Origin of the sequence: Streptomyces sp. NPDC058464, from assembly GCF_042721035.1 — a bacterium.
Classification (GTDB): Bacteria; Actinomycetota; Actinomycetes; order Streptomycetales; family Streptomycetaceae; genus Streptomyces.
Window position 1 is genome coordinate 1 of the sequence record NZ_JBHXMA010000065.1, and the last position, 41,821, is coordinate 41,821.

Genomic DNA, 41,821 nt, shown 5'->3' on the forward strand with positions numbered 1-41,821 from the left:
GTGACGGGACCGGCGGCACGGGCGCCGGTCCGTTCAGTCCTGCTTCCGGTCCGCCTTGGCGAAGGAGAACGCGGGGAAGTCGTTCTCGGCGGACTCGTTGATCAGTTCCTGGAGCTTCCACCGGCCGGTCGGGTTCAGCAGCTGCTTGATCGCCTTGCCGGGGATGTTCGCCCCGTAGAAGTAGCTGCTCTTGAGGAAGGAGGACTGGCCCTCGCTGTCGTTGACCAGGTTCGTCCACTCCTCCTCCGCGGCCGCGGTGACCTCGACGACGTCGTGGCCGCGGTCACGCGCCTGCACGAGCACGTCCATCACGTAGTCGACCTGGTCGCCGGAGTAGCGCGGGTTGTTGCCGAGCGCGCCGTGCGGTCCGCCGGGGAAGAAGAAGTTGGGGAAGCCGGCGGTCGCGACGCCCAGGTACGTCGACGGGCCGTCCGCCCAGTACTCCTTCAGCGGGAGCCCCGCACGGCCCTGCACGCCCAGTCGGTTGAGGGCGCCGGTACCGAAGTCGTAGCCGGTGGCCCAGATGATGATGTCGGCCTCGTGCACGCCCTCCGCGGTCTCGATGCCGGTCTCCGTGATGCGGATGATCGGCGTCTCGTTGATGTCGACCAGGTGGACGTTCGGCTTGTTGTACGCCTCGTAGTAGCCGGTGCCGAACGGGGGCCGCCGGCCGCCGTAGCCGTGCCCCTTGGGGATCAGCTTCTCGGCCGTCGCCGGGTCCTTGACGATGGAGCGGATCTTGGCGGCGATGAACGCGCAGAACTCCTCGTTGACCGTGGGGTTCGTGGTCATGTCGTAGTAGTGCTCGGAGAGCTTGGTGAAACCGGGGCTGTTCCACTTCTGCTCGTAGAACTCCTGCCGTTGCTCCGGGGTGTCCTCCAGGCCCGAGCGCATGGTGATCTGGTGCAGGAACCCGCTCACCGAGGTGTTCAGCGTGTCGCGGATGGACTCGAAGTTCGCCTTCAGATCCGCCTGCTCCTCGGGCGTGATCGGCCGGTTGTTCAGCGGTGTGAGCCAGTCGGCGACCTTCTGGTACACCGTGATGGAGGCCACCTCGTCGGCGATCGCGGGGACGATCTGCACCCCGCTGGAGCCGGTGCCGATCTGGGCGACCCGCTTGCCGGCGAAGTCCACCGGCGTCTTCGGCCACCGGCCGGTGTGGTGCTGCTCACCGCGGAAGTCCGCACGCCCGGGGATGTCCGGGATGAACGGCACCGACAGGATGCCGGTCGCCGCGACCACGAACCGCGCCCGGCGCTCCGTGCCGTCCTCCGTCCGGACGGCCCAGGTGCCCGACGGCTCGTCCCAGACGGCCGAGGTCACCTTGGTGCCGAAGGAGATGTGGCGGCGCAGGTCGAACCGGTCGACCACGTGGTTGAAGTACCGCTCGATCTCCGGCTGGCCGGCGAAGTGCTCCGACCACTCCCACTCCTCCCACAGCTCCTTGGAGAACAGGTAGCCGTAGGTGTAGCTCTCGGAGTCGAAGCGGGCCTGGGGGTAGCGGTTCCAGTACCAGGTGCCGCCCACACCGGTGCCGGCCTCGATCAGCTGCGCCGAGAAGCCTTCCTCGCGGGCCCGGTAGAGCTGGTAGATGCCGGTGACGCCGGCACCGATCACCAGTACGTCGAGAACGCCCTGGTCCGCGGGGTTCCGCTCCGATGCCTGCGCGAGGGACGCCGTCTCCGGTGCCTTCGTCGATTCGCTCATCTGCCCTCCAATGTGACAGGGGCCGCTGCTCCCGCGGGACGCCTTGAATGATGTTTCGACCAGTCGGTCGAATATTCAGGGTGAGCGTAGGCGAGCGGGTGGGCCCGATCAATGGTCGTGATGGTGCGGGTTTCGGGTTCCGGGGGTCCCGCCGCGCAGGGCGGGCGTGCCGCGCGGTGTGGACGGCCGGATCGGTGGGATGGATTGATTGTACCGACCGTTTGAATTAACTTTCGCTCAGGCGAACCGCACAATGTCGTGGCAGAGGAGTCGCACATGACGACCGAGGACGTCCAGGAACCCACCGTGGCGGGGTCCGGGACCACCGCCGATCTGCGAGCCGCCGGCTGGAAGGCCATGCGCGCGGCCCTGCCCGGGGTCTTCCCGGAGGGAGAGGTCGATCTCCGCGACGGCCGTCTCGGGGAGGAACTGGTCGACATCGGCCTGACCAGCGTCTGGGGTGCGATCTGGGGCCGCGAGGGACTCGCGCCCCGGGACCGCAGCCTGGTCACCCTCGGTCTGCTGATCGCGCTGGGCGCCGAGACCGAACTGAAGACACATGTCCGGATCGCGCTGACCAACGGACTGACCGAGGACGAGATCGCCGAGGTCATCTACCACTCCGCCGGCTACGCGGGTTTCCCCCGCGCGGTGGGGGCCCGCACCGCGGCGCGCGAGGCGCTGGGCGAGTAGCAGGGGCCGTACGGCACCCGCACCCGGCACACCGCACGCACCAGGCACACAAGGAGCACGCATGACACTGCAGGGAAAGGTCGCGGTCGTCACCGGCGGCGCCCGCGGGATAGGACGGGCGATCGCCGTCGTCCTCGCCTCGCGCGGCGCGGCGGTCGCCGTCTGGGATCTGAACGCCGAAGGCGCCGAGAAGACCGCCGCCGAGATCCAGGAGGCGGGCGGCACCGCGATCGCCGTGGCCGGCGACGCCGCCGACGCCACGGCCGTGGCCGCAGCGGCGGCCCGGACCCGCGAGGAACTGGGCGCCGTCACGATCCTCGTGAACAACGCCGGGATCACCGCCTACGTGCCCTTCACCGGCATCAGTGAGGCCGCCTGGGACCGCATGATCGGGATCAACCTCAAGGGGCCGTTCCTGGTCACCAGGGAACTGGTTCCGGACATGCTGGAGGCCGGCTGGGGACGGATCGTCAACATCTCGTCCTCCTCCGCGCAGACCGGCGCCCCCGCGATGGCCCACTACGCGGCCTCCAAGGGCGGCGTCATCGGCCTCACCCGGGCCCTCGCGATCGAGTACGCCGACAAGGGCATCACCGTCAACCACGTCCCGCCGGGCTTCATCGACACCCCGCTGGTGCGCGAGGGTCCCGTCGACGTCGAGGCGGCCGCGGCCACCATGCCGATGAAGCGGGCCGGGCAGCCCGAGGACGTCGCCTACGCGGTGGCCTACCTCGCCTCGGAGGAGGCCGGTTACGTGACCGGCCAGAGCCTCAGCGCCAACGGCGGGCGCTACCTCGTCTGAGCCCCACCGCCGCACGACCGGCACGTTCGCGGTGTTCCTCGGGCCTCGCGCGACGGGCGCTCCCCGTCGCGCGAGGCGTCCTCACGGAGACCGGGCCGCGTCCTTATGCGGACCGAATTGATTCTGTCGACCGGTCGGTCTATTTTTCAGAGACGGACACCGCACCAGAGACCCAAACGGAGTCACGCATGACGATCGACGGCATCACCAGGGGGAACACGACCGGCGAGGTGCTCGCATGACGGCCCCGGACCGCGTGCTGGTGGTGGGCGCCTCCGCGTCCGGACTGACCACCGCCGAGGCATTGCGGCGCAAGGGGTACACCGGCACCCTCACGGTGCTCGGCGACGAGCCGCACGCGCCGTACGACCGGCCCCCGCTGTCCAAGCAGGTCCTGGCCGGCGACTGGGAACCCGACCGGGCGGCACTGCGCACCGAGGACGTGCTGTCGGCACTGGACGCCGAGTTCGTGCTCGGTGACCCGGCCGTCGCGCTGGATCCGCCGACCCGGACCGTACGCACCGAGTCCGGCCGGGAGCTGTCCGCCGACGCCGTCGTGATCGCCACCGGTGTGCGCGCACGGCGGCTGCCCGGCCAGGACGCGCTCACCGGCGTGCACGTGCTGCGCACCCTCGACGACGCACTCGCCCTGCGTAAGGAGCTCCAGGCCGGCCGGCGCCTTGTGGTCGTCGGCGAAGGCGTCCTCGGCTCCGAGATCGCGGCCACCGCGTGCAAGCTGGGCCTGGACGTCACCCTGACCGGCCCCCTCGACGCCCCGATGGCCCTGCAGGTGGGCCCCCTGGTCTCCGGCGTCCTGGCCGGCCTGCACACCGAACGCGGCGTCCGGCTGCGCCTGGGCAACGGCGTCACCGGGCTCACCGACGACGGCGCGGGCCGGGTGGCGGGCGTACGGCTCGGCAGCGGCGAGACGCTGCCCGCCGACGTGGTCGTCGTCGCCATCGGCGCCGTCCCGGCGACGGACTGGCTCGCGGACAGCGGGCTGCGGCTGGACAACGGCGTGGTCTGCGACACCCGTTGCCGGGCCGCGGACGGCGTCTACGCCGCCGGCGACGTGGCCCGCTGGCACCACGAGTCGCTCGGCCGCCCGGTCCGCCTGGAGAACCGTACGAACGCCACCGAACAGGCCATGGCGGTCGCCGCGGCGATCCTCGGCGAGGACCGGCCGTACGCGCCGATCCCGTACTTCTGGACGGACCAGTTCGACGCCAAGCTCCAGGTGCACGGCTTCCTGCCGCCCGAGGCCGAAGTGGACGTCGTCGAGGGCGACCTGACGGCCCGTCGCTTCGTCGCCCGCTACCGCCTGGACGGCGTCGTCACCGGCGTCCTCGGCTGGAACATGCCCAAGCAGGCCCGGGTGCGCCGACAGGAGATCGTCGACGCCTTCCGGACCCCCACCCCCACCCCCTGAACGATCTGGAGAGAACCATGAAGGTCGTCGTCGACGAGGAGAAGTGCGTCGCCGCCGGACAGTGCGTGGCCGCCGCCATGGACGTGTTCGACCAGCGCGAGGACGACGGCATCGTCGTCGTCCTCAACGAGAACCCGCCCGCGGAACTGGCGGACGACGTCCGCAACGCGGCCGCGGTGTGCCCGGCGCTGGCCATCCGCATCGAGGAATAGGCGACACCCCCGCCCCACCCGAGCCCGCTCCTTCCCCCCACCCCATCACCGTAGGAGAACCCATGGCCGAGGCAGAGGCCCGAACCGCCCCCGACGAGCAGGTCTACCACTACCAGGACGACCGGGACGCCAAGTGCCCCTTCGCCCCGCCCCCCGGGCTGCGCGCCCTGAACGAGACGGGCCCGGTGAGCCGGGGGCAGATCTGGGACGGCAGCACCCCCTGGCTCGTCACCGGACACGCGGCGCAGCGCCGGATCCTGTCCGACCCCCGGGTCAGCTCGGACGACAAGCAGGCCGGGTTCCCCTACCCGAACCGGGCCATGGCGGAGACCGCGCACCTGCACCCGCTCACGATCTTCAACGCGGACGGCGCCGACCACACCCGGATCCGCCGCATGATGACGCGGCCCTTCACCCGTCCCCGGATGGAGGCGCTGCGCCCGGAGATCCAGCGCATCACCGACGACCTCATCGACAAGATGCTCGCGGGCCCCAAGCCGGTGGACCTGGTCCACGCGCTGTCCCTCCCGCTGCCCTCACTGATGATCTGCGCGCTGCTCGGAGTGCCGTACGACGACCACGAGTTCTTCCACGAGCACGCCTCCTTCGCCACCCGCAGCGACAAGACCACCGAGGAGCAGAACCACGCCAACCAGGCGCTGGGCGGCTACCTGGCGGCACTCCTCCAGAAGAAGATGGCGGAGCCCGGCGAGGACGTGCTCTCGGACTTCGCCGCGCGCATCAACGACGGCGACCTCACCCTTCCCGAGGCGACCCTCCTCGCCATGATCCTGCTCATCGCCGGTCATGAGACCAGCGCGACCATGATCACGGTCGGTACGGCACTCCTCATGGACAACCCCGAGCAGCTGGCCAGGCTGCGCGAGATCGAGGACACCAAGGACGCGGCACCCGCCGTCGAGGAACTCCTGCGCTACCTGACCGTCGCCCAGTTCGGACAGCGCCGGATCGCCGCCGAGGACTTCGAGTTCGAGGGCGCCGAGATCAAGGCCGGCGACGGCATCGTCGTCCCGCTGCCCGCCGGCAACTGGGACCCGCAGGCGTTCCCCGACCCGGAGAAACTCGACCTCGCCCGCGACTCCCGGCACCACCACGCCTTCGGCTGGGGCATCCACCAGTGCCTGGGCCAGCAACTCGCGCGCATCGAGCTGCAGGTCGTCTACGGCACTCTCTACCGGCGCATCCCGACCCTGCGCCTCGCGGTCGACCGGGACGACCTCGCATTCCGGCCGTCCGACGCGCTCGCCTTCGGCATCGGCGAGCTGCCCGTCACCTGGTAGCCGGGGCTTTCCGAAGGCCCGGCACCATCCGCCGGTCCCGCCCGCCCGGACGGGACCGGCCTGCCGCATCCCGCACGCAACCGCCGCACAACAGGAGTCAGGCATGAGCAAGTTGAGCTTCGAAGGACGCGTCGCCGTGGTCACCGGCGCGGGTCGTGGCATCGGCCGGGCCCATGCCCGCCTCCTGGCGGCGCGCGGGGCGAAGGTCGTCGTCAACGACCTGGGCGGCTCCATGGAGGGCGACGGCTCGGACGCCGGTCCCGCGCAGAAGGCCGTCGACGGGATCACCGCGGCGGGCGGCGAGGCCGTCGCCGACACCCACGACGTCTCCACGCCGGCCGGTGGCCAGGCCGTCGTCGACACCGCGATCGAGCATTTCGGCCGCATCGACATCCTCGTCAACAACGCCGGGATCATCCGGTACGCGGGCCTGCCCGACATCGACGCGGAGAACCTGGAGCGCCACCTCGCCGTGCACCTCGTCGGCTCGTTCAACACGATGCGCGCAGCCTGGCCGCACTTCGTGGAGCAGCAGTACGGCCGGGTCGTCCTGACCACCTCCAGCGGCATGTTCGGCATGGACAACAACCTGTCGTACGCGGCCGCCAAGGCGGGCACGGTCGGCATGGCCCGCAGCGCGAAGCTGGCGGGGGAGCCGCACAACATCAAGGTCAACCTGATCGCGCCGGCCGCCATGACCCGGATGGGCGGGGGCCCCGAGGAGGAGCCCGCCGAGGCCGCCCCGGGCATGCCGTACATGCCGTCCGACGCCGTCGCGCCCATGGTCGCCTACCTCGCGCACGAGAGCTGCCCGGTCAACGGAGAGACCTACACGGCCGGTGCGGGACGCTTCGCGCGCCTGTTCCTCGCCTCCACCGAGGGCTACGCCCACGAGGGCGGCGCCGCCTCGATCGAGGACGTGGCCGCGAACTGGGAGGCCATCAACGACGAGAAGGGCTACTACGTCCCCTCCGACCTGATGGCGTGGTCGGGGGCCTTCCTCAAGCACCAGCTCGGGCAGCTCGGCACGGGGGCCGCGTCGTCGTGACCCGTACTGCCGAGATCTGACGCCGCGCCTTCTCTGCCCGCGTCTTCCCCGTACTTTCCGTGCCGCGCGAATTGTGACATTCGCGCGGCCTTTTTCTGTTGGCGTGGAAGTGGCCGTCCTCGTCGGAAATTCTCCTGTCCGGAGGATTGATTGTACCGACCGTTAGGTCTACGTTACGTGCGAAGCCGGGCCCGCTCCGCATCCCGCGCTTCGCACGGGCCGACGAGATACGTCGGCGTTCCGGATCGGCCGGCTCACCGCTGTGCCCGTCCGATCTCCCCTCCGGCAAGGCGCATCAGGCCGTGTCTGTCCACGGCGGCTTCCCGCGCCCCCGACCGTCCACGGAAGGCCCCCATGTCCCAGACGCAGACCGTTCCGCCGCAGGCGGACGACAGATCCCGCTCCACCACACGCAACGTCCTCGTCGTCGTCGCGCTGTTGTGGACGGTCCAGCTGGTGTCGCTCGTCGCCGCGCTGTCCGGCATCGCCCAGGCCGACGTCGCGATCCACTTCCGGACCACCCAGATCGCCTGGTTCACCCTGATGACCCTGCTGACAGGGACCTTCTTCCTGCCCTTCATGGTCAAGGGCGCCGCCCTGTTCGGGAAGAAGCGCGTCCTGCTCGTCGCCACCGGGCTGGGCTTCGCCGGCGACCTGGTCGCCGCCGTCGCCACCGACTACCGCACCCTGCTGATCGGACGCGGCCTCGCGGGCGTCTACGCGGCCACGATGCCGATCGGATACGCCATCACCCGCGACATCTTCCCGCGCCGCTGGGTCGGCATCGCCAGCGGCATCCTCGCCGGCGGCGTCGGCCTGGTCGCCTTCGGCGGCCCCTTCCTGGCCGGCTGGCTGCTGGACGACTACGGCTTCCGCGGGGTGCTGTGGTTCATGGCCGTCAGCACCGCCGTCAGCTTCGTGATGGTCGCCGTCCTCGTCCCGGAGAGCCCGGTCCGGCAGGAGACCGGCCGCATGGACTGGACCGGCGGACTCCTCCTCGGCGCCGGGGTCACCGCGCTCGTGTACGCGGTCGGAGAGGGCGCCGACTGGGGCTGGGGCAGCGGGAAGTTCATCGGCTACGTCGCGGGCGCGGTGGCCGCGCTCATCGCCTTCCTGATCGTCGAGCGCCGCGTGGCCGAGCCGCTCTTCCCGCCGTCCATGACGCGCCGTCGGCCCGTGTGGACCGTGCTGCTGGCCACGTCCGTGGCGGCCGGCTCGCTCAGCGCCGTCGGCGTGGTCATCCAGCTGTTGGTGCTGATGCCGAACATCCCGCACGTCTCCGAGGGCCTCGGCTGGTCCGGCACCCACAACGCCATCGTCACCAGCCCGATCAGCGCGATGATCATCGTGGCGGCCGTGGGCACCGGCTGGGCCGCCCGCCGTGTGGACGCCCGGATCCTGCTGGCCGTCGGCTCCGCGCTCACCGTCATCGGCTACGGCATCGGCACGCACCTGCACCACAACGGCCCCCAGATCGTGGGCATGGGCGTGATCGCGGGCTTCGGCACCGGCATGGTCGTCGCCGTCGTCCCCATCATGATCATCGAGGTGGTCACGCCGGCCGAACAGGCCCTGGCCAACGGCGCTCAGACCCTCGCCCAGGGCGTCGCCCAGATCATCGTCTCCCAGCTGGCCTTCGTCGTCATGGCGCAGCACGGAATGGTCCTCAAGGGCACCCAGTTCTACCTCGACGAGGGCTTCACCAACGGGCTCTGGCTGGTCGTCGGATGCTGTGCCCTCGGGACGCTGCTGGTCGCGCTCGTGCCCAGGAGCAGGCAGCTCGGCGAGGCTGAGACCCCGGTTCCGCAGACGGTCTGACACACAGGGTGGAGCGGGCTACACCCAGGGTCCGGGAGCCCGCTCCATCGTCGCGTCGGGCGGCAGACGGGATCGTGGTCGGCAGAGATCGAGAGCACCGAACTCTCGTACCGAGGAATTCCGGCGGCGGTCGCGAGCGCACCGCCGTCAGAAGGGACCGACCCCATGGCCGTCGACCGACGCCGCCGCTTCACCGTCCTCGCCACCGCCGCAGCCGCCGCCACCCTGACCGCCGCCCTCGCCACCGGGTGCGACCCCGACGACTCACTGGACTGCCTCACCAACGCCGACTCGATCGCCGACAGCATCACGGCCATCAACCGGGCGGGCGCCGACGCCATCGAGGACCCGACGCGGACCGAGGACTCCGTCACCACCATCGAGAAGAACCTGGACAAGATCAACGACCAGACGGACGACGGCAAGGTCGACAAGGCGGTCGACGACCTCAACAAGGCGATCAAGGACTACAACAAGGCCATCCTGAACGGCGACACCCATCCCGACTCCAGCAGGATCGACGCGGCGGCCGACAGGCTGAAGACCGTCTGCACGCCGTGACCCCGTGTCCGGGCTCCGCCGCGGCCCGCAGGCCTCCACTCGCGAGACACTCGTGCTGTGACGAGTGTCTCTAGTGAGGAGTGGCGCATGACCACGGTAGGTATTGCCACCGGTGCCGGTCGCGGGACGGGGCAGGCATGCGCGATCCGCCTGGCCGACATGGTGGACGTGCTGTTGCTCGTCGACCGGGACGAAGCCGCCGTGGCCGCGTTCGCGAAGGACCTGTCGGGCCACGGCAGGCGGGCCGCAGCCGAGCCGTTCGTGGGGGACGCGGCCGATCACGACGACGTGGCCCGGCTGGCCGGCCGGGTCGCCGAACTGGGCACGCTCCGGGCCGTCGCACACGCCGAGAACGTGGCTCCGGAGGAGGCCGACTGGCGCGGGATGCTCCGGACGGACTTCGTCGCGACCGCGCAGCTCGCCGAGGCACTGCGCCCGCTGGCCACCGCCGGGACGGCCTTCGTCTACCTGGCCTCGGTGTCCCCCCTGATCGCTCACGTCGAACCCGACCCGGCGGTCGCGGCCGTCCTCGACGACCCGCTGCAGGAGGACTTCCTGGACCGGGTCCGCGACGCGGTGGGCCCCGCCATCGAGGACCCCGCCTGGGCGTACCCGTGGGCCACGTACGGCGTGCACCGCTTCGTCCGTGCCGAAGCGGTGCGGCTCGGACCGGTGGGCGCCCGCGTGTGCTCACTGTCGCCCGGCGCGATCGACACCCCGCAGACGCGCTTCGAGATGGCCCGGCACGCGTCGGTACGGCAACTCGTCGAGCGCACGCCGCTGGGCCGAACCGGCCGCAACGAGGAGGTCGCCGCCGTCGCCGCGTTCCTGCTGTCGGACGAGGCGAGCTTCGTGACCGGCGTGGACATCGTCGTCGACGGAGGGCTGTGCGCGTCCGTGGCGGACGACTGACACCGGGAAGCCGGGAGTGCGCGACCGCAGGTCCGTGAGGGCTGGTCGCGCAGCTCCACGCGCAGGGCGCAGGAGTCCCTGCCCTCGGTACGGCTCTCCCGGCGTCCCGGTGAGCGGGACCGGCCCGGCCAGGAACGGGAAACCCTGCTGGACTCGGTGGCTGTCCCGGGCGACGGCCCACCGCGACCCCGACGACACGGTGCGCTACGCGGCCATCGCCATCATCCGGGGCATGCGCCACCTCCCGGCGGCCCGCACCCGGGGTGAGCGGCCCGGCCCCTCGCTCGACGAGGCGCGGGCGACGCTTCGGAAGGCCCGCGACGAGTGGAAGGAAGCCAAGGAGTGCCCGCACCCGCCGATTCCACCGCATCCCCGGGACGTCCCCTGCCCCTGGTCACGGAACTGAACGCGTTCTTCTGGACCGCGGGGGCGGACGGCAGGCTGCGCATCCAGGAGTGCACTTCCTGCGCATCCCTGATCCATCCGCCCCAGCCCGTCTGCCGGTACTGCCACGGACAGCGGATGGGCGTCCGAGTCGTCTCCGGCCGTGCGACCCTCATCGGCTTCACCGTCAGCCACCGATTCACCCTCCCCGGCCTGCCGTCGCCGTACGTCGTCGCCCAGGTCGCGCTCGACGAGGACCCCCGGATCCGGCTCACCACCAACGCCGTCGAGTGCGACCCCGGCGAACTCACCCTCGGCATACGCATGGAGGCCGTCTTCGAGCAGGCCGGCGAGATCTGGCTGCCGCTGTTCCGGCCGGCCGCGGAGCAGGGGGAGGCCGCGCCGCCGCCACTGGCCGACGAGGACGAACAGCACTCGGCAATACGCCGGGTACGGCCCATGCGTACCACGGAGAAGTTCGAGGACAGGGTCGCCCTCACCGGCATCGGTGCCTCCCGGCTCGGCCGCCGCCTGCTGGTCCCCCCGCTCTCCCTCACCGTCCAGGCCTGCCAGGCCGCGGTCGCCGACGCCGGTCTCACCCTGGACGACATCGACGGCCTGTCCAGCTATCCCGGGGCCGGCGCCCACGGCGGCTTCGCCGAAGGCGGCACCACCGCACTGGAGTCGGCCCTCGGCATCTGTCCCACCTGGTACAACGGCGGCAGCGAGACCTTCGGCCCCGGCGGCTCGCTCATCGCGGCGATGCTCGCGGTGGCCGGCGGCCTGGCCCGCCACGTGCTCTGCTTCCGCACGGTATGGGAGTCCAGCCACGCCGAGCTGGTCAGACAGGGCAGGATCCCGCTGCCCGGCAGCGCGGACGCCGGCTGGCTGGGGCCGTTCGGCGCCACCTCCGCCGCCCACACCCTCGCCCAGAACGCCCAGCGCCACATGCACCGGTACGGCACCACCCGCGAGACCCTCGGCTGGATCGCCCTCAACCAGCGCGCCAACGCCGCCCTGAACCCCACCGCGATCTACCGCGATCCGATGACGATGGACGACTACCTCCAGGCCCGCCCCATCACCACCCCCTTCGGCCTCTACGACTGCGACGTCCCCTGCGACGGAGCCGTGGCCGTCGTCGTCTCCGCCGTCGACACCACCCGCGACCTCGCCCGACCGCCCGTTCTCGTCGAGGCCGTCGGCACCCAGATCACCGAACGCATCGAATGGGACCAGAGCACCCTCACCCACGAACCCCAGACCATCGGCCAGTCCGCCCACCTGTGGACCCGCACCTCCCTGCGCCCCGCGGACGTCGACGTGGCCGAGCTCTACGACGGCTTCACCTTCAACTGCCTCTCCTGGATCGAGGCGCTCGGTTTCTGCGGCATCGGCGAGGCCAAGGACTTCCTGGACGGCGGGAAGAACATCGCCCGCGACGGCACGCTGCCCCTCAACACCCATGGCGGCCAGCTCTCCCACGGCCGCACCCACGGCATGGGCCTCGTCCACGAGGCGATCGTCCAGCTGCGCGGCGACGGCGGCGCCCGCCAGGTGCCCGGGGCCCGGGTCGCCGTGGTCAGCACCGGCGGACTCGCGCCCAGCGGAGTCCTTCTCCTCAGGACGGAGACGTGACGGACAGCCCGCCCCGCCACCCCCGTTCGGTGGGCTCCCACCGCCACGGCGACGAGGAACTGCGCCGGGCACACCCCGGGTCCCGGTCGCTCGGCCGGCGCCTGTCACCCGAACGTGCCGTCGTTTGCCGAGGAGCGTGGGGTGAGCCGGGAGACCGGCCTCGCCGCGCGTCACGACATGGGAGAGCGGAATGAACCAAGCCGATGCCGTCGCACTGCTGCTGCGCCTGGTACTGGGAATCGTCATGATCGCGCACGGAATCAACCACTGGCGCGGTGGCGGCCGTATCGCGGGCACCGCCCGCTGGTTCACCGGCCTGGGCCTGACCCACGCAACCCTCCAGGCCTGGCTGAGCGTTGTCACCGAAGTGGGTGCCGGGGTGCTGCTGCTGGCCGGCCTGCTGACCCCGCTGGCCTGCGCGGGGGTGATTTCGGTGATGCTGGTCGCGGGCTTCCTCGCTCACCGCTGCAACGGTTTCTTCGTCTTCGCGGAGGGCTACGAGTACGTCCTCACGCTCGCCGTCGTGTCCCTGGCGCTGGCCGCGCTGGGACCGGGCAGCGCATCCCTGGACGACATGGCCGGCTTCGACGTGGACGGCTGGACGGGCGCGGGCCTCGCACTCGGCGTGGCCGTGTCGGCGACCGCCGGCCTGCTCGCCACGTTCTGGCGCCCCCGGCCCGCTCCGGCACCGGTGCCCGTACCTGAACCCCTTGACCAGGAGGCCGGTTGATGCGTGTCGGGTTCATCGGCCTGGGCAGCCAGGCCGCGCCGATGGCCCGTCGGATCGTCGACGCGGGCTACGAGACGGCCCTGTGGGCCCGCCGTCCGGCCCCCCTGCCCCCTTCGCGGGCACCCGGGTGAAGCGTGGCGTTTCGCCCGCCGACCTGGCCGCAGCCAGCGACCTGGTGTGCGTCTGTGTCCGCCCCGCTCATCGGCCGACCGACGGCTCACGGTTTTCGTGACGCACCGAACCGTTGGACACGCACCGACGGGTGATCAGGACGGCCCGCTGGCGGACTGCCCGGACAGCGACCCTCGGCCGGGTTCAGCTCCGCGCGTAGGACGGCAGCTGGAAGATGCGTAACCAGTCCTGGTGCGCCCCGGCGAAGTCCGCCAGGCCGCCACCTCCCCTGACGTCGTCTTCTTTGGTGGCGCTACTCTTCGCCGGCGCAGGTTCGAACACGGTCGGCAATCCGATCGCCACCGTACTTCAGGAGCTGAACGTCTCCATGTGCACAAACGGGCCGGAGGGCCATCACTAGCCACGTACGCAGTCGGCCACGGCTACGGATGCGTCATGGCCTCGGGCGATGCAGACTTGTTCATGGAGTGCGAGGCACTCAAGCCCCTCCTGACACACCGCTCAAACCTCGCTGGACAGATGCGGGCGACGAAAGGTCGAGTCAGTGGACGGCATACGAGAGCATCGTCGGGCAACCGCCTGGTTGCAGAAAGCTCGCACCGCCGAGACCAGCGGCTCCCCGCCTGGAATCACACGCCCCACCAGCCGCGCGGTCCTGGCCGCCCTGGGCGACGCGGATGTCGACGACCGGGAAGCACCGAGGCTATACCGCTTCGTGGTGGGCGTCGACCAGCACGCCCGTCCTCTGGCCGCCCAGGAGTTGGCGGAGCTGGGGGATCCGATGGCCGAGTTGTTCTTCCGCAAGGGAACCTTCCCGTTGACGGTGCAGGATCTCCTCGCCGGGCTGCCCGAGCCGGCGACGAAAGCGAACCAGTCCGTGTATCTGATCGGCGAGGCCGGGCAGATCCCGCTCGGCTCCGCCTCCGAGCTGCCGCGTGCCATGCGGTTCGCCGTCGCTTGCGCCGCCACCGGCCGGGACGTGGACCTGCTGGTGAGCACGGGGGCAAACGAGGATCCGGCGGCGACGTTCCTACAGGTTGCCGCCTGGGATCCGGCCGCGAAGGTCTTCAACTACTACATGCGGATCAGCCCCATGTGGGTGTGGGCAGGCAACTCGTGGTCCGCGCTCACCCCCGGCTCCCGCGGCCACGGCTGCTTCGACAGCCACATCAACGGCAGCGTCGTGATGAAGGAGCTGAAAGCACCCTGGAGCAACTGGCAGTCCCAGGCGGCGAAGGTTCGCCTGGCCCCCGACGACCCCTTCCGTTTCGCCCCGTTGTATCAGCAGGTCGTCGGCGCCGAAAATCTCGAGCTGACCGTCCGTGCTCTGATCAGCCGTTGGACCGCCGCCCGCCTGGCAGCCGTCACACAGGACGGCACCGTGGAGCATCCCGAGCAGCTGATGCGCCATCTGTTCACCACGACTGCCGTGAACCTGGCCAGTACAGCGACACAGAGTACGACGATCACCCCCTCCAGCGGTGACCTGCTGCTGCCCCCGAGCTTCTGGCTGAACAGCGACGCGCTCCTGAGTGATCTCGAACTGCCCGTCACGGCCGCCCTTCCTCCCATGGCCCCTGCCGCCCACTACGTTGAGAGCCTTGCAACCTTCGACTTCTCCCTGAAGGAGAAGAGCAGCGGCTTCTCCCAGCCGGGCGACACCTTCTTCGCTTTCGTCGTACCGGAGCCGGCCTGCGAGGACAACGACGTGGTACGGCAGATGGTGGAACAGGGCCTGATCACAGCCAAGTTCGCCGCTTGCGCGTTCATGGCCGATTTCACCAACCCGGTCTTCAGCCCAGACCGGGAGCAGTTGATGAACTATGTCCCGACCACGCCGACCGCCGTGACCGAGCTACAGGAACACATCGCACAGGCGATCCTGGAAGCCGCCCCGAGTCTGCCGCCCAGCAGCCCTGAACGCCGTTTCGCCGCCGACTGGGTCCTCGCCGACGACACCTGGCCCAAGGTCTTCGCTCAGCGGATCGACGACTACCTCGTTCACATCGGCCAACGAATCAGGGAGTCCGCCGGCTTCGACGACTACGTCCGGCTGGCAGAGTCCCGCCGCCGCGACTTCAAGGCCATGCGGCTCAACGAGTTCGAGCTGACGCTGCCGACCACCAACATCCCCGCCAGCGCCCCGCGGCTCAGGATGAACGACGACGGCACGGTCGCGCCCACCCCCTGACAGCCGCCATCCGCGGCTCATCCGCCCCGGCCACCTCTCAGCGAAGGAGTGCCCCATGAGCCTGCTCGCCTCCTACGGCCCGCCCGGACACCTCGACGATCTCGACGAGACCGGCCTGAAGGCCTGGAACATGTTCATCAGCGACCGGGTCGACAACTCGATCACGGGCCCCAATCCCCACGAGGTGCTCAACGACAGCCCTCGCAGCCAGTTCTACAACCTCACCAAGACCGACACAGCGGCCGACGCCCAGGAGGCCATCGTCACCTGGACGGCCTTCCCCCGTCTGGTCAAGATCCAGTCTCTCGCCGACGCCCAGCGGTGGAAGCGGGCCGACGCCAGCCGGGACGTCCAGGACGAGTACTGCGAGTGGAGCGTCACCCGCAATGCCGCCGGGAAGATCACCAAGGTCATGTTCACCTGCGAGGGCCCCGAGTACTGGCATCTGCTCGCCCAGTTGAACCCCGCCAAGGTTCTTGAGCTCTACCGGAGGCACATCAACCCGAACGTCCAGCACAACCACCTCTTCGGAGCCACCGGCACCTACAACCCCCGTAACCGGTGGAACGACTCCACGACGGACGGCGCCATGCATCTGATCCAGCCCAACAACACCCTGGGCGCCGAGATCGAACTTGCGGCCGCAGCCACCATCGTGCGGGTCATCGACGGCAACGAGCTGAGCACCGAGCAGGAACTCATCCACTGCAGCAAGTACGGCGAGCCCGAGCGCAACAGCGACCCGCACATCGGCGGAGCCGTGAACGACCTGGCCCGACAGAAGGCGGACGTCTCCCTCGCCGACCCGGTCGGTCTCTACTTCGACAAACTGGCCACGGACGGCTGGGCCACCCCGGACGGCTCCGATCCCAAGGACTACTGGATCAGGCAGCGCGGCGACGAGACCCACCCTGTGCGGTTCGTCTACGAGGTACCCCAGGACAAGGGCTTCACTGTGGGTGACATCAAGATCAACGGGAAGCCCGTCCAGTTCGGCGCGCAGATCGCTGACTTCATCACCATCAAACTGACAGGCGTGGCCTGCCGATTCGGACAGAGCACCACGCAGCCCAAGACCGCCTGCGTGCAGGTGGCCCCCGCGCCCGTCGAGCCGGCAGCGGTCGCACAAAACCTCAGCGCGGCATCGGTCCCTGGCTACCGGGCCGCTCCACTCGCTACTTCCTGGACCCGCCGCCGCTGAGCCGCCGAAGCACTGCAAACGCTCCATTGAGCGAACGGCAGGACCGTCTTTGGACAGCATTCACCGGCGATGATCTCCTCGTCCTGGTAGCGTCGACATCCAAGCGGCAACTCACAACAACCATCCGCAGAAGCGGTGGTTGCCTCCCCGGGCCACGCCCCGCGCGCCGACGGCCTGCAGGGCTTCCTCCAGCCAGCCCCGGCCGCGCTCGCTCCCGCCGGGGAGGCGGGCCCCGCGAGCGACCAGGCGCCGCTCGACACCGCGGGGGACTGTAAGACGTTCGGCTCTGTCCCGTAATCGGTGGTAACGAAGGGTGACGTCTGTGCAGGAGGATGCGGTGCCGAAGGAGGTCGAAGCCCGCGCGGCCGTGCATCTGCCTCGTGATCCGTTTAGTGCGGGTGTTGACGCCTTCGGTTCGGCCGTTGTGGTTCGGGAGGGTGAGGCCGGCATCGACGGCTGCGCGGTCGAGCTCGAGGCCGTTGGTGAAGCCGTGGAGGTAGGGCAGTTGGGCCGTGCGGATACTCGCGATCCACGCGGTGAGTTTCTTGCCGTTGCCCGGGGCGGGTGTTAGGAACCGTGCGAACTCGCGGATCAGTGAGGCCAGTTGGGTCATTTCCGGGCAGGTCGCGGTGAGCTCGGCGAGGAGGGCTGTGTCCTTCTCGCGGAGGTGGTCAGGGTGGGTAAGCATGAGGCGGGCCAGCAATCGCGGGGTGGTGACGGGTCGGTCGCCTTCGGCCCGGCCCTGGGTGATGTAGCGGTAGAGGAGGTTGAAGCTGCCGGTGTAGCCCTGTTCCTGGATCTCCCGGAACAACTGCTTCACAGGGACGGCGGGGTCGACTGCCCGGCGTTCGCGCAGGTGGTCGCGGTAGGGGTCGACCAGTGTGGGCCGGTAGCGCGGTGCCCGGCGCAGGGCCTCGGATTCGCGGGTGCGCGCGTAGCGCTTGACAGTGTTCAGGGACAGGTTCAGGCGGCGGGCGCACTCAAGCAGGCCGACGCCCTTGCCGAGGAGGTCGTGGATCTGGTGCCAGCGTTCGCGGGTGGTCTGCTCGTGGACCCCGGCCGGGCGGTGTGGGTTCGCGGTGGCCCAGCAGGCGCTGTGGGAGCGGACCTCGGCCAGGGTTTTCTCGCACAGGTTCTTCCACAGGTGCCAGCGGTCACTGACCTGCACCGCTTCGGGGAGGGCGCGGCGCACGGCCTCGCCGTAGGCACCGGAGCCATCCCGGCAGACGACCTCGACGCCAGGGTGCTCGCGCAGCCACCGCTCCAGGGCGTCGGCGCCGCGGCCCGGAAGTACGTCGATGCGTTCGCCGGTTTCGGCATCGATCAGGACGGTCGCGTAGCGGTGGCGGCGTTTGAGCGCGAAGTCGTCGACGCCAAGGACACGTGGCACCCGCACCACGGGCAAGGGCAGGCGGGCCAAGAGCCTGAGGGCGGTCGAGCGGGATATCGCCGCAGCCAGGACACGGGAGAGGCGGGCGCCCGCCCGGCCCGCTAACTCCTTCACCACCTGACCGAGCTGGTCGGCGAGGCGGCGTGTGCGCCGCTGATAGCGCTCGATCAGCCCTGGGACCTGTTCACGGAACGTCTGCCGCGGGCAGCCCAGGACCGGGCAGACCAGGCGCCGGACCTGCACCGACACCACAACCCGCCTGCCGTCCGCCGGCACGTCCGCGATCGTACGTCGGTGGACACCGTGCACCCGACCTGTCGGCTGCACGCACCCCGGGCACGGCACCGGCTCGTCCTGGGTTCGGGCCGACACTCGGATGACCTCGCCGTCGTCCGCGACATCCTCGATGACCAGCGACGCGAGCCCAGAAAACACCACGTCCACAAGCTCGTTGACATCTCGCATGCAACGTCAACGACAACCGTCACCCTTCGTTACCACCGATTACGGGACAGAGCCACTCGTTTGACAGTCCCCGGAGCGGCTCACGAGGAGGGGTTTTTCTGGGGACGGCCCTGTATCTGGTGGCGGTGACTCTGGTCATTGCGGTGGGGATGGTTCCAGCGCGGTGGAAGCTGCAAGTTGTTCCTGCAGGCGTGCGTGGCGGAATTCGTATGTGGCACCGGCCTGTCGGAGTACTCCTCGCTGGTGGGCTTCTTCGAGGAAGGCCATGAGGCGCCAGGGGAGCCGGCCGGTGGCGCACAGCCACAGCCGGGTGATGAGGAACCAGCCCCAGGCGCTAAGGAAGACAGCGAGTGGACCGGCGAGTACCCAGGGGACAAAGGTGCTTGTGATGAAGGCTTCTTTCAACATGTGAATGGCCGGGAGTAAGCGCGCCAGGGTGCTGGCGGCGATGCCGATCGCGAAGAGCGTGACGCCGCGGGTGATGACGGTAGCTCTGTCGGTGCGCAGACTTGCCTGGGGGCTGGCGGCTTGTGCGGTGTCGGCAGGGGAGACCAGCCACGCGTGGACACCGGCGGCAAGCCCGGCGACCAGTCCCAGGGCCAGACCGATGGTCAGACCCCACTCCATCATGCCGATGAAAAGGGTGCTGGGCGGGGCCGCGAATAGCCACGAGAGTGACTGGTACGGCTGGTGGCGCCAGAAGCTGCCGTCTTCCACGTAGGTGCCGTTGGGGAGTTGCACCTCCAGGCGGTAGTACCCGACGGTACGCACGCGCAGTTGGATGGGGCCGTGGAAGGCGGTACAGCGTGCGCCAGGCGGGCAGGGCCAGAGCGTGGCTTGGGCGCTTGATGCGGCAGAAAGGGCCCACCAAGCGCCGTCGGGGTCCTGTCTGACGACGCCGTCGACCGCGTCGGGTGACTGGAGGTATCGGTCGCCGTTGCGGCGCAGGCCCTCGATCCATCCTCCGGAGGTGGTCGCGTATCGGGTACCGTCGGCCAGGCGGCGGACGTGTCCCTGGGGGAAGTCGTCACGCAGGGCGGCGCGTACGGCCAGTGGAGCGGCGACAGAGATTCCGTAGACTGCTCCGAACGACAGCCCGGTCAGCAGCCCGACGACGAGCCCCTGCCACAGCAGGCGACGCAGACCTCTGCGAAGAACCTGCCGCGTCGATCCAGCCGGAATGGTCTGGGCGGTGCCTTCTGGTCTGTTACGCAGACCAAACGAGATCAACCCGGCGCTAACCACTGCGACCACCACGCCCTGCCAGCGGTAGTGATAGCCGAATGTGACGAGGTAGGTTGAGGCTGCGGCCAGCAGTACGATCGCGGTCGAGGTGGCCAGTCGCCACCTGCCGGGCGGCGCGTACAGCGGCAGTGGTTCGCCGAGGATCCCCAGCACGGCCAGAGCGGCGGCAGCGGCCACACCCCAGCCGACGTTTCCAGCAGCATCGAAGAGCCATTTCGCGACGCCGGGACCGCGCAGCGGCTCGGCGTACCAACTTGTGCTGAAGCCAAAGCTGTACATCATTCCTGCGAGCGCGGTGATGCCAGCGAGGAGCGCCGCTGCGCGCGGTACCTGGCGGGGAGCGAGGATGTGTCCGGCAGTTGATGCCTGGCGGCCGTGCGAGAGAACCAGGTACCCCAGGCACACTCCTGCGGCGAAGGAACCCAGGGTGGAGGGCCCCCGGCTTGTCTGCACCCATGCCCAGGCGGTGATGATGGCCAGGCCACTCAGCAGGAGGATGGGCCCCAGTCTGCGTAGCGGCCAGGGCAGTTCGTGGCGGAGCTGCCACCAGGCCAGTTGCCGGGTGGTCTGTCGCTGCATGTGGCCGGCGAGGTAGCGGAGCCAGCGGTAGGCCTGTTCGGTGTGGGGGCTATCGGCGAAGGCTGCCGGGACGTATGCCTCGAGCAGGTGCTGTTCGAGTATGGCCGGGTCGGCGAACTGGTCCTGCAGCAGTTCGGCTGGGTCGTTGCCGGTTTCGTTGTAGTCGGCGCGGGCCATGCCCACCATCAAAGGGGTGCTGAGTGCCTGGCGCAGGGCCTGGGAGACGGGCGTGTGCGGGTGTGCGCGCAGGTGTGCGAGGACGGGGTCCCAGAGGGTAATCCGCTGCCCGCCCGGCCCCCGTACCGGCCGGGCGGTCCTTGTGAGGTAGGCGCTCGCTGCTTCGAACGTGAGGGGCCGCAGTTCGACGACGGCGGCCGAGGTCAGCACGTCTCCGGTCTCGACCGCCTTCGTGTACGCCGTGGTGCGGCAGGTCAGCAACACCGGCTGCTCCGGATCCAGTTCGGCGTTCAGATGGCGCAGAGCCGTGCCCCACGCCGACTCGGGCATTTCGTCCAGACCGTCGAGAACGGGCAGCACGAGCCCAGCCGCCAGCAGCCTGCCGGACCAGGGAGCTCCCGGGTAGGTGGCGCGAAGGTGGGCGGCCATCCAGTCCCGCAGACGCTCACGTTCTGGCTGCCACGAGGACAGAGGGAAGACCACCGGCACCGGGTCACCGGACGCTCGGTGTGCAAGCCGCTCCAGGAGGAAACCGACGGCAAGAACCGTCTTGCCGCTGCCTGGCTCACCCAGCACCACGAGCCTGCGCGATGACACCGCGTCAAAAGCCGACGCGATGCCCTCAATCCCCTCACCCGGCACCGCTGGCGGATCCCCGCCTTCTGTGGCATCGGCCAGCCACACCTCAGCCCTCGACCACTTCACCTGGAACGGGTACGGATCCTGCAGCCGGCGCAGCCGCCACTCCGCCAGCCACTGCTCCTGCACCGCGGCCGCGAGCCGCCCGGCCAGCCGCTCCAGCGTTCCGGCATCCTCGGCTGCCTCCGCAGCCGCTGCACTGTCGCGCCAGAGACTGACGGCCAGGCCGGTGACTGTCGCTCCCAGGCTGATAATGGCGGTCAGGGTCCCTACATCGCCCAGCTTGCGCGCGCGCAGCGCCACGATCAGCAGGCCAACCATGACCGCTACTGCTCCGAACCAGATGCCATGTCGCCGCCACCGCATTACACGGAGGATAGAGTATGGTCACTCTCTGTGAATGAAGCGCGCCGGTGGCGGCGTGGCGACCGCGAGGCGCGATCGTGCGAACTCACCGAACAACGCCGCTACCCGATAACGGTGAGGACGATGGCGCTGGCCGTGCTGGCGTCCCGGGGCCATGGCTGGCATCTCGGTGTTCGCTCCGCCTACCAGTCCACGGCGCTGCTCAGCCCGCGGCAGCAGCAGTCCGGCCGACCGTACAATCGGGTCGACCGAACCTGGTAGACCACGCCGTGCAGTGGGCAGCACAGTGTCCACGGCGACGGGGCGGAATCGGGTGGCGGTTTCTCGCCACGCTGTCGCAGAACGGGTGCCGGGTCAGGCAGGGACCGAAGGGGCCGTGTCCGCCGGATCCGGCACGGATAGAGACCTCGGTCGCGAGCTTGAGCATTGTGCCAGCGTAAACCAGCACGATCTGATGCGTTGCGCTTTCGACGCCCAGGCCAGGGCTCTGGCCATCTTCCATGAGAAGCTCGACCGCAGACACGAAGCCCGGGCTCTGGTCAATTTCGGTCGCCTGTTCTGCATAAACCGGCAACTCCCGGAGGCGGGTCAGGCACTGAGCTGTTTCAGCGCTGCCGCTCCAGTGTGAGGATGGCCGCAGAGATTGACGACATTCGATTCGAGCTGCACCGGGACCTTCGGAAGATCCGCCATGACTTCAGTTGTGCGACGCTGCGCTCGACCGGCGCCCGTGCTGCGGACAGCGCGCGGTTGACGGTTTGCTGGGTTGGCGTGAAGTCTCGGTTCGGTGGGCGCCTGAGGGGTGTCGTCAGCCAGGGGCCGGCTCCCATGTAGGCGCGGTCGGCGAGGACCGGGATGCCCTGGCGCTCGCAGATCCGGATGATGCGGTGGGCGCGGGCCGCAGTGAGGTCGTGCGCGCGGCCGGGCAGCGTTGGCGAGATCCACAGCAGCCGCCCGACCGGGTCGGTCACCACCTGCACGTTTACTCCGTGTCGGCGGTGCTGGTGGGAGAAGTCTGCCCGGCTGTCGCCGACCCGGTCGCACTCCGCCAGGGTGCCGTCGAGCAGGACGTAGTCCGGATCTGCCTCGCGCAGGGCACGCAGCAGGCCGGGGGCGCGGTCGGCGAGCAGGTCGACGACGGCTGTCGTGTAGGCGTGAGCGGTACCGACGGAGATACCGAAGCCGGCCGCGAGCTGGGCGAGGATGCCGTGCCGGCGTAGGTACACCAGGCCGACCAGGGCACGTTAGTGCGGCGGGAGCTTGCAGTGGCGGTCACCCTCGCGGGTGGCGATGAGCATGGTGACTCACTCGACCAAGGCGTGGGGCAGGTCGAGTGCGGCAGAATACGGAACCAACGCGGCGCCTGTGCCTGTGGGTTGAGACTTCGAACACCCCCCAACGGCACGGGAGCCTCGTGCGTTGCGGGCATCGATCCCGTCACCCGATCCCTACGTTTTCCTGTGGGAGGCGGTGAGCCCTTCGTACGGTTCACCCACCCAGGAGTGCCGGGTGTGGCTGTCACCTGATAGCCGATGACGTGGCTCCCACTGATTGGCCGCCCGGCACTCCGGGCGCTGTCGGGCTGAAGGACGCGGCGAAGGAACTGCTGAGCGCGATGGACGCCCTCTTGCGGCCCCTGGCCGGCACCGCGCGGCTGGCCGGCGCAACGGTCGGCGAGGCCGGGGCGTGGGAGCGGATGCAAAAGGTGGCCGCGGTGCTGCGTGGCGAGGTGGAGAGCCCGGGGGGCTTCCACCGGGCCCGGGCCGCCGGTGCCTTCGAGCGGCTGACGGGCGTCACGCCCGGTGCGGCGCAGGAGACGGCGCTGGATGTGTGGAGCAGGATCTACCGGACGGCGTCGGGCATCCTGCACGGCCGCAGCGCCGGCCCCAGCGAGGCCGCCACCCTGTACACCGACATCCTCGGCGCGGCGCGGAACCTGCTCGTGCCGCTGCCCGCCCGGGCCGCCCGTGTCCTTGAGCTCGCCGCGCTCCAGCACCCGGGTGAGGCCGAGGCGCGGGAGCTGGCCAGCTGGGCGGACCCGCGCGCGAAGAAGACCGCCCCGCCACCCAGCAGGGCCGCGATCACCAGGCCGAGCCGCACGGTGTAGTAGCCCGGGCGCCGGTCCAGCAGGCCTGCCTCGCTGATGCGTTGGGAGAGCCGCGCGATAGCGCTGCAGGGACCGGCAGCGCTCGCACGCATTCCGGGCGCGGCCTGTCGAAGATCAGGTACGGGTAGTGCCGCCGCAGGTCGGGCATGGTGTTGCCGAGTGGCGCCGCGGCCTGGGTGGCGGCGCGGAGGAGACAAGCCCTACGCCGACCTGGTCAATACGCGCGCACGCGGCATACTTCTCGTCACCGTCGCACCGGAGAACTGCGTGGCTACTGCCGTTCCGCAATTCAACTCGGCTGCGCCGACGTGTCATTGCGCTGCTCACCGGTTCGGAAAAGCAGGCGCGCGGACGGCTTCCCGGTATGGAGCAAAGGGGGAAGCCGTCCGCGTTCTTTCAGATCCCGGTCGGAAGATCAGGCCAGCGGGTTCCGCCCTGACTTCCCGCCCGTGTGGCAGCCGCCGTTCCTGACGCAGATCACTACTTGCAGGTAGGCGATGTTGTAGCCGTCGGACAGGGAGAGATTGTTGTAACTCGTGTAGTCACCGGTGTCGCACCCGCTGTAGTCCCATCGCTTGGTGGACGTACTCCAGGTCCCGCCGTTGGTCCGGGTCACGACGAAGTATGCGTACACCGGATTGGCGTCGCAGCCCCAGTCCGATACCAGCAGGTCGATGTTCGATGCCTGGCCGGGGCCGGTCCAGTCGAACGTCGCTCCGGCGTAGCCGTAGCTGGTGCTGGCGGTGATGAGATCTGACTCCAGCGATTCACTCGCTGATGCTGTCGGTGCCATGAAGGCCACGACAGCGGCGAAGGCTGCGAACAGCCCGGTGAGACCTGCCCATGTGCGGGCACTCCAGGCCTTCCGGGCCTGAGGCGTGAACGAATCGTGCATGTGGTTACTCCCCGTTTCTGGTCGGACGGAATGCGAGGTGAGCAGCGTGCGGGGTATGTGCTTGGTGTCACGCACGCTCGCGGCGAGAAGTGACATCAGGAGCGTCCGGTGATGCGCACTTCCGGAGGGCCGCCACGTCCGCGAGACGTCCGCGTGCGGATGAAGCGGCCCTGCCAAGAAAATGCTAGGGAAGCTCCTCGCTCAGATGTACCTATTGCGCGTATGAGCAAAGGTGGTGCGCCGTGGCGGATCGTGTGCGGCTCAGGCGCCGTGTACCAACGCGGTTCCCAGCCGGGTGCGGGTGTGCAGGACGGACGAGCCAAGCCGCTCGGTGGCGACCAAACCGGCCCGGCGCAGCGCGGCGGCATGACGGCTGGCCGCGGACGCCGAGACACCCAGTCCCGTGGCGAGCGCGGTGGTGCTGTGACCGGTGTCGAGGAGATACAGCGCGGCCGCACGAGTCGGTCCGATCAGCTCTTCCAGTCCCTGGCCGCCCGCTCCGATCTGCGGCGGCCGCGGGATCCACAGCGGTGAGCGGGCGACCGGGTAGATGAGGACGGGTGGCAGTTCGGGGTCGGCGAAGGCGATCGGGTGGTTGTGGCAGAAGAAGCTGGGGATCAGGCACAGACCGCGCCCGGCGAGAGGGAGGTCGCGGTCGATCGGATAGCTGACCTCCAGGATCGGAGGGCGCCATCGCAGTCCGGGTTCGAGGCTGTTGAGCATGGCCTCGCTGCCCTGTTTCAGCAGCAGTTCGCTCCGGCGGCCCGTGTCCCGGCCGGTGCATGCCAGCGCACTGGGAGCGTACGGTGCCAGTGCGACGGCGTGGTAGCGGCGCAGCGCCGCGCCGAGCCCGCGCAGCGCGGGCGGGCTGCCGGCGCCGATGGCGTCGAGCCGGGACGACGGCCGGGGCCGATTCTGCACGAGTTGGTCGATCTCGGTCCGCAGCCGGCGCCTGCTCGTGGACAGGACCACGTCGATCCCCACCTCGACGACGGTGGTGTGTCCCGGCGGCGTCAGGAAGTCGGGAAAGTAGGAGCTGATCGGCACCATCGTGGTGAGCAGCCGGACGTCCTGATCGAGCCTGGCTTTGGCCAGCGCCTGGCAGGCGATACGCCGCCACGGGGCGAAGAACGGGTCCGGGCTCACGAGCTGATGCAGGCTCAGGGCCGTTTCCCACATGACGTCCGGCTGTGTGGCCAGACGTAGTCTTCCGAGATCGGCGCTGTCAAAGTGGATACGAAGCACGGTTCCCCCTCCGGTCGTACACGGCAGCACCTGGTCGGGCGTGCCATGGTGGTGGCACGCGGGTGCTGTTGCGCTGATGCATCTGTGGGACGACGCCCGGCTGTTTTCGGCACCACGGGTTCGCGGGCGAAGGACGTGGTGCACCACGATCGCCACGTGCCTCCCCTGGGCGCGGCGACCGTCGGTGACGGCCAGGGCATACGCGCCCCGGGGATCCGCGGGCGACGCGCCACGGCCGGACGAGGCTGTGTCTGTGGGTACGCCGGCGAATCCGTCGAGTACGCGTTCCTGCCGGTCTACATGAACGCGCAACCGGCCGTCGCGTCGGGCCGTTCACGTCCCGGGGGAATAGGTGTCCGGCGTCGTGTCGGTGGTGGTCTCCGGCTGCCGCGCGGTCTGCACCACCACGCTGACGGTGGCCACCAGAAAGCCCGCCGCGAGCAGCCCGCTCACGATCGAGCCCGTGCGGATTCCGTCGGCGTCGCGGCCGTCGAGGTAGGCGGTGTGGCGTACCTGGGTGGGGTGTTCCGGGTTGAACACGACGGGTATGTACGTTCCCGGTTTCGGGTCGGTCGCCGAGCTGCCCGGGATGTCGACATCGGTCTGCACGGGGCCGGACGGTGTGTCGAAGCGTACGGTCACGCCGATGATCGAGTCTTCCTCCGACCGGTTGCTGATCTTGACGACGATCGCGTCGGTGTGCCGGCCGTGGTGCCGGAGGTTCGCCAGCAGTTCGTACTCGTGGCCAGCGTTCCATCCCAGGACTGCGGAAAAGGTGGCGAACAGCAGGAAGACCGCCGCAGCCGTGCGGGCTTTGGCCCAGCGAGGGGCCAGCAGCCGCGACTGCGGATCGATCCGCAGCAGTGCCGCCACGCGGCCGCCGGGCGGCGGAGTCCGGACGGCCCCGCGATGGGTCCGGCGCCAGCGGCGTACCAGCAGCCTGGAGACACCGTTCACTGCAGTCAGGGCCACCGCACAGCCGAGAAGAAAGAGCCACAGCGATCCGAACGGCCCGAATGCGAACCACACCACGATGGCAACGAGGAACACCGGCACGTCCCACCCGGAGGGAGCGAGGTACTCGTCCCGGACGCTCCTCAATAAGGACTTACGCTCATCCATCTGCTCCTCCACCCGTTACGGGAGGAGACTCGTCGGATTTCGTGTTGGTTGTAGCGGTATCTGGTCGCTCCGCGGCCGAGGTCTCGTCCGTCTCCCGGCCCGGAGAACCGGCCGTGGTCGCGACCGTCGGCAAGGCGTCGGCCACGACCTGGGATCACTCCGGATGCTTCGCGGTGTTCAGCTGGTCCGTCAGTTCGCTGAGCGTCGCCCGGCTGAGGATCTTGCCGATCGGCAGCAGCACCCCATTCGTTGCACCTCCTGCCGGAGCTGGGCCGCCATCAGCGAGACGAGGCCCTGGCTGGTCAGATCCCGGTCCGGGGCGAGGCGCGCGGAGTCGACACGCAGGATGGCGGCGACCTCGGTCAGGAACAGCTCTGCCCCGTCCACGGCGGGTGCTGCCGCGCCGGCCTCCCGCGCGGGCCCGTACGCGGGCGCCACCTGCCTGCGCGGTGCCGGGGGTTCCGGATGCCGGACAGGGGGGGCGTGGGCGACTGTGGGCGCCCGGCACGCTCCGGCTGGATCCGCGCGGCGCCGGGCGGAGCGTGCCGGAGCGCGGTGACCAGGGGCGCCGGTGCGTCGCCGACGACGTCCGCAGGAACGGCGAAGTCGCCGCGACCGGGTATGTGGCCCGCCACTGCGCCCAGTCCACCGGCATGACCACGGTGTCCCCGACCCCCGTGGGCAGAAGGTGATCCAGCGCCGCGAACCCCGCCGCGGAGGTGAAACCGGTCATGCCCCGCGGGTTCAGTTCCGGGTGACAGCGGACGGTCTGCCGGGGGATCGGGCAGAGGTCGGTGGCCGCTGAGGGCCTGCGCCGGCCCCCAGACCTCCGGTTCCTAGACCTCCGGTTTCTGCACCGTGGTGCTGCCCGACGTTCCCGGCGGATGCCGCCGCCGTGGGGTCGGCGCGGCAGGGCAAGAATCTGCGCCATGTTGGAGAAATTCAGACCCGGCCGTCTCGCCGACCGTCTGGGCCTTCCAGTTCGTTTAGTAGCCGCTCCAGCTGCTGCGCGGCGCGGGCCCGCTTGAGCATGTACAGCGGGCTGTCGAAGAACAGCGTGTGGCAGTGCTGGGTCGCGTCCCGGAGCAGGGTCAGCTTCCGGTCCTCGCTGCGGTCCGAGATCCAGACGCCGCACATGTCTGCGGAGTAGCGCACCGCCATGGTCGGGATCTGGTTGCCCTGGTACGCCAGGAGCAGCTGGACGGCGTGGTCGGTGAGGTACGTGGTCGCCTCGTCGACCTGGGTGCGCCAGCGGGCGCGTTCCTCCCTGAGCGCGGCCCGGACCGTGTCGCTGGCCTCGGGGGCGACGGGCGCGACGAGCAGGTGGGTGACCGCGGACAGGAGGTCCATCATGCTGGCCGAGAACTTCTCGCGGGTCTGCATCTTTGTCTGGAAGCGGCGGTTGCGGACTTCCAGCAGGGGCGAGACGTACCGCCCGGCGACGATCAGGGTGAGCACGGACGTCACGATCGAGATCAGCGTGGTCGTGCCCCAGGAGGGCATCCAGTCAGGCATGAGGGTGATTGTCGGGGCGATTGCGAGGCCGGTGGCCGCTGGGGGTCTTCGCCGGCCCTCAGGCCCCCGCTCCGGTCGGCATCCCGCGGCGCGGTCCCGTATCGCGGTGGTGCGGCCCGGCACGCGCCGGCGGACACCGCCCTCGTAGCAAGGAGTGCGGCGGGCCCGCGGCTTCAGGCAGGGCCGGGAGTCGTGTAGGTGATGCCGACGTCCCCGGCAGACGTCGCGGCGAGGGCCACCACTTTCCAGGTCGCCTCGGGCAGACCCTCCCCGGGACCGCCCCAGGAGTCGTTCAGGAGGTCCACGGTAAAGGCCACGCGCCTGCCGTCCGGCCCCTTCGCCGAGAACTTCACCTCCTGCGCTGCCCACGGGTTCTCGCGGACACCAGCGAACTGCACCACCGCGTGGTACGGCTCGAAGTGCTCCCCGTCCCGGGTGAGGGTGAAGCTGCCGGGCAGCAGGTCGAGGCCGACGTGGACCTGAGTGTCTTCCTGCTCGACGACGGGTTCACCAGTGGCGCTCTGCTCCACGCTGGTCTCCAAAAGGGCGAGTGGGAGTCCGGCTGCTCAGCATGGCCCATGTGTCCTCCGGATAGAGCAATTTCGCTCTGAAGCGTGCGCGGCTGCGCCTGATCACCGTCAAGCGGGTCTCGACCGCCGGGCAGGCCATCGACGGCTACGGGCTCCCAGCTCAGGAGCGCGGCTGCTGGCCGTGGAACGCCTCACCCGCCGGCGGGCACCGCATCGTCCACGTCGTGACCGACGGCGACGAGAAGGCCGGGCAGACCGGAAGGTCGACGATCGACGAGCGCGACGGGCTCATGGAGGCGATGGAGTGGATCGCCGACGGCCGCCCCGACGGCGCTTCGTACGACGGTGGCACCCGAACCTGGACCACCTGGAGCGGCGCGCTCGACCTGCCGAACGTGGCCAGGCTGCAGACGCTCTTCGACGCAGCGTGTACGTACGGGACCGACGTCCGGCTTGAACACGCACCGGTCCCGGCCGGTTGGACGGGTCCGGTTTCCACGGCCGACCCCGAGATGGCCTCGCTCTTGACGGCCAAGGCCGATGGAGGCCGTCGGCTTGGTGAGTTGCCCGTCGTCTGACTGCAGCGGGGTTCCAGCGCGATACATCACCCGCCGGTCCTCCCGCAGGAGCGGACAGCCCGCCTCCCGCGAGGCCAACCGGGACTGATCGTTCTCAAGTTCACGGTCCGCAACTCCACCTGGACCGACCCGTGTCCCGGGCCGGCATCAACCCTGAAGGCCGTCCGCTACGCCAGCACAGCACGGAATGCGCGCTCGCCGATATCGTGCATCAGTGGGTTGTCCGCCGAGTGCGACAGGAAGACCAAGGACAGGGCAAGCGCCCACCCGCGGGCCCGTTCCCAAGTCGCGTCGTCCGCGCGGCCGTACGCCTGTCGAAGTACGGCGCGCTGCTGCGCGGTGAACAACATCCAGGCCACGGACAGGTCGGTGGCAGGATCGCCGGAGGTGATGTCACCGAAGTCGATCACGGCGCTGATCCGGCCGCGGTCGACCAGGATGTTGGCCGGGTGCAGGTCTCCGTGCAGCCACACCGGCGGCCCGTCCCAGACGGGCGCCGCGACGGCCTGCTGCCAGATCTGCAGCGCGATTGCTCGATCGTCCGGGGCGACATGTGCCAGCCCGGTCATGACGCCCTCGGTGCGTCCGGCCAGCGGAATCCCGCGAGCCGCGTTGACCGGCGCATCCGAAGCGGCCGGGGCGTGCAGCGCACCCAGAAATCCGCCGATCGTCGCCGCGGCCGAACAGGGGTCGTCGGGCTCCGACCGCGCCGCGATCCGGCCCGCGAAAAACGGCACGACGCTCCAGGACCACGGGTACCGAGCTGTCGGCTGCCCGACACGCACCGGCGTCGGCACGGGCAACGGCAGGCGGTCGGCCAACTCCGGCAACCACCGCTGCTCGTGTGCGAGGAGCTCGGCGGCCATGGCACGCCGAGGCAAGCGGACGAGGAACTCCTCGCCGAGCCGGCACACAAGGTTGTCCCAGCCGTTCGCCAGCACCTCGACCGGCAGATCCGCCAGGTCGGGGTGCTGTTCGTTGAGTAGACGGCGCACCAGACCGACTGAGAGTGAAACCTCTGCGGCAGGCATTCGGTGAACTGTCACAGCGAGAACTCTACGGCGGTGGTCCGGCGTTCTTGGAGGCCGAAAGGACGAGCGCCACGGCGGGCCGGCTTGTACGAACCTGACCCGAGCGCGGGGCGGCCAAGGGGCGGACTCGCTGCGGGCATGCTCTCAGCGCGGGTTCGGTTCCGCCCTTTCTGTCCCCGCGCTGTACGTCTTGCTGTACGGTTGGAGCATGTCGAAGTCAGTGACGATCCGGGTTCCAGAAGAGCTCCACGCGCAGTTGCAGGAGCGTGCTGAAGCGGAGGGCACTACGGTCACCGCGCTCATCACCGAGGCCGCGCGCAATGCGGTCCGCGATCCCCGCCTGGACGGCGCCGCGGACGTCTTCCGCTCCTTCGTCGCCGACAACGCGGCCGCGTTCGACGCTGCATTCCCCGACGATGCCCCGGCCCGGCTGGACGCCTCCGGTCAGGCTGCTGCCTGACCATGGAGCTCCACATCGACATCCGCTGGCTGCTGGAGCGCCAGGCGGAGGTGCTGCCCAAACAGCCCTCGGTCCACGACTTCTCCAATCTCGTGGCCGCCGTCGCCCGCCACCGGGTCAACACCCCGCAGGTCGGTGTCGCCGTCGACAACGCATGGCGCGCGGCGGCCCTGATGCACGCCATCATCCGGCTGCGCCCCCTCCCCGCCCGCAACGCCCTGTACGGCGCCGCGATCGTCACGGCGTACATGGACGCGGCGGGCGAGGCCCTTAACCCGCCGTACGGCGCGCTGATAGACCTCGCCCGTGACATCGACACCGGTCGTGCCGACGGATACGACGCGACCGACCGTATCCGCTCCTGGCGAATCTGAGGACGGTGCGGCCGGGGGCGTCACTCGGCCTGCTCGTAGGTGACGGTGGCGTCAGGGCATGCCTCGGCAAGGTGAGCCCTGCCCGTCCCGGCGGACCAGTGCACCTACGCCGTCGACTGGGTGGCGGACAAGTTCGACGAGCCGGCCGGCGACGTGCACCCAGGGGCTGCGGCGTGATCGTGCACGTCGACGAGTCCTGGATCCTGGAAGTCGCCGAACGGGCCGGTCACCGCGATCCGAGCGCGGACGACTACGGCGTTCCACTCGCAGCCGTCGCCCGGCACCGCGGCGAGTTCTTCGACCGCCCCGCCTACGACAGCCCCTACGCAGGCACCGCGGCCCTGGTGGACACCCTGGGACGGTGCCGGTGGCTGGAGCGCTCCAACCTCACCGTCGCCTGCGCGGTGGCCGTCATGTACCTCGCAGCGTCGAACATCCCCGTCAACCCAACCCGTGAACAGCTCTCCGGGCTGGCCCGCGAGCTGAACAGTCCGCGCTGCACTGTCGAGCAGATCGCCGCCATCCTGCGCACCTGGAAGCCCTGATCCGCTATCCCGGATGATCCCGCCGCTACGCCCTGCCGTCCCCTGCCTGCCGTTGAAGACGGCGGCGCCACTGGTCTCGGTCGTCAGCGGCCTGAGCGATGTACAGACCGACCACGCCTCCGTTGTTCGGCTGCCCGCCAGTTGTCACCATGTTCAGATTGGCCAACAAGGCGTGGGGGGAAGAGTGTTCAGTCGTCGGGGAAGGGCGTCCCAGAGCAGTCGAGCGATGGTCGTCGCCGCCAGTGTCCTGTCCACTCTGGGACTCATCCTCGGGACCCCGTTCATTCTGAACGGGATGGCCCCGGACGGTCTGGACTGGGGGCGGCTGAGCAACGTCAGCCAGACGTACGGTGCGCTGTCCGTGCTCTTCTCTGCGGCTGCACTGGCCGGAGTGGCTGCGTCGCTGTGGTACCAGGCTCGACAGACTCAGATGGCTCAGGAAGCCGCGCGGCGAGATGCCCATCGAGAGCTGATCATCTTAGCGCTCGGCGACCCCTCGCTCCTTCCCTGCTGGGAGCCACCGCATAGGCCAATGGCGGCTACCCGGAGGAAGCAGATCCTGTTCACCAACCTCATCGTCACCAACTGGGAGACCGACTTCAGGCTCGGCAACCTAGGCGAGGCTGCGCTCCGGGATATGTTCGACGGCCACTTCCGGGGGGAGATCGCACGCGATCACTGGGAGCACGGCGGTCCTGGGTGGCGCGTCTCGGCCGAGCTCTCAACCGACCCGATACGACGCAGGTTCGTGGAGGTTGCTGACGAATGTCACGCACGCGCCGTTGCTGGCGGCCCTCCGGTCGCTGCTGATCGGTACTTCGATACTGCTCCGTAACGGGTCAGACTGCTGGAGAACCGTGAGTCTGTCGGCCGGTCGGCAAGCTGATCAAATTTCGGCGACATCACGGCTGGTTATCCGAGGCGGCCTCGGCGGGCTGTGACCAGGGCCCGCCAGCGGGCGAGAACCGTGCGTTCGCCTTCCAGCCAGTGGATAGCGGGTCCGTCGGGCCGGGGTCGGTCGGCCATGGCGGCCGCGATGGGCACGTAGTAGGCGAAGTCGCCGCTGGTGGTTGCCTCGAGCAGGCGGTCGATGACGGCGTCCAGGTCGTCGTCGGCGCCGCGGACGGCGTGGTGGAAGGCGAGGGCGGTCTCCAGGAGCGGGGTGAGCCAGGGGAGCCCGGTGACCGTGATCTCGGTGCGCAGCACGGTGGCGCGGCCGGGGAGGTCGTGGTCGGTGCCGGCGTCGCGTGCGAGGGCGGCGATGTCGGCCAGGAGCGTGGTGGCGCGCTGATCGAGACGGGCCAGGAGCTGGTGGGCGAGGGCGAGTTCGTCGTCGGCGCGGGCCGGGTCGGTGAAGGCGGTGGCCAGCGCGATGTGGGTCTGGGCGATGGCCTGTTCGCCCGGGGCGTCGTGCTGTTCGGCTTCGTCCCGTGCGTCCTCGAAGGCGGCGCGGGTGCGGTCCATGTCGCCGTGCGGCCACCGGATGTGTCCCAGGACGCGGTGGTGGCGGCCCTCCCAGCCGAGGGTGGGGACGGCGGCGAGGGCGGTGGGGAAGTCGCCGGAGATCCGGGCGAGGTTGGCCAGGCCGCGGCGGCCGCGCGGGGCGAGCCGGCTGTCGGCCTCGGCGACCTGGCGGTAGCCGTCCAGGGCGGCGCCGGTGCGGCCGAGGTCCTTGTACGCCTTGGCCCGGTAGTACAGGGCGAGGTCGGTGAGTTCGCCGGTCAGCAGGCCGGTGTCCAGGAGTGCGGCGGCGGCCTGAAGCGCGGGCAACCGTTGTTGGCGGTGCCGTTCACGCGCGGCGGCGTCGGCTCGGCGAGGACGTCAGCGAACGGGGTAGTACAGCAACTCCTGCGTGGCGCGGTCGCGGGTGGTCGGCTCAAGGCGCACCGATCCGTTCCGGGTGGCCTGTCACGAGCGGTGGCTGTGAGGGGTCTCGATGTGGTCTGTGGCCCGTCGTACGCCGAGCTCGGTCGGCTTGCACTGCTGGGAGGCGGCGCCCCTCTTGCACGGTCGCAGCTCTAGGCCGGCAGTGGCCTGGGTGATGCAGAGGCCGGGCGTGGTGTGGGAGTGGACCGTGCTCTCGGTGAAATGGAACCGCTGCGAGAGCGACTTCGGGTTGCACGAGCTCAGCTTCAGGCGCATCACGTTCGGCGTATGCGTCTTCTCCGCGTCCAGGCACTGGTCGGTCGCGGCGTTGTGCAGGAGGACCGGGGTGCCGTCCCCGAAGGCGGCGGCGGTGTTCATGCCTGCGGTGAGGGCGCCGGCCGTGGCCGCGGTTACTGCGAGTACCCGTACTGCTGATCGCATGGTGTCTCGGTACGTGGTGGTCATGCGCCTGGCAGGCCCGCGGACCGGATGCGAGCCCGTACCGCAAACCCCCTGCCGGCCGGCTGGAGTCACGGCCTCCTGCCGGTGATCACTCCCAAGAGCGAGGCGGCGACGGGTCAGTGGACGTAGCTGTCACAGAGGTGCTGTACGGAGGGGGTGACGGGTGCCTGGGAGGACCAGCCGCAGATGGTGCGGAGGCTGTAGGTCCTGGCGGAGCGAGGCACTGCCCGCCGAGGTGCGGGGCGCAGTGCCGGACGGTGGTGTCGGGGGTGCAGGTGAGCGGGGTACGGCACGGCCGCCGGTGCAGTGTGCAGTGGACGCGCCCGGTTTGATCGGGTGTGCAGGATGCTGCTGCCGGGGCGGGCGGGCTGCCGGTCGGCGGTATGGCGGTGTTTTCGGGCGGGGGAGGACCGGTGCTTGGTCTCCGCCGACTTCTGCGGGGTGGAAGCGGTGAGGACGAGAGCGGAGCGCGGCGGGTCCTGGAGGGGGGGCGAGGGTGCGCGCGGTCGCCGGGACCATGAGGCGGACCGGCCGGTGCTCGTGGGGGACGGTGACGCACCCTGCGGCGAGGAGGGCGACGGTGAGGGCGGTGGCGAGCGAGAGGGCGGGGCGCATGCTCCAACTGTCGAGCAGGTCAGGGGGAGAGCTTGCTGCTGCCCCGCGCGTGGTCGCCAGCACGGGTGACATCGCCAGCGAGCCCAGCTTGGCACGCGTCTGCGCCCGGCGTGACGGCGTCGCCATCCATTCCCTACATGAACACCCCTAAGGTGAGTGAGATGCAGGCCAATTCTGCATGGATCCTTTGAGAAAGTGCGTGACTTTCTGCTATAGTAGTGTGTTTCGATGGGTGTGGGAGGGTAAGTGCGCGAGCCGGAACATGATCGAGCACCTCTGAACGCGACAGTGGCTCGCAGCAATCTCTACGCACTGGTGAAGCGGGTAGAGGACGACGGGCAGACGGCCCTGATTCAGAAGCGTCATGATGGCGCCCTGGTGATGGTGGAGTTGGCGCCGATCGACCGGCTGCCGGCGGCCCGTCAGGCCGAAGGTCTTCCGTCCTACGTTCTCAGTGCGGCGCAGAAGGACTTCGGTGACCTCGTCGTCCGTGCGGCCCTGGGTCAACCGCAGGTGCTGGTACGGAACACCACGCCGGTTGCGGTACTTCTGCCGGCCGGCCCCCTCCCCTCGTCCGATCCGACTGCGGCCGCGGGTGCGGCGGACACAGGAGACGCAGTGAGCACTTCGGATCCCGTGGGCATGCCACGCCGGCTCGCCACGCTCGGCGATGCCATCGGCCCCGCGCTTACCTCCGCCCCGGAGGCCGGCCCCGCCTTCGGGCTGCGCGCCCTGGATGACGCGGTGGGCCGGCTCCCGGCGGGCCGGCTGACGCTGGTGGCGGCCCCGCCGAGTGTCGGCGGGAGCCTTCTGGGGCTGGCCGCCGCGCGAAGGACCGCGCTGGGGGACGGGCGCCGTGTCCTGTATGCGGCGTCGGGGCCGAACCGGGATGACATCTTCCGGCGGATCTTGTCGGCCGAGACGAACGGCGACTACCCGCGGTTGAAGCAGGGGCGACTCACTGCTGCCGAGCAGGAGTTCGCTCGGCAGCTGGGGCAGGTGCCGCTGTCGATCGACGACGGCAGTGACCTGACGGCCGAGGCGATCGCGGAGACCGTCCCGTACATGGAGGACCTGGCCCTCGTGGTCGTGGACCGGCTCCAGGCCGCCCACAGTGCCCGGCTGCCGCTGTCCGGTGACCGTCTTCCGGCTGCCTCCCAGGTCCTGGCCGCGCTGGCCCGCTCGCTGCATGTCCCTGTCCTGGCCGTGGTGGACAGCAGCGACCCCGCGCTCCTGAGCCTCCTGGACGCCGACGTCCTGCTGACGCTCACCCCGACGGCGGACCCCTCCCGCATCCAAGTCACCATCTCCGAGCGGGACTTCGGCGTCCTTGGCTCGGTCCACCTGCAGCCCGACCTTCTCCACGCCCGCTTCACCGACGCCCCCGACGGCAGCGGGACGGACCCGGCCGCCGTTGAACTGGCGGACGCCGCGCTTCCCTACACCTCGGGTGCCGAGCGGGGGCTGCCCGCCTCCCTCACCCACACCCTGGCCGCGCTGCGTACTGCGGTGCTCAGCGGCGACGACAAGGCGGTAGCGGAGGTCAGGGCAGCCCTGGACGACGAAGCCCGCTCGGTGTCCCTGCCGGACACCGACCAGGGCCGCCGTCTGGCCGCGGCCCTGCAGGCCTTCCCACAGCCGGTCAGCGAAGGGACGGGCGGGACGGGATTCTCGAACGGTGGGGAGGGAACCCCTCAATTCCGGGCCAAGTACGCCCCGGCCATCGCCGAGGTTCCCGCCGGGCACGGGTCCTCGACCGACGCGGCAGATGAACCCGACGCAGAAGATGAGCAGGACGAACGGGACCGGCTCGAACCGGGAGATGAGCAGGACGAACCCGAGGGCGCGGTCTTCCCAGCCCTGCGGATCCTCAAGGACGCGGTCGGCCGCTCGAAGATGCACCCGATCCCCGTCATCCGCACCGAAGACCGCGACAGCACCCCATGGTCGTTGATCAGTGAAGACATGGACGGCGAGCCCCGCTGGATCCACCCCGACGTCACCCTCACCCGCGTCCCCTACACCAGGGCGAACGGCAAGACCGTCCGCCGCGACAAGATCGACGTACCCGACTCCTTCGGCGCGGGTCTGCTGTGCCTGATCGACCGCAACGGCTCCTACCCCTCCGCCTGCTCGGCCGTCCCCCTCGCCCCCAACAAACTGCTGCACACCGGCCCGCTCGACGCGTTCGACAAGGCCCAGGCCGGCATCTACCTCATCGACATCCCGAAGTGGACGCGCAGGGACATGCCACACCCGCTGGGACGGCTCGTCGACCGGCCCGACGAGCACGGCCGAGTGTGGGTCACCACCCCGCACATCAAACAGCTGGAAAGGCTCGCCCGCGAAGGCCACCTCGACGCCGCACCGCACATCCATGACTCATGGACCGGGAAGGCCAACGAGTCCCTGTTCAAGCCCTTCTACGAAGCGACCCGCAAAGCCCGGGCCGAACTCGTCGAGGCAGGCGGCGCCCCGTACAAGGCGTACAAGACGCGGCTGTCGATCGCGCTGCGTCTGCTGTGGCCCAAGCGCCCCGAGCAGAAGTCCCCGTTCTGGCGGCCCGACTGGCGCATGAGCATGGTCGCTGAGGCCTCCGTCCGGCACTGGACGACGGCCTTCAAGGCCGTCCAGGCAGGCTATGTTCTCATCGGCCTGCGCAACGTCGACCAGGGCATCTTCTGGACCCCTCCCGGCACGCCACCCGACACCTACCGGATCGGCACGGCCTTCGGTGAGGTCAAGCGCAAGTTCATCGAGTCCGGCGAGATCATCCTCGAAGGCGACGACTGATGGCCGGGCCCACCGGCCGCGGCAATTCCCTGGGCGCCGCACTCAACACCCTCCTGCGATCCCAGGTCACCCCACGCCACCGGCTGTCCTCCTACACCGCCCGGCACTGGCACGCCCAGCTCTCCCAGCTGACCGGCACCCGCCGCGGCTACCAGGCCCTGGAGGACGCCGGCCTCGGAGTGACGGCCCAGACCCTGATCAACTGGCTGTCGGATCCCGAGTACAACATCCGCCGCAGCTACCGCGACATCATCCACACCGCCTACGAGAACGCCGCGGTCGTCCCCGCGGACCCGATCCCCGACCACGTCAAGCGCGGTCAGTTCGAGATCAGCGGCGTCGTCAGGACCGGCGAGGACGAACGCGAACGCGGTACCCGGCGGGCAGCGCCGCTGCGGATCGACGGCAGCCGCGGCACCTGGGACGCCATCGAGGAGCGGTGGCTGGCCGGCGAACTCACCGACGACGAGCTCGAGGACCACTTCATCGACGACGTCATCGTCGCCGACATCGGCGAAGGCACCGACGGATGGGAGTTCCCCGGCGCCTCGTACGCCGTCGAACTCCGGTAAGCTTGTCGTTTATCGTCCGCCGTCGAGCGAGCCTCGAACATGATCGGCGCTTGCATACTGCTGGATCACGAGGGCGCCCCACCTGAGGCATCCCCTGTGTGGGTTGCGATGGCTCTCGTCCGGCTGTCGAAGAGGTTCCGGAGTGCTTCCTGGATAGCTTTGCGATCCAGCTGAGTCTCCTGTGCCAGAAGCAGGCGGGCTTCCGCTTCAACCCCAGCCCATGCCAGCCGACTGCGTCGGTTGACGGCGCGTCTTACGTCGCTGCGGAGGAAGCCCGCCCCTGCTGAGAATCCAGCGGAGACGAGGGCCAGCAGTGCCGCAGTGACACGGGCATCCGGCACCGCCAGCCCGGCAGCTCCGGAGATGCCGGCGAGTACCGCAGCGGGAAAGCCGAGCGCGACGTCGATGTAGGACCAAAAGCGCACTCGGCGGTGGGCACTGCGTTCGAGACGCTCCGCTTCAACAAGTACGCGTTCGACTTCGGCCCGAACAAGCGTCACCTGCGCCTGCGAGTCGCCTTGATGCTGCGCGTAGTCTCCAGCCACGGACCTAAGGATCTCACGGACGCCTCGGCGGTAGATGACGAGCCGACACGATGATCCCGCCTTGTGTCCTTTGACCTCGTTGTCTATCCAGTGCGCCGAGGTTTCGTGCCCTTCTTGTGGTGGGCCGGGCGGGTGAATGCCTCGCCAGTGGCGAGGACTCGTCCTACCTCATAACGTGTGGCCGGTCGGCGGTTCTTCGAACCTGGTGGCCGGCCTGGGCCGGGGCGGGACGGTTTTGGTGCACCGGCTGGGGAACCGGTCTTCGCGTGCAGGTTTCTGAACCCCCTGCGGACGCGGGCGGGTGTCAGTTTGTCTGGCTCGGCCGGCTTTTCCCAGGGCCTGCGGTGGCCAGTGGGCAGGCGAGCCGGAGCTGGGCATAGGCGGCGATCACCAGCCAGGTCCACCGGTCGGCCGCTTCCGAGCTGCGAAGCCGCGGCTTGGTCCACCCGAGCGTCTGCTTGAACAGGCGAAACGTGTGCTCGACGTCGAAGCGACGAAGGAAAGACTGCCAGCAGCGATCGACGTCCGTCTCGGTGGCGCCGGTGGCCGACCACCACAGCCAGACCGGCTTGTTGGCTCCGCCGCTGGGCAGCTTCTCCACGACCAGGCGGATGACGGTGCCCTCGATGATGGGCAGCGGCCCCTCGTGGGCGAGCCACGCGGCCCGGCGGGTCAGCCTCGGGTGCAGCCGGTCCTATGTCTGCGCAGTCGCCTTGCCGTAGAGCCGGGTGTCCGTGGTCGTCATGGCCTGTTCGGCGCCCCAGGTGGTGGGGTCGCCGAAGACGAACTCGCTGCCGTGCTTGGGCGGCCGGCCGCCCTTGGGGTCGTAGACCCGCGGCGGTGTCGGCCGGCGCATCACGCGGTCCGAACGCAGGCGGCCGAGGATCTCAATGGGCAGCCCGGCCAGCAGGTGGGCGATGCGCGGGGCGTCATATCCGGCGTCCAGCACGACCAGGACCGCTGGGTCGCCTTCCTGCCACTGGCCGACGGCCACCAGCCGCTCGACGACCTCGTGGATCTGGACCGTGGTCACCGCGGCAACGTCGGCGCCGGGCTCCAGGCGGACCGCGTCCAGCACCGCCGTCCACGACGTTCGCTCGGTCTCCAGCGCGGCCACCACCGAGTACGGCCAGCCGGGCACCATCTGGTGCTTGCCCTCGCTCCGGCCGTATGTGTGGCAAAAGGCCCGGTCAGCACAGGTGTTGGCGTCGGGCCGCAGCCACGGCGAGACATCCACAGCCAGTACGAGCCGGCCGTCCGCCGCCCTCGGCAACGGCATCCCGGCCAGGGCTCGGCGCAGCCGGGCGACATCGATCCGTTCCTGGTTGAGCCCGCCGTAGAGAGTACCGTGCCCACGCCGGTGTTCAGGCGCGAGGGCGAGGGCGACCAGCGTCCGCACCGGCCCATCGGTGCACAACAGCGCGTCTGCCAACTCGAATAACGCGTCGCCTCGCGCGGTCAGATACGCGTACAGCTCCGACCGGAAGTGTGACACTTCCGCGAACGCATCCCGCACGACACCCTCATGCACCAAACTCATAACCATGGCCTTCGTGCTGTTCCTGTGCCTTGTGACGAAGCAAAGGATCAGACGAAGGCCGTCTTCACGTCCGCTGAACTGGGAAAGCTCTGATCAAGTTCGAGTCGCGTTCGACACCGGACCATAAATGGCAAGCTCAGGGGTGCCCTGCGTTACCACGGCGCCGATCCCCAGCGGCTCGGCGAGCTTGTGCGCATACGGTCGGTCGCCCGTCTGGGCGTCGACGTCCGCGTGGGCATCGGAGAGTCGATCACGGTCGCGGCCACCGCCTCCGCCCAGATCACCGGCTCCGGCGGCGTCCGCGCCATCGCCCCCGCGCACACCGTGGACTGGCTCGCCCAGCTGCCCGTGGACGCCCTGCACGGCATCGGCCCCCGGCATTCGGCCCTGCTGCGCAAGTACGGCATCCACTACGTCGGCGCGCTCGCCGCGCTCCCGCCCTACACTCTCCAGCGCCTCCTGGGCGCCAGCGCCGGAGGGCTCGTCGCCGACCGGGCCCGCGGCATCGACCTCCGCCCCGTCGTCCCCCGCGCGCTGCCCGCCTCCGCGACCGTCCGCCACCGCTTCGACCGGCACGTCCTGGACGGCGCCGAAGTCCGGGCCGCCCTGCTGGAGCTGGTGGTCCGCCTCGGGCACCTGCTGCGCTGGCGCGGCCAGGCCGCCCGCGCGCTGACCCTCACGCTTTTCTTCGCCGGCGACGGTCGCTGGGACAAGACCCGGCGGCTGGCGGAGGCATCGGGGCACGAGGATGATCTGCGTCTGCTCGCCTAGCAGCTGATGGATGCGGCGGCTCTTCAGCGCGGCCGGCTGACAGGACTGGTGTTGAAGGCAGAGGACCTGGCCGAGGCCGGTCAGACCGCGGAGCAGCTCAGTTTCGATGCCTCCCGCGAGGCCCGCCTGGTCGCGGAGAGCGCCATCGACCAGGTCCGAGCCCGGTTCGGCGCCCAGGTCATCGGACCGGCCACCGTCTTCCGGCGGGCCTCATGACCGCATCCACCTGTCCGCGCCGAGCCCGGAGGGCCGCGTACTGCTCGATCCGCCCGGGCCCGCCCTGACGGCCGTCTCCTTGCTCCGTCCCTGATCCGCCGGATCCGCAGGACCTTCGGCGGGTAGATCCCCGGGATGGCGAAGAAGAAGAGGACGAAGAGGACGGCGAAGACGGGTTCCTTAGCGGGGCCGGAACGGCTGACGCGGCAGCAGATGCTGGACGGTGTGCCCGGGCCAGCCGGTGTGCGGATCGGGTTCGCGGTGCCGGGGGAGGCCGGGGCGATGACCACGCTGTTGAAGGCGGCGGCCGACGATCTGGAGGCCGGCCATCTTGAGGCGCTGGCTCGTGGGGAGTGCGGGACGTGGCTGCTGGACGCCCTGGCGGGCGCCGACGCCGGGGAACGGCTCGTGAGGGCTGT

The 41,821-nt window shown here is 69.8% G+C and carries 35 protein-coding genes and 3 pseudogenes; 24 read left to right on the plus strand and 14 right to left on the minus strand.

Annotated features, from left to right (window positions below; translation table 11 throughout):
* Positions 1–33 precede the first annotated feature (33 nt).
* The gene (locus ACFWPQ_RS47570) at positions 34–1,707 is read right to left on the minus strand and encodes a flavin-containing monooxygenase (protein WP_384050229.1); all 1,674 of its coding nucleotides are present in this window, start codon (positions 1,705–1,707) and stop codon (positions 34–36) included.
* A gap of 276 nt (positions 1,708–1,983) precedes the next feature.
* On the opposite strand from ACFWPQ_RS47570, the gene ACFWPQ_RS47575 reads away from it, so the two are divergent.
* From ACFWPQ_RS47575 to ACFWPQ_RS47640, 14 genes are all read left to right on the plus strand, one after another.
* A complete protein-coding gene (locus ACFWPQ_RS47575; protein ID WP_384050232.1) occupies positions 1,984–2,400 on the plus strand; it encodes a carboxymuconolactone decarboxylase family protein in 417 nt (138 codons plus the stop codon).
* A gap of 61 nt (positions 2,401–2,461) precedes the next feature.
* On the plus strand, positions 2,462–3,202 hold the full coding sequence (locus ACFWPQ_RS47580) for an SDR family NAD(P)-dependent oxidoreductase (RefSeq protein WP_384050235.1): 741 nt from the start codon (positions 2,462–2,464) through the stop codon (positions 3,200–3,202).
* Positions 3,203–3,440: 238 nt separating this feature from the next.
* Positions 3,441–4,631, plus strand: coding sequence for an NAD(P)/FAD-dependent oxidoreductase (locus ACFWPQ_RS47585; protein WP_384050238.1), 1,191 nt, complete (start codon positions 3,441–3,443; stop codon positions 4,629–4,631).
* A gap of 17 nt (positions 4,632–4,648) precedes the next feature.
* The gene (locus ACFWPQ_RS47590) at positions 4,649–4,843 is read left to right on the plus strand and encodes a ferredoxin (RefSeq protein WP_384050241.1); all 195 of its coding nucleotides are present in this window, start codon (positions 4,649–4,651) and stop codon (positions 4,841–4,843) included.
* Positions 4,844–4,905: 62 nt separating this feature from the next.
* Positions 4,906–6,144, plus strand: a complete 1,239-nt coding sequence (locus ACFWPQ_RS47595) for a cytochrome P450 (RefSeq protein WP_384050244.1) — start codon at positions 4,906–4,908, stop codon at positions 6,142–6,144.
* Between the two features lie 103 nt (positions 6,145–6,247).
* Complete coding sequence (locus ACFWPQ_RS47600) at positions 6,248–7,192, plus strand: SDR family NAD(P)-dependent oxidoreductase (protein ID WP_384050247.1); 945 nt, start codon at positions 6,248–6,250, stop codon at positions 7,190–7,192.
* Between the two features lie 354 nt (positions 7,193–7,546).
* Positions 7,547–9,010 carry an MFS transporter gene (locus tag ACFWPQ_RS47605; RefSeq protein WP_384050249.1) on the plus strand — a complete coding sequence of 488 codons (1,464 nt, stop codon included), beginning with the start codon at positions 7,547–7,549 and terminating at the stop codon, positions 9,008–9,010.
* Positions 9,011–9,175: 165 nt separating this feature from the next.
* Complete coding sequence (locus ACFWPQ_RS47610) at positions 9,176–9,571, plus strand: hypothetical protein (protein ID WP_384050252.1); 396 nt, start codon at positions 9,176–9,178, stop codon at positions 9,569–9,571.
* An 87-nt stretch (positions 9,572–9,658) separates the two neighbouring features.
* On the plus strand, positions 9,659–10,483 hold the full coding sequence (locus tag ACFWPQ_RS47615) for an SDR family oxidoreductase (protein WP_384050255.1): 825 nt from the start codon (positions 9,659–9,661) through the stop codon (positions 10,481–10,483).
* 342 nt (positions 10,484–10,825) lie between these two features.
* A complete protein-coding gene (locus ACFWPQ_RS47620) occupies positions 10,826–12,505 on the plus strand; it encodes an OB-fold domain-containing protein (protein ID WP_384050257.1) in 1,680 nt (559 codons plus the stop codon).
* A gap of 190 nt (positions 12,506–12,695) precedes the next feature.
* Complete coding sequence (locus tag ACFWPQ_RS47625; RefSeq protein ID WP_384050260.1) at positions 12,696–13,235, plus strand: DoxX family protein; 540 nt, start codon at positions 12,696–12,698, stop codon at positions 13,233–13,235.
* Positions 13,235–13,366, plus strand: coding sequence for an NAD(P)-binding domain-containing protein (locus ACFWPQ_RS47630; protein WP_384050263.1), 132 nt, complete (start codon positions 13,235–13,237; stop codon positions 13,364–13,366). Before ACFWPQ_RS47625 ends, ACFWPQ_RS47630 begins: the two co-directional genes overlap by 1 nt.
* A 584-nt stretch (positions 13,367–13,950) precedes the next feature.
* On the plus strand, positions 13,951–15,558 hold the full coding sequence (locus ACFWPQ_RS47635; protein ID WP_384050266.1) for a hypothetical protein: 1,608 nt from the start codon (positions 13,951–13,953) through the stop codon (positions 15,556–15,558).
* 55 nt (positions 15,559–15,613) lie between these two features.
* Positions 15,614–16,759 (plus strand): hypothetical protein, encoded by a 1,146-nt coding sequence (locus ACFWPQ_RS47640; RefSeq protein ID WP_384050269.1) that lies wholly within the window; start codon positions 15,614–15,616, stop codon positions 16,757–16,759.
* Positions 16,760–17,084: 325 nt separating this feature from the next.
* On the opposite strand, the pseudogene ACFWPQ_RS47645 reads toward ACFWPQ_RS47640, so the two are convergent.
* The 3 genes and pseudogenes from ACFWPQ_RS47645 to ACFWPQ_RS47655 form a co-directional block, all read right to left on the minus strand.
* Positions 17,085–18,584: pseudogene (locus tag ACFWPQ_RS47645) on the minus strand (ISL3 family transposase); the annotation flags it as partial.
* 165 nt (positions 18,585–18,749) lie between these two features.
* Entirely contained in the window at positions 18,750–21,575 is a 2,826-nt protein-coding gene (locus ACFWPQ_RS47650; protein ID WP_384050272.1) for an NACHT domain-containing protein, read from the minus strand.
* A gap of 650 nt (positions 21,576–22,225) precedes the next feature.
* Positions 22,226–22,918: pseudogene (locus tag ACFWPQ_RS47655) on the minus strand (transposase family protein).
* A 239-nt stretch (positions 22,919–23,157) separates the two neighbouring features.
* On the opposite strand from ACFWPQ_RS47655, the gene ACFWPQ_RS47660 reads away from it, so the two are divergent.
* Complete coding sequence (locus tag ACFWPQ_RS47660; protein ID WP_384050274.1) at positions 23,158–23,727, plus strand: hypothetical protein; 570 nt, start codon at positions 23,158–23,160, stop codon at positions 23,725–23,727.
* 415 nt (positions 23,728–24,142) lie between these two features.
* On the opposite strand, the gene ACFWPQ_RS47665 is transcribed toward ACFWPQ_RS47660, so the two are convergent.
* From ACFWPQ_RS47665 to ACFWPQ_RS47685, 5 genes are all read right to left on the minus strand, one after another.
* Complete coding sequence (locus ACFWPQ_RS47665; RefSeq protein ID WP_384050277.1) at positions 24,143–24,622, minus strand: hypothetical protein; 480 nt, start codon at positions 24,620–24,622, stop codon at positions 24,143–24,145.
* Between the two features lie 261 nt (positions 24,623–24,883).
* Positions 24,884–25,768, minus strand: a complete 885-nt coding sequence (locus ACFWPQ_RS47670) for an ArsR family transcriptional regulator (protein ID WP_384050279.1) — start codon at positions 25,766–25,768, stop codon at positions 24,884–24,886.
* Positions 25,769–26,200: 432 nt separating this feature from the next.
* Positions 26,201–27,001: a DUF3592 domain-containing protein gene (locus ACFWPQ_RS47675; RefSeq protein WP_384050282.1), complete on the minus strand. Its 801-nt coding sequence runs from the start codon at positions 26,999–27,001 to the stop codon at positions 26,201–26,203.
* 930 nt (positions 27,002–27,931) lie between these two features.
* Positions 27,932–28,504, minus strand: coding sequence for a hypothetical protein (locus ACFWPQ_RS47680; RefSeq protein ID WP_384050285.1), 573 nt, complete (start codon positions 28,502–28,504; stop codon positions 27,932–27,934).
* A 173-nt stretch (positions 28,505–28,677) separates the two neighbouring features.
* Positions 28,678–29,034 (minus strand): hypothetical protein, encoded by a 357-nt coding sequence (locus tag ACFWPQ_RS47685; RefSeq protein WP_384050288.1) that lies wholly within the window; start codon positions 29,032–29,034, stop codon positions 28,678–28,680.
* A gap of 224 nt (positions 29,035–29,258) precedes the next feature.
* Between ACFWPQ_RS47685 and ACFWPQ_RS47690 the strand changes: the two genes are divergently transcribed.
* A complete protein-coding gene (locus ACFWPQ_RS47690) occupies positions 29,259–29,612 on the plus strand; it encodes a hypothetical protein (RefSeq protein ID WP_384050291.1) in 354 nt (117 codons plus the stop codon).
* A 167-nt stretch (positions 29,613–29,779) separates the two neighbouring features.
* On the opposite strand, the gene ACFWPQ_RS47695 is transcribed toward ACFWPQ_RS47690, so the two are convergent.
* Entirely contained in the window at positions 29,780–30,643 is an 864-nt protein-coding gene (locus ACFWPQ_RS47695; protein ID WP_384050294.1) for an aminoglycoside phosphotransferase family protein, read from the minus strand.
* Between the two features lie 208 nt (positions 30,644–30,851).
* Here ACFWPQ_RS47695 and ACFWPQ_RS47700 point away from each other — a divergent pair, with 208 nt between their 5' ends.
* From ACFWPQ_RS47700 to ACFWPQ_RS47715, 4 genes are all read left to right on the plus strand, one after another.
* Positions 30,852–31,103: a YlcI/YnfO family protein gene (locus tag ACFWPQ_RS47700; RefSeq protein WP_384050297.1), complete on the plus strand. Its 252-nt coding sequence runs from the start codon at positions 30,852–30,854 to the stop codon at positions 31,101–31,103.
* A gap of 2 nt (positions 31,104–31,105) precedes the next feature.
* Positions 31,106–31,477 carry a toxin Doc gene (locus ACFWPQ_RS47705; RefSeq protein ID WP_384050300.1) on the plus strand — a complete coding sequence of 124 codons (372 nt, stop codon included), beginning with the start codon at positions 31,106–31,108 and terminating at the stop codon, positions 31,475–31,477.
* Positions 31,478–31,650: 173 nt separating this feature from the next.
* Positions 31,651–32,022, plus strand: a complete 372-nt coding sequence (locus ACFWPQ_RS47710) for a fic family toxin-antitoxin system, toxin component (protein ID WP_384050302.1) — start codon at positions 31,651–31,653, stop codon at positions 32,020–32,022.
* Between the two features lie 226 nt (positions 32,023–32,248).
* Positions 32,249–32,857 carry a DUF6082 family protein gene (locus tag ACFWPQ_RS47715; protein WP_384050305.1) on the plus strand — a complete coding sequence of 203 codons (609 nt, stop codon included), beginning with the start codon at positions 32,249–32,251 and terminating at the stop codon, positions 32,855–32,857.
* Positions 32,858–32,934: 77 nt separating this feature from the next.
* Here the strand turns inward: ACFWPQ_RS47715 and ACFWPQ_RS47720 are convergent, their stop codons facing one another.
* Both ACFWPQ_RS47720 and ACFWPQ_RS47725 read right to left on the minus strand, forming a co-directional pair.
* The gene (locus tag ACFWPQ_RS47720) at positions 32,935–33,792 is read right to left on the minus strand and encodes a tol-pal system YbgF family protein (RefSeq protein ID WP_384050308.1); all 858 of its coding nucleotides are present in this window, start codon (positions 33,790–33,792) and stop codon (positions 32,935–32,937) included.
* A gap of 138 nt (positions 33,793–33,930) precedes the next feature.
* On the minus strand, positions 33,931–34,329 hold the full coding sequence (locus ACFWPQ_RS47725) for a ricin-type beta-trefoil lectin domain protein (RefSeq protein ID WP_384050311.1): 399 nt from the start codon (positions 34,327–34,329) through the stop codon (positions 33,931–33,933).
* 1,254 nt (positions 34,330–35,583) lie between these two features.
* Between ACFWPQ_RS47725 and ACFWPQ_RS47730 the strand changes: the two genes are divergently transcribed.
* Positions 35,584–37,758 carry a DnaB-like helicase C-terminal domain-containing protein gene (locus ACFWPQ_RS47730; protein WP_384050314.1) on the plus strand — a complete coding sequence of 725 codons (2,175 nt, stop codon included), beginning with the start codon at positions 35,584–35,586 and terminating at the stop codon, positions 37,756–37,758.
* A complete protein-coding gene (locus ACFWPQ_RS47735) occupies positions 37,758–38,330 on the plus strand; it encodes a hypothetical protein (protein ID WP_384050316.1) in 573 nt (190 codons plus the stop codon). Before ACFWPQ_RS47730 ends, ACFWPQ_RS47735 begins: the two co-directional genes overlap by 1 nt.
* A gap of 65 nt (positions 38,331–38,395) precedes the next feature.
* Here the strand turns inward: ACFWPQ_RS47735 and ACFWPQ_RS47740 are convergent, their stop codons facing one another.
* A complete protein-coding gene (locus ACFWPQ_RS47740) occupies positions 38,396–38,875 on the minus strand; it encodes a hypothetical protein (protein WP_384050319.1) in 480 nt (159 codons plus the stop codon).
* Positions 38,876–38,958: 83 nt separating this feature from the next.
* Positions 38,959–40,415 (minus strand): annotated as a pseudogene (locus ACFWPQ_RS47745) (NF041680 family putative transposase).
* A gap of 189 nt (positions 40,416–40,604) precedes the next feature.
* Between ACFWPQ_RS47745 and ACFWPQ_RS47750 the strand changes: the two are divergent.
* Positions 40,605–41,186 (plus strand): hypothetical protein, encoded by a 582-nt coding sequence (locus tag ACFWPQ_RS47750; protein ID WP_384050322.1) that lies wholly within the window; start codon positions 40,605–40,607, stop codon positions 41,184–41,186.
* Positions 41,187–41,237: 51 nt separating this feature from the next.
* Positions 41,238–41,402, plus strand: a complete 165-nt coding sequence (locus tag ACFWPQ_RS47755) for a hypothetical protein (protein WP_384050325.1) — start codon at positions 41,238–41,240, stop codon at positions 41,400–41,402.
* Positions 41,403–41,821: the final 419 nt, after the last annotated feature.

Bases quoted from the DNA above. Each gene is read 5' to 3' on its own strand.
- ACFWPQ_RS47640 (WP_384050269.1), top strand. From the start codon at position 15,614: ATGAGCCTGCTCGCCTCCTACGGCCCGCCCGGACACCTCGACGATCTC.
- ACFWPQ_RS47630 (WP_384050263.1), top strand. From the start codon at position 13,235: ATGCGTGTCGGGTTCATCGGCCTGGGCAGCCAGGCCGCGCCGATGGCC.
- ACFWPQ_RS47735 (WP_384050316.1), top strand. From the start codon at position 37,758: ATGGCCGGGCCCACCGGCCGCGGCAATTCCCTGGGCGCCGCACTCAAC.
- ACFWPQ_RS47590 (WP_384050241.1), top strand. From the start codon at position 4,649: ATGAAGGTCGTCGTCGACGAGGAGAAGTGCGTCGCCGCCGGACAGTGC.
- ACFWPQ_RS47725 (WP_384050311.1), bottom strand. From the start codon at position 34,329: ATGCGATCAGCAGTACGGGTACTCGCAGTAACCGCGGCCACGGCCGGC.
- ACFWPQ_RS47615 (WP_384050255.1), top strand. From the start codon at position 9,659: ATGACCACGGTAGGTATTGCCACCGGTGCCGGTCGCGGGACGGGGCAG.
- ACFWPQ_RS47595 (WP_384050244.1), top strand. From the start codon at position 4,906: ATGGCCGAGGCAGAGGCCCGAACCGCCCCCGACGAGCAGGTCTACCAC.
- ACFWPQ_RS47600 (WP_384050247.1), top strand. From the start codon at position 6,248: ATGAGCAAGTTGAGCTTCGAAGGACGCGTCGCCGTGGTCACCGGCGCG.
- ACFWPQ_RS47580 (WP_384050235.1), top strand. From the start codon at position 2,462: ATGACACTGCAGGGAAAGGTCGCGGTCGTCACCGGCGGCGCCCGCGGG.
- ACFWPQ_RS47575 (WP_384050232.1), top strand. From the start codon at position 1,984: ATGACGACCGAGGACGTCCAGGAACCCACCGTGGCGGGGTCCGGGACC.
- ACFWPQ_RS47585 (WP_384050238.1), top strand. From the start codon at position 3,441: ATGACGGCCCCGGACCGCGTGCTGGTGGTGGGCGCCTCCGCGTCCGGA.
- ACFWPQ_RS47715 (WP_384050305.1), top strand. From the start codon at position 32,249: ATGGTCGTCGCCGCCAGTGTCCTGTCCACTCTGGGACTCATCCTCGGG.
- ACFWPQ_RS47695 (WP_384050294.1), bottom strand. From the start codon at position 30,643: ATGCCTGCCGCAGAGGTTTCACTCTCAGTCGGTCTGGTGCGCCGTCTA.
- ACFWPQ_RS47610 (WP_384050252.1), top strand. From the start codon at position 9,176: ATGGCCGTCGACCGACGCCGCCGCTTCACCGTCCTCGCCACCGCCGCA.
- ACFWPQ_RS47605 (WP_384050249.1), top strand. From the start codon at position 7,547: ATGTCCCAGACGCAGACCGTTCCGCCGCAGGCGGACGACAGATCCCGC.
- ACFWPQ_RS47570 (WP_384050229.1), bottom strand. From the start codon at position 1,707: ATGAGCGAATCGACGAAGGCACCGGAGACGGCGTCCCTCGCGCAGGCA.
- ACFWPQ_RS47625 (WP_384050260.1), top strand. From the start codon at position 12,696: ATGAACCAAGCCGATGCCGTCGCACTGCTGCTGCGCCTGGTACTGGGA.
- ACFWPQ_RS47665 (WP_384050277.1), bottom strand. From the start codon at position 24,622: ATGCACGATTCGTTCACGCCTCAGGCCCGGAAGGCCTGGAGTGCCCGC.
- ACFWPQ_RS47700 (WP_384050297.1), top strand. From the start codon at position 30,852: ATGTCGAAGTCAGTGACGATCCGGGTTCCAGAAGAGCTCCACGCGCAG.
- ACFWPQ_RS47705 (WP_384050300.1), top strand. From the start codon at position 31,106: ATGGAGCTCCACATCGACATCCGCTGGCTGCTGGAGCGCCAGGCGGAG.
- ACFWPQ_RS47650 (WP_384050272.1), bottom strand. From the start codon at position 21,575: ATGGTTGGCCTGCTGATCGTGGCGCTGCGCGCGCGCAAGCTGGGCGAT.
- ACFWPQ_RS47680 (WP_384050285.1), bottom strand. From the start codon at position 28,504: ATGCCTGACTGGATGCCCTCCTGGGGCACGACCACGCTGATCTCGATC.